Origin of the sequence: Pontibacter actiniarum, assembly GCF_003585765.1 — a bacterium.
In the GTDB taxonomy this organism is placed as follows: domain Bacteria; phylum Bacteroidota; class Bacteroidia; order Cytophagales; family Hymenobacteraceae; genus Pontibacter; species Pontibacter actiniarum.
The window spans coordinates 4653874-4711544 of record NZ_CP021235.1 but is presented as its reverse complement, the minus strand read 5'-3'; the positions used below and the strand labels follow the sequence as shown (position 1 = coordinate 4711544).

The following is a 57671-nucleotide window of genomic DNA, read 5'->3' as shown; positions in this document are numbered from 1 at the left end:
GCTCTTTTATTCTCCTGATAAAGCGGGCATCGCGGGTTTCTACCTCCACCACGGCGCGCAGGTGCTCGTTGCTGTTCAGGTACACGCGCTCTGCCTCGAATATAAGCGAGTGCAGCACCTGCTCAAACTGGTGCGTCCAGTACACAGCCGCTATCCCCGATGTTTCCCGGGCCTGCTCCTTCGTCAGCTTATAGCCTTCCCAGGTGAGGATGTGCTCGTTGGTCTCGCGTATAAACAGCAGCTCCTGCAGCTTTTCATTCTTGTTGTCGGGGAAGAGCACCAGGATGCTTTCCTCCTGGTCAATGCCTGACAGGTAGAAAAGGTCGCTGTTCTGCCGGAACGGCATGGTGCCGTCAGCGTTTGTCGGCATCACATCGTTGGAGTGGAAGATGGCGATGGCACCTGGCTTAAGCTGTTTTACAAAGTTATGGCGGTGGTTGATAAACAGCTCCTGTCCGATAGGGTGGTATTTCATCTAGTTTTATTTCCGTTGGGTTATTAGAATCGCTTCGTACTTAAAAATAGCATAAAAATATAGCTTCAGCAATTGCAAGGAATCTTCTGGTTTTTGAACGCCACTAAACTTCCCCTAGTATGCACCACAGATGAAGCTATCATCACATGAATTTAAGCAGCCGGAAAGTATAGATTTGGAAAGTATAAAGTAAAATTTATACCTTTAGCACAACACTTTAGGGGTGTCCTGCCGCCAATACAGAAAGGCCGGACTGAGAAATACCCTCTGAACCTGATACAGTTAGCACTGACGAAGGGAAAAGTTATGACGAGATATACACCTGTCCTCCTACTTCTTCTTAATTCTGCTCGGCCAGTAAGCGCCAGTGCTAGCTGCATCCTATCCCGAGCAAACAATGACAATTTTCTTAAACAACCAAGCTAAGGAGCTCTCTGAGCCTTCCTCTGTATCTGCTTTGCTTCAGCTTTTGCAACTAGAGCAACAGCGTGGCATTGCCGTGGCCATTAACGACCAGGTAGTACCCCGAAGCAACTGGGATTCTTACCTGCTGCAGCCCAACGACAGGCTCACCCTCATCCGTGCCACCCAGGGCGGATGAGGCTCCTTTCTCCGTGCATAGCGCAAGCGTCCGCTTGTGCTTTCATTGTACAGCTTTCTCAAAGGCACAAGCGGACGCTTGCGCCATAAGTTTCAGGAAAAATCAACAAGAAGAAAACATGAGACAAGACAAAACTCCTACCGCCAGCGCCATTACGCGCACGCCTTTCCCGGCATCACGCAAAGTATACGTTCCGGGCCAGCTGCATAATATTAAAGTAGCCATGCGCGAAATAACGCTGGAAGATACTGTAACCAAGTTTCTGGGTGTAGAGGAGCGCGAGCAAAACCCACCTGTAACGGTTTATGACACCAGCGGCCCTTTTACCGATCCAGAAGTTGAAATTGATGTGCGCCAGGGTCTGGCAAGGCTCCGCGAAGAGTGGATTGTGAGCCGTGGTGATGTGGAGCAGCTACCCGGTATCACCTCAGCATATGGACAGGAGCGCCTGAACGATGCCAGCTTAGATGCCTTGCGCTTTCAGCACCTGAGCAAGCCTTACCGAGCCAAAGCAGGTCAGAATGTGACGCAGCTGCACTATGCCCGCAAAGGTATCATCACTCCTGAAATGGAGTACATTGCCATACGTGAGAACCAGCGCCTGGCTGAGAATGCGGAGATGGGGCACCAGCACGCTGGCAACAGTTTTGGCGCGAACACACCTAAAGGCTTCATCACACCAGAGTTTGTGCGCCAGGAGGTAGCCGCCGGTCGAGCTGTTATACCTTCTAATATCAACCACCCTGAAAGCGAGCCGATGATCATTGGGCGAAACTTTCTGGTGAAGATAAACGCCAACATCGGTAACTCAGCTGTCACATCAAGTATAGAAGAAGAAGTGGAGAAAGCCGTATGGGCTTGCCGTTGGGGTGCCGACACCATCATGGACCTCTCTACTGGTAAGAACATCCACGAAACCCGCGAATGGATTATCCGCAACTCCCCTGTTCCGATTGGCACCGTACCGATTTACCAGGCGCTGGAGAAAGTAAATGGCAAAGCCGAAGACCTGACTTGGGAGATTTTCCGCGATACGCTCATAGAGCAGGCAGAACAGGGTGTGGATTATTTTACCATACATGCTGGTGTGCTGCTGCGCTACGTGCCGCTTACCGCTAATCGTGTAACAGGCATTGTGTCCAGAGGTGGTTCTATTATGGCGAAGTGGTGCCTGGCGCATCATAAAGAGAATTTCCTGTACACGCACTTCGAGGAGATCTGCGAAATCATGAAAGCCTATGATGTGGCTTTCTCTTTGGGTGATGGCTTGCGACCAGGCTCTATTGCTGATGCCAACGATGCTGCTCAGTTCTCAGAACTGGAGACACTAGGTGAGCTGACTAAGATTGCCTGGAAGCATGATGTACAGGTGATTATTGAAGGCCCGGGACACATACCGATGCACCTTATTAAAGAGAACATGGATAAGCAGCTGGAAGTATGCGGCGAGGCGCCATTTTATACCTTAGGTCCGCTTACCACCGACATCGCTCCCGGCTACGATCACATTACTTCAGCCATTGGTGCTGCCATGATTGGTTGGTACGGCACTGCCATGCTCTGCTATGTAACACCAAAAGAACACCTTGGCCTGCCGAACAAAAAGGATGTAAAGGATGGTGTGATCACCTACAAACTGGCCGCCCACGCCGCCGACTTAGCCAAAGGCCACCCCGGTGCACAGTACCGCGACAATGCCTTGAGCAAAGCCCGTTTCGAGTTCCGCTGGCAAGACCAGTTCAACCTTGCCCTCGACCCAGATACAGCCCGCGAGTACCACGACGAAACACTACCTGCCGAAGGTGCCAAAGTTGCCCACTTCTGCTCAATGTGTGGCCCTCACTTCTGCTCTATGAAAATTACGCAGGAGGTTCGGGATTATGCAAGAACAAAAGGAGCATCAGAAGAGGAAGCCCTGCAGCAAGGCATGGCTGAACAGGCAGAGACTTTCAAAGCGAAAGGAGCGGAGATTTACTCTTAGTAGCTGGGCTGCACATGCCGCCAGTTTAGCGCTAGCGCAACTTGTGGCTTTGCATGATGCCAGTTTGTAACTGGCGCTCTACTTACATACCTATGCCAGTTACAAACTGGTTATCATACTTTACCACCAGTTACCGCTGCGCTCAAACTGGCGGCATGAATGTTTTTTCGCTCTTACAGCTCATGCCTCTACTTCTGAAAGGCACAAAGCAGTAGAAAAAGTAACAAAATAAAGTATAAACCACATGCCAAAACAAAGGCCCTATACCCTCACCATCGCCGGATTTGATCCTAGCGGTGGTGCGGGCTTAACGGCAGATATCAAAACTTTTGAAACGCTGAAAGTGCAGGGACTTAATGTGTGCACCGCTATCACCTACCAGCACGAGTCGGAGTTTGAAGGGTTGGACTGGCTGAACGTGGAGCAGCTAGAGTGCCAGCTAACGATATTGTTGCGCAAGTATAAAGTGCCGTTTGCTAAAATCGGGTTGGTGCCAAGTATGGAAATACTGCAGCAGATAATTAAGCTGATGCAAAAGCTGTCGCCAGACACAAAGCTGATTTGGGACCCGATCCTGAAGGCCAGCGCAGGCTTCACTTTTCATGAGCAGGTGCAGGCGGAGCAGCTAAAAAAGCTTTGCAAGCAGCTGTACCTGATCACACCAAACTGGTTAGAGATGCAACAACTAATGCCTGACACACCTGCACCGGAAGCAGCCGCACAAATAAGCCAACACTGCCATGTGCTGCTAAAGGGAGGGCATAACCAGGAGAAGCCGGGGTATGATTACTTATACTATAAAGGTGAGGCAAAACCATTCCGGCCAAAGCAGCAGGTACAAATAGGCAAGCATGGCTCCGGCTGCGTGCTTTCAGCGGCCATCACGGCACTACTGGCGAAAGATTACCCGTTGCACAAAGCTTGCCGCAAGGCCAAAGATTATACTACCCGTTTCCTCAACAGCAATAGCACTTTGTTAGGCTATCACCATTTTTAAACATGATCTCGAAACTACACTACATCACGCAGGAAACAGCTAAACTGACACATGCACAGGCTGCCGAGGCTGCCTGCAGAGCCGGTGCAAAGTGGGTGCAACTGCGCGTAAAGAACCAGCCTTACGAAGTATGGAAGGCCCTCGCGATACAGACGAAAAGCATCTGCAGGCACTACGGCAGCACGTTTATACTTAATGATAATCCTGCTTTGGCAGCAGAAGTAGGTGCAGCCGGTGTGCACCTGGGTAAGCTGGATATGTCACCGGCAGAAGCTCGTAAGCTGCTCGGCCCAACAAAGATTATTGGAGGCACGGCCAATACTTTTGAGGACATACAGCAGTTGGTGGAGCAAAGAGTAGATTATGTAGGCCTCGGCCCTTACCGCTTCACAACTACGAAAGACAACCTGAGTCCCATACTTGGCCTGCAAGGCTATGCCGCTATACTTGAGCAATGCAAAGCAGCTGGCATTACCACACCTATTATAGCTATTGGAGGCATTACCGCAGAGGATGTGCCACTACTTATGCCGACAGGCATACATGGTATTGCGGTTTCTTCGGCCATTACACAAGCTGCAAACAGAGCCGCCGCTATTTCTGAAATCATGCAAAACCTACAACCATTACCCCAGCACAACTTATGACACCACTAACCATCGCCGATAAAACTTTTAACTCCCGCCTCTTTACAGGCACAGGCAAGTTCAGCTCCGGCCAGCAAATGGAGGAAGCGCTGTTGGCCTCTGGCTCAGAATTGGTAACAGTAGCCCTGAAGCGCGTGGACGTGCAGAACGAGCAGGACGATATTCTATCGCACCTTGGGCACCCGCAGTTTAACCTGTTGCCTAATACCTCTGGCGTGCGCAACGCCAAAGAAGCTGTGTTTGCAGCGCAGCTAGCCCGGGAGGCTTTGGAGACAAACTGGCTTAAACTAGAAATTCACCCCGACCCCAAATACCTTCTTCCCGACCCTATTGAAACATTGAAAGCTGCAGAAGAACTGGTAAAGCTTGGCTTCGTGGTGCTGCCCTATATTCATGCTGACCCAGTATTGTGCAAGCGGCTCGAAGAAGTTGGCGTAGCCGCTGTGATGCCTTTGGGTTCGCCAATTGGCAGCAACAACGGCTTGCAAACACGTGCTTTTCTGGAAATCATCATACAACAGAGTAAGGTGCCGGTAGTGGTGGATGCCGGCATTGGTGCACCGTCGCATGCGGCGGAGGCCATGGAACTGGGGGCTGATGCGGTGCTGGTGAATACGGCCATTGCCGTGTCGCAACAGCCGGTGCAGATGGCAAAAGCCTTTAAAATGGCGGTAGAAGCAGGGCGGATGGCTTACGAAGCAAAGTTGGCTCCTGTTGGGGTAACGGCACATGCCAGCAGCCCACTCACCGCTTTTCTGGATGAGTTATAAAATGCCGCTGACGTGAGGCTGGCGCGAGCTTGTAGCTCGTGTCCACTGTGAGTCACGAGCTACAAGCTCGCGCCAGCGGCAGCCATTGTTTTATTTCCTGTCATCCTGAAAGGATCTTGTTGGCAAGCAGTAAAGGCATTAGCCTTCAGCATCTATATTAAATACATAACCATGTCTTTTAAACATATATTCAACCAGCTCAACTGGAACGAGATAAAGGAAAGCATCTATGCTAAAACAGCATCAGATGTGGAGCGGGCATTGATGCACCCGGTCAGGAGCCTGGAAGATTTTAAAGCGCTTATCTCCCCGGCGGCGGCACCTTACCTGGAGCAGATGGCAGCTCTAAGTCAGCGGCTCACGCAGAAGCGTTTTGGCAAAACCATACAGATGTACCTGCCAATGTACCTCTCCAACGAGTGCCAGAATATCTGTACTTACTGCGGTTTTAGCCTGGATAACCCTACCCCTCGCACCACCCTCACCCCGGAGCAGATTCTGAAAGAAGTGGAGGTGATTAAAAGCTATGGCTACGACCATGTGCTGCTGGTAACAGGCGAGGCAAACAAAACAGTAGGTGTAGAATACTTTAAGGAGGTACTGCAACTGATCAGACCATACTTCTCGCACATCTCCATGGAAGTACAGCCGCTGGACAGGCAGGAGTATGAACAACTGATTCCGCTTGGCCTGAACACAGTGCTGGTGTACCAGGAGACCTATCACCATGAGGACTACAAAAAACATCACCCCAAAGGCAAGAAGTCAAACTTCACCTATCGCCTCGAAACACCCGACCGCCTTGGCAAAGCAGGTGTACATAAAATTGGGCTGGGCGTACTGATTGGGTTGGAGGATTGGCGCACCGATAGCTTCTTTACAGCGCTGCACCTGCAGTACCTGGAGCGTACCTACTGGCAAACCAAGTATAGCATCTCTTTCCCGCGTCTGCGCCCTTTCTCAGGTGGGCTGACACCCAAAGTAGACATGAACGACCGGGAGTTGGTGCAACTAATCTGTGCCTACCGTATCTTTAACGAAGAAGTGGAGCTATCGCTATCTACCCGCGAGAGCCAGCATTTCCGCAATAATGTGGTGCGGCTTGGGATTACCTCCATCAGTGCCGGCTCCAAAACCGATCCGGGCGGCTATGCCTCCGGGCAACAGGCGCTGGAGCAGTTCGAAATCAGCGACGAACGCAGTCCGGCAGAGATCGTACAGATGATCCGTAACCAAGGCTACGATGCCATCTGGAAAGACTGGGATAATGTGTTGGGGTAAAGACTTGCCATACCGCCAGTTTGAGCGCAGCGGTAAAGGTGGTGAAATGTGGTGACAGCCAGTTTATAACTGGCGTATATACTACTACACTCTCGCCAGTTACAAACTGGCCCCATGTTTAGCCACAAGTTACGCTAGCGCTAAACTTGCGGCATGAGGGGGCTGGTACGAGCTACAAGCTCGCACCAGCAGATAACAGCTATGGCACATTAATAGAACCTACAGGAAATGTTAGAGAAAGAAGAGTTGAAGCGATACAACCGACAGCTTATACTTCCGGAGCTGGGGCAACAAGGGCAGGAAAAGCTGAAGCAGGCAAAAATGCTGATGATTGGCGCTGGCGGCCTGGGTTGTCCTGTGCTGCAGTACCTGGTTGCGGCAGGTGTGGGCACTATTGGTATTGCTGATATGGATGTAGTGAGCGAAAGCAACCTGCACCGCCAAGTTCTTTATACTTTGGCTGATGTAGGCAAACCGAAAGCAGAAGTCGCCGCACAAAAACTATCGCAGCAGAACCCTTTCGTTCAGTTTAACATCCATACCGAAGGCATCACAGTTGAAAACGCGCTGGAACTAGTGCAGCCATATGATGTGGTGATAGATGGCTCTGATAACTTCCCGACGCGCTACCTTGTAAATGACACCTGCGCTATACTTGGGAAGCCGTTGGTGTTTGGCTCCATCTTTAAGTTTGAAGGCCAGATAACAGTTTTCAACTACAAAAACGGACCAACTTACCGTTGCCTTTTCCCGGAGCCGCCCGGGCAGGGAGAGGTGCCAAACTGTGCCGAGGCTGGTGTCATCGGAGTGCTTCCGGGCATTATCGGAACGCTACAGGCTAACGAAGCTATAAAAGTGATTGCTGATTTAGGCGAAGTAGCTTCGGGTAAGCTGCTGTTATTCGATGCGCTGTCGCTAAGCTTCTCCTCGTTCAGGTTTTCACGCACGGCAAAAGCGGAGGTAAAGCAGTTACAGCCTAGCTACGATTTGGCTACCTGTGCCGCTCCTACAACACCTGACATGCAGGAAATATCAGCACAAGAGTATAAGGCACGGCTGCAAAATGGCAAGAAGATTCAGCTACTGGACGTGCGCGAGCCTCATGAATATAACTTGTACAACATAGGTGGAGAGTTACTACCGCTATCTTCTCTTACAGGCAAACCTAGAGACCTGCAGCTAGCACAGGAAGTGGTGGTGCACTGCCAGGCGGGTAGCCGCAGTAAAAAAGCCATTGCTATACTTCAGCCATACTTCCCGGAGGTGCAGTTTTATAATTTAGCAGGTGGCTTGGCCGCTTGGGAAGAGTAAGTACAGTTTATTTGCTTTGTAGCCAGACGCTCGCAGGAGCTTCGCACGCTGCGATGCCTTTACTGCTTTGATAGCTTTGCAAATGCCTCTAGCGGATTTGGTTGCTCCCACACAGCACCCAACACGGCTGCGCCCTTAAAGCGCATCTCCTGCACCAGCGGCAGCTTTTCTGCTGTTATTCCCCCTAAAGCTATCAGCGGCAGTTTTGCTTGTGGCACCACCTCCTGGAGTTTTTCTTTGGTAAATGCTGCAGGATAATCTTTTTTGGAGATACTCTGAAAAATGGGACTTAGAAAGCCATAGTCAACGTATGGCTGGGGTTGCTGTACATCTGCAAGGCTGTGGAAGGAGGTAGAAAAAGCTAAGCTATACTTTGGCGTAACAGCCGCTGCTGCTCTGTCTGCTTCTCTAAAATGCAGGCCCTTTACTTCAAACGCCTCTGCCAGCTGGTGATATGAGTGCAGCATGATATGCCTGTGGTACTCCTTCGGCAGCGTCTGTAGCCACTCCTGAAGCTCCTTTATACTTGCCTCAGGTTTGCGCAAGTGCAGTGTCTCCAGACCAAGTTCAAACAGACTAGCGCAAATCTGCTGCTCCTGCTCTACCGGCTTGGGCGATGTGATAACGATTAGCTGCATCGGCGTTTATACTTGGCAGGAATTGCAGAATCTCTAATTTTCGGCCTCCACCGTTTCCAGCACCTGCAGCAACTGCTCGTTGCGGATGTCGCGGGCGCACTTAAAGTGACCTTCCGGGCAGGCTTTATAACCATGCAAGCCACAAGGGCGGCAGTACAGCGGCTCCTCACGCTCCACTACTGTCGAGAAATCTGCCAGCGGACCAAAACCGAAGCGTGGTACTGTAGAACAGTAGATGGCGCAGGTAGGGGCATTCAGTGCAGAGGCCAGGTGCATAGGGCCAGAATCATTCACATAGTTGAGCACCGCATCACGCATCAGGGCAGCCGACTGCAACAGATTCAGTTGTCCGCAGAGGTTCACTATCCTGTTGCTTGTGCTTTGAGCGATGATCTCGTCACAGTGCTGCCTGTCTGCCGGAGAGCCCAGCAAGTATACTTTATACTTGGGATCAAGGCTGTTGATCAGCGTTACCCACTGCTCCTGCGGGTATTGCTTTGTAAACCAAACCGAAGTAGGCGCCATACAGATAAACGGCTCCGCTTTCAGGTCCTGTACTTTGGCAAAGTCCGTTTGGCTAGGGTATAGCTTTGGCTTTTCAGGTATGGCGTTGGTTACACTCTGGATAAGCATGTTGTTTCGCTCTACTTCATGCGTGCCGGAGCGGACATCGTGCACATAGCGGCGGGTAAAAAAGCGGGAGAAAGGGTTCTTCTCAAAGCCAACCGTTTCTTTGGCTCCGGAAAAAGCAGTTAATATACCTGTAGCCCCGAAGCGCTGCACATTCACCACCAGGTCATACTTTTCGGCACGTATCTGCGAAAGCAGGCGCATCAGGCTTTTATACTTGCCCTCTTTCTTGTTCCAGATCAGCACCTGGCGCAGCAAAGGGTGGTCCTTCAGCAGCCCCTCGTTGCCCTTGCGCAGCAGGAAGTCGAGCCGGGCCTCCGGGTAAAACGCGTGCAGCTTCTCCACCAGCGCCGTTGCCAGCACTACGTCGCCCAGAAAAGCCGTTTGTATGATCAGTATTTTTCTCATGCCGATAATTCTGCCTCCGGGCAAAGCTACGCCAAAGTACCTTTAGTTAAAAGTACAACAGGTGGCGGATGTTTTTAACGTAATAATCTGAATATTTCACTAAATCTATCGTTGCATGCTTGTAATTCGGGCCGCCATTATCTAAGTTGGTCGCTCTGCGCTTAATTTTACTTTATGCATACACGCTTTACAACCTTTTCCCTTTCTACAACAAGTATGAAACGCCTGGGCCTGCTGTTGGCACTGCCCCTGCTGCTGGCGGGCTGCGGCACCTCCACATACATGCCCAACGTGCCCAACGTGCCGATGTTCACCAAGAAGGGGGAGCTAAGCGCCGGCGGCCACGTCACCCTGAAAGGCAATATCACCTTTAACACTGCCTACGCGGTGTCGGACCACTTCGCCGTGCTCCTGAACGGCGCTATGCTGAGCAGCGAGCGTCGTAAGCGTGACCTGCGCCACAACCTGCTGGAGGCGGGCGGCGGCTACTTCACCACCTTCGGCCCAGATAACAACCGCGTGCTGGAGATCTACGGCGGCTTCGGTGGTGGCAGCAGCGAGCGCACCGAAAACCACGAAGACAGCGAGACCGGCGAAATGACCTACGAGCGCCACGACGCCAACTTCAACAAATACTTTGTGCAGGTTAACTTCAGCTCCAAACGCAAAAAATCGCTGCGCCTGCTGGGCAGGGAGTTCCCTTTAAACTACGGCACGGCCTTGCGCGCCAGCTATGTAGACATGCACGAGTACTCGCTCAACAATGTGCCGGGCGAGCTGGAGGACAATATCTTCCTGGAGCCGATCTTCTACACCCGCCTCACCCTTAACCCTGCGGTGCAGCTGCAGTATACCTCCGGCACCAACATCGGCCTGAAGAACCGGGACGAGCTGACGGCGGCTTACTCGGTGTTCTCGGTGGGCTTTGTCATTAACGTGGGCGGCCTGGAAAAAAGAAGGTAGGGCGACGGTGCTGCAGTGCGGCAGGTGCGGCAAGGCATTTCGCCGGCATTGCTCGGAACTCATCACTCTTTCCCGTACCTTTGCAGGCTAATTAATAGAATTGAATGCCTGATTATCATATCCATACTTTACCCAACGGAATAAGAGTTGTACACAAGCAGGTGCTGCACACCAAGATAGCCCACAGCGGCTTTATCATGGATATTGGCAGCCGCGATGAGCTGCCGCAGGAGCAGGGCCTGGCCCACTTCTGGGAGCACATGGCCTTTAAAGGCACCCAAAAGCGCAAGTCTTTCCACATCCTTAACCGCCTGGAGGCGGTAGGCGGTGAGCTGAACGCCTACACGACAAAGGAGAAAGTCTGCTTCTACAGCTCCGTGCTGGACAAGCACTTCGAGAAGTCGTTTGAGCTGCTGACCGACATCACCTTCCACTCTACCTTTCCGGAGAAGGAAATTGAAAAAGAGCGCGGGGTGATTCTGGAGGAGATGTCGATGTACTTAGACACGCCCGAAGAGGCCATTGTGGATGAGTTTGACGCGGTGGTGTTTGACGGCCACCCGCTGGGCAACAACATCCTGGGCACCAAAGAGAGCGTGTCGGGCTTTATGAAGCAGGACTTCCGGAACTTCATCGACCGCAACCTGAGCACCGATGCCCTTGTGTTCTGCTCTGTAAGTAACCTGCCGTTCGAGAAGGTGGTGAAACTGGCCGAAAAGTACCTCAGCGACATTCCGCGCATCGAGAAGCCGATCCACCGCCTCCCCTTTAACAGCTATGTACCCAAGGCCATCACCATCGAAAAGCCTATTTCGCAGGCACACTGCGTATTGGGTTGCCCTGCTTATGCCCTTGCCGACGACCGCCGCATCCCGTTCTTTATGCTGAACAACCTGCTGGGCGGCCCGGGCATGAACTCGCGCCTGAACCTGGCTGTGCGCGAAAAGCACGGGTTAGTCTACACGATCGACTCCAACTACGCCACTTACATCGACACCGGGTTGCTGAGCATCTACTTCGGCACAGAGAAGAAGCAGCTAAAGCGCACCACCTCACTGGTGCTAAAGGAGCTCAGGAAGCTGCGTGAGAAACCGCTAGGCTCGCTGCAACTGCACACGGCCAAAGAGCAGCTGATGGGGCAGCTGGCCATGGCCGAGGAAAGCAACATCGGCCTGATGATGATGATCGGCAAGAGCATCCTGGACCAGGGTAAGGTTGAGTCGCTGAACGAGATATTTGACCAGATCAAGAGCATCACCTCCGGCGACCTGGTGGACATCGCCAACGATGTGCTGCGCGAGGAGCACCTGAGCTTCCTGAACTATGTACCGGCGTAGCGCGGCTATGCACTAATAAATTAGAAAATATGAATTAGAGATTGAGGTGAACGTGTAGATTGAAGGGGGACAGCAACCGCATCTTCTCTTCGTACATTTGCACATCACCTTCTTTTCAAACCTGCTCATGGAATTTATAGACGAAGAACTGCTGCAGTATTCCGAAGACCACACCTCGCCGGAGAGTGATCTGCTGCACCGCATAAACAGGGAAACGCACCTGAACGTGATGAAGCCGCGTATGCTCTCCGGGCATTTGCAGGGCCGCTTGCTCTCGCTGTACGCCAAAATGATACAGCCAAAGCAGATTCTGGAGATCGGCACCTACACCGGCTACTCGGCCCTGTGCATGGCAGAAGGCCTGCAGCCGGACGGCATGCTGCACACCGTGGACAAAAACGAGGAGCTGGAAGACCGGGTACGCGGTTATTTCGACGCTTCCGGCTACGGCAGCCAAATCAAGCTGTACATTGGCAACGCCCTGGACATTGTGCCGACCATAGACGCAGCGTTTGACCTCGTGTTTATAGACGCCGACAAAATCAACTACAGCCGCTACTACGACATGGTGATCGACAAAGTACGCCCCGGCGGCTACATTATTGCCGACAATGTGCTCTGGAGCGGCAAGGTGCTGGAGAAGTACCGCCGCAAGCTGGACGAGGACACCAAAGCCGTCATGGATTTTAACCTGTACGTGCACCAGGACGAGCGCGTGGAGAACATCCTGATGCCCGTGCGCGACGGCCTGATGATCGCCAGGAAAAAATAATACCCTGCAGGAGAGGCACCGCCCTCTCCTGTTTTTCACCTCCCTCCTGCCGCCGCTCCGGCTAACCGCCTATACTTCTGCCGCTTAGCGCGCCAGGGCCCGCCTGCAGAAAACTTCTGCCCTTTTTATCAACAAAAAATAATGCAAGAACTTGGTCAAGCGTTTTAAATGCGAGGCTTTTTACATTAATTTTGCATCTGCTATATTATATCTGAACATATTAGCATAGAGCTATTTATCTATAGTTAACTCAACAGAAAGTAGAGCCGATCAGTCCACCGTTTTAGCCAAACATTTAGAGTACCACGCCATGAGGAAATCCTTTACCGCCCTTCTCACGCTTTTGCTTCTGCCGCTGCTTGTGCTGGCGCAGGGGGTAACAGTGCCCAAAAACATTTATTTTGCCGATATCCACCTGAATATCTCAGATGGAGCACAGGCGGAGATACAGAAAAAGGTGGATGCCCTTCACCGCAACCAGACCTACTTTAAAATTAAGGTAGACCTGGCCGATGCTTATTTCCCGGTGATTGAGCGTGTTTTTAAAGAAGAAGGCGTGCCGGATGACTTTAAATACCTCGCGCTGCAGGAAAGCGGCCTGATCGGGGATGCCATTTCTACCTCAAACGCCGTGGGGTACTGGCAGTTTAAGCGCGAGGCCGCCCTGGACTTTAACCTGCGCATGGACAAAGTGGTGGACGAGCGCCGCCACATTATTGAGGCAAGCCGTGGCGCGGCACTGTACTTTAAGCGCAGCAACAACTACTACAACAACTGGTTCAACTCCCTGCTCTCCTACTACCTGGGCTATACCGGGGCCAAAGCCTACACCAAGGCATCTGACCAGGGCGCCCGGAAAATGGAGATCACCGAGAAGGCCCACCCATACGTGATCACCTTCCTGGCACACAAAGTTGCCTACGACAGCTTTATTGGAAAGGCCAGCCCGCCTGCCGTGTCGCTGCGTGAGATGCGCGCCAACCCTGGCCAAAGCCTCTCGGAAATCGCGCTGGCCACCAAAACTGACTATGCAGAGCTGGAGAAGTATAACAAATGGCTGCTGGGCAACTCTATTCCTTCTGATAAGGATTACTATGTGATGATACCGGTGCGCAATGGCAACGAAGGCGGTTTTTTGGCCTCCGCGAAGGACAATAACCATTCGCTTACCCACCAGGCAGGCACCCGGAAAGCCTCCGCAGCCATGGTCAAGCGCAACAACCTGAACGCGCTCGTAGCCCGCGAGGGCGATACCAAGGATAAGCTGGCCCTGCAGGCAGGCATCTCCACCCGCCGGTTCCTGAAGTACAACGACATGTACAGCTTCGACAAAGTAGCGCCGGGCACGGCTTACTACATCGAGAAAAAGCGCACCAGCGCCGACACGGAGTACCACGTAGTGCAACCGGGCGAAACCATGCAGATGATCTCCCAGCACTACGGCGTTAGGCTGGGTTGGCTGCTGTTTAAGAACCGCATGAAGCGTAACGAGGTACCGGTGCCGGGCCGTGTGCTGTGGCTGCAGAAACGCCGCCCGGGCAGCACACCGGTAGAGGTGCGCGACCTGGACAAGAAGAGCGTGGCAAACACCTCCAAGCAGGCATACGAGCCTGTGGCAGAAGCATCAGCCGAGCCGAAAGAGAACATCTTCACTCGCTTTATTAACAGCCTGAAAGGTAACCGCCAGGAAACAGAGCCACAGGAAACACAACCGGCTGTAGAAAGAAAGGCCGCTGCCGTAACCCAGGAAGCCGAGCTTGTGGAAGAAACAGCACTGAAGGAAGTGGAGGAAGAAACGGCGGAAGCAGTAACTGCAGCCCCGGCACCTGCTGCAAAGAAGACTGCCACGGCCCTTTACCCGGGTACAGCCAAAGCGGCGGCCCAGCCAAAGCCAGCGGCCGAAAAGCCTTTCCCGGCAGGCACTGGTGCACCTGCACAACAAAAGGTGGTAGCTGCGGAAACGTTCCCATCCACCGCCCCCCCTGCTGCTACGCCTGCACCGGCACAAAAGCAAACAGGCACCCCCACAACGCATGTCGTGAAACAGGGTGAAACGCTGTACGGCATCTCCAGAATGTACGCCGTGACGGTGAACGACCTGGCTACCTGGAACAACTTAGGCGATACTCCTCTGAAGATGGGACAGGAGCTGCTTGTTGCCGAACCGCAAATGCAGCCAGAACCAGCTGCCACAGCAGAAGCAGTGGCAGAAGACGCAGCGGAAGTGCCGGCTACCTTGCTGAGCACCAGCAGCCCCTACCACAAAGTGGCGGCTGGCGAAACGCTTTACCAGATTTCCAAAAAGTATAACGTGTTGTTGGAGGAGCTGCGCCAGTGGAACAGCTTAGCGGACAACAGCATTCAGCTAGGCCAGGAACTACGGATTAAGGCTCCTGCCACCACCACTGCTGCCCCTGCTTCCGAAGAGGCAGCTGCACCAGCGGGTAACAGCCGTGTGTACCATACCGTAGCTGGTGGCGAAAGCATGTACCAGATCTCGCGCAAGTATGGCGTCACGATCAAAGACATCATGGAGTGGAACAACAAGTCCGACTTTTCTGTGAGTGTGGGCGAAAAGCTGCTGATCAAACAGAAGTAGTTTTAGACACCGTAGCACATAGGCTTTGGAACAGGGGCAGCATTCAGAAGCTGCCCCTGTTTGTTTTCGGCTACTTATGGCGGCCCCCACATACTCCATTGCTTTAGATTGATCTCTCCCGTGTGTAAGGAGGAGGAAAAGGTTTCAGCCAAAGCAGCTGGAGGAACCACCTCAGCTTTGGCTACCGAAAACTGTTCCAGCCTCTCCGGTGAGCGCTTATGTGAGTTTTTCCGGTGACGAGCGCGAGCGAGGCAGCCCGTGGCACAAGCGGACGCTTGCGCCAGAAAAGCTGTTTTGTAGTTCAGCTGTATGGATGGCTTTTCAAGCCAGTCGAGTTGCAAACTCGACATCATAGTAAGACACAAATCTGAAGACTTGCGCCAGGAAAACGTCAGGAAAGGACTGTAAAAGAGCCAGAGATGGATAAGTACGTTAACTCCCTTACCTCTCCTCCGGCGGGGCGCTCAGGTTGGAGGCGGACTGTAGCCCCGTGGCAATCTCCGGCACAATGCCCAGGCGCTCGTAAATCGGCTGCACCATGCGGCGTAGCTTTGGCCGGTTTATGGCAAACGGAATGATGCTGAACGCGCAGAGCACACCGCAGCCCGCCAGGGTGTACCCTACCCCGACCTGCTCCGCCACGGAGCCGGCCAGCATACTCCCAATCGGAGCCATCCCCATAAAAGCAGTGGAATAAAGGCTCATCACGCGGCCGCGCTTGTCGTCATCCACCAGCGTTTGCAGCAGGGTGTTGCAGGAGGCCATCGTCACGATCATTCCGAAGCCCGTAAACAGCATGAGCGCCAGCGAGAGCAGCAGCATGGTCGAGAAGGAGAAGGCAATTAGGGCCAGCCCGAAAAGCGTCATGGTAAACAGCAGGACCTTCCCCAGCCCCACCACCGACTTGCGCTGCGCCAGGAACAACGCCCCGCTCAGGGCACCCAGGCCAGAGGCTCCCATCAGGTAGCCCAGTGTGTTGGCGCCACCGTGCAGGATGTCCCGGGCAAAAACAGGCAACAGCACGGTAAAGGGCATCCCGAACAGGCTCAGCAGGGCCACAATGATGATCAGTGCCCGTATCGGCGGAAAGCCGAAGGCGTACTGGAAGCCATCGCGCAGCGACTGCCATACTTTGCGCTGCTGCTGCACCCGCTCAAAAGGCTTCAGCCGCATCAGCAGCAGCGAACCGATAACGGCCACATAACTGACCGCGTTTATGAGAATACACATGCCCTCTCCCACCGCTGCTATCAGCAGGCCGGCAATGGTTGGCCCCACCAGCCGTGCCATGTTAAACATGGAGGAGTTCAGGGCAATGGCGTTACTCAGGTCCTCGCGCCGCTCCACCATCTCGACCACAAAAGCCTGCCGCGTGGAAATATCAAACCCGTTTATAACGCCCAGAAACGCACTTAAAGCCAGCACATGCCAAATCTCGATGGTATCGGTCAGCACCAGCACTGCCAGTGTCGACGCCTGAACCATGGAGAGGGTCTGGGTAACCAGCAGCACCTTGTGCCGGTTAAACTTGTCGGCCAGCACCCCTGCAAAGGGGCCAAGTATAAACGAAGGAATCTGGCTGGAGAAAGTAACCGCGCCGAGCAGGAACACGGAATCGGTGAGGCGGTACACCAGCCAGCTAAGCGCAATCTGCTGCATCCAGGTACCGATAAGGGAGATACCCTGCCCCACAAAGAACAACCTATAGTTACGCGAGCTCAGGGCCCGGAACATACCGCTCAATTTTTCTACTGCTGCCATAGTTTATACTTCGCTGCACTTTCCTCAGCACAAGCCTTTGTTTACGAGAGGTTCAAGTGTTAGAGTTACTTTTACAGCCACTCTTGAAAGAGCACAAGACGCAAACCCCAAGCCATAAGCCCCAGGTAAATTTACGGCAATTCTGCCCGGCTGCGGGGACTATACCTGCCTGATTTTTGTTACAGATAAGGCCACTTTAAGTTTGGGAGGAGGCCCGATTATCCGTAATTTTAACATCCCGAGCTGCGCCAATTTAGAATTAAAAATTAGAAATTATGAATGCAGGGAAATCATACTTTCCCTGAGATTTGTAGGTCTAAGATGATTCTAAATTTAACAACTGGTACAGCATTGGTTAAAATGGCCTTTAGCAACATAAGTCATTTCTAATTCATAATTTTTAATTTCTAATTCCTAGAGATTTGCCTGTTTTTTCGCATTTACATACCCACACACAATACTCGCTGCTCGACGGCCAGGCCAGCATCAGTGCGCTCATGAAAAAAGCGCAGGCCGATGGTATGCCTGCCGTAGCCATGACGGACCACGGAAACATGTTTGCCGCCTTCAACTTTGTGGCCGAGGCAAACAAGTATAACGTGAAGCCGATTGTGGGCTGCGAGTTTTACCTGGTGAAAGACCGCCACCTTAAAACCTTCAGCAAAGAGGTAAAGGATGTGCGCCACCACCAGTTATTGCTAGCCAAAGACCAAGAAGGTTATCAGAACCTGGCCAAGCTTTGCTCACTCTCCTACATAGAAGGTGTGTACAGCAAATGGCCCCGCATTGATAAAGAACTGCTGCTGAAGTATAGCAAAGGCCTTATTGCCACCAGCTGCTGTATTGGTGCCGAAGTGCCACAGGCTATACTTTGGAAGAGCGAAGAAGAGGCCGAGGAAATCTTTAAATGGTGGCTGGATGTGTTCGGGGAGGATTATTATATCGAGATTCAGCGCCACGGCCTGCAGAACATAGATGGCACCGGCAAAAGCCAGGAAGACATAAACCAGGTGCTGCTAAAGTGGGCGAAGAAGTATAACGTAAAAGTTATCTGCACCAACGACTCGCACTATGTAGACCAGGAGGATTGGAATGCGCACGATATCCTGCTGTGCGTAAATACAGGCGAAGATCAAAGCACACCAGTTGGCGATTTCCAGACAAAGTATTACCGCTTTTTGTCTGATGACCAGAAGGTAATTTATGATACGGTGGAGAACGTGCGCAGCAAGTATAGCAACCACTCCACTGTGCGCCAGATGCTGAATCGTATTGATGAGGCCGGTCCGAAAACACGCTTTGGCTTCCCGAACGACCAGTTCTACTTCAAAACGCAGGCCGAAATGAACGAGCTGTTCAAGGATGTGCCGGAGGCTGTAGATAACACCAACGAGATTGTAGACAAGATCACGCCGCCAAAACTGAAGCGCGATATCCTGCTACCAAACTTCCCGATACCACCTGAGCACGCTGGTCCTGACGCTTTCCTGCGCCACCTCACTTATGAGGGAGCCAAGAAGCGCTATACAGACATTACCCCTGACGTAGAGGAGCGCCTGGATTATGAGCTGCGCATTATCGAGACGATGGGCTTTGCCGGTTACTTCCTCATCGTGCAGGACTTCATTAACCGTGGCCGCGATATGGGCGTGTTTGTGGGGCCTGGTCGTGGTTCGGCGGCTGGTTCTGCGGTGGCTTACTGCATTGGTATCACCAACATCGATCCGATCAAGTATAACCTGCTGTTCGAGCGATTCCTGAACCCGGAGCGTGTGTCGATGCCCGATATTGATATTGACTTTGACGACGTGAACCGCCAGCGTGTAATTGACTACGTGGTGGACAAGTATGGCAAAACGCAGGTAGCCCAGATTATTACCTTTGGTACGATGGCGGCTAAATCATCCATCAAAGACGTGGCGCGTTCTACCTCTTTACCTTTGGCAGAAGCCAACGAACTGGCGAAGATGGTGCCTGATACTCCGGGTACAACACTGGCGAAGGCCTTTATGGAGAACCTGGATCTGGCTGCTATCCGTGAGGGTACTGACCACCGTGCTGCCGTACTGAAGCTGGCCGAAAAGCTGGAAGGCTCTGTGCGAAACACAGGTATACACGCCGCAGGTGTAATCATTGCCCCGGACGATATCACGAACTACATCCCGGTTTCGACTTCTAAAGACGCCGACCTGCTGGTAACGCAGTTTGATGGTAAGGTGATTGAGAGTGCCGGTATGCTGAAGATGGACTTTCTGGGGCTGAAAACCCTAACCATCATCAAAGATGCACTGGAGCTTATCAAGAAGAACCACGGCGTTGAAATCGACATAGATGAAATTCCGATAGATGACGAAAAGACGTACCAGCTTTACCAGCGCGGTGATACCATTGGTACGTTCCAGTTCGAGTCGGAGGGTATGCGCATGTACCTCAAGGACCTGCAGCCTACCAACATTGAAGACTTGATTGCCATGAACGCCCTTTACCGACCGGGCCCGATGCAGTTCATCCCGAACTTCATTAACCGGAAGCATGGCAGAGAGGACGTAGAATACCCGCACGAGCTACTGGAGCCAATTCTGAACTACTCGTATGGTATCATGGTGTACCAGGAGCAGATCATGCAGACGGCCCAGATTCTGGCAGGTTACTCGCTGGGTGGTGCCGACTTGCTTCGCCGAGCTATGGGTAAGAAGGACATGAAGAAGATGGCCGAGGAGCGTGAGAAATTCATAGCCGGTGCCGCCGAAATTCATAAGATTCCTTCTAAGAAGGCTTCTGAGGTGTTCGACGTGATGGAGAAGTTTGCCCAGTACGGCTTTAACCGCTCCCACTCCGCTGCTTATTCTGTCGTAGCTTATCAAACAGGCTACCTGAAGGCGCACTACCCTGCTGAATACATGGCTGCTGTGCTTACCAACAACATGAACGACATCAAAAAGGTGACGTTCTTTATCGAGGAAGCACGCAAGCAAGGTGTAGCTGTACTTGGCCCTGACGTAAACGAATCCTTGCTGAAGTTCAATGTGAACGAGCAGGGGCAAATCCGTTTTGGTCTGGCTGCGATAAAAGGAACCGGTGAGTCTGCGGTAGATGCCATTATATCAGAGCGCGAGGCGAACGGCATGTACCAGGATATTTTTGACTTCTCTAAGCGTGTAAACCTGCGGGCGGTAAACAAAAAGACCTTTGAAAGTATGGCATTGGCTGGTTGCTTCGACTCATGGGAGCTTTACCACCGCGCCCAGCTAATGGAGGTGCCGGAAGGCGAAAGTATGAGTTTGCTGGAGAAAGCCGTGCGCTACGGTAACAACTACCAGGCAGAGCAACAGGCGGCACAGCAATCACTTTTTGGGGGTAGTGCCGCCGTGGCAGCGCCAATGCCTAAAATACCTGAAGTACAGCCCTGGACGCAGGCAGAGATGCTACGCCGTGAGAAAGAGGTGGTAGGCTTCTACATGTCGGGCCACCCGCTCGACCAGTTTAAGCTGGAGATAGACTCCTATTGCACTTGTGCCCTTTCGAACATCGAAGAGTATAAAAACCGGGATGTGAATGTGGCCGGCATGGTAACCGATGTGGTTATCAGAACGGCTAAAAACGGTAATCCCTTTGCGCTCTTCACTATAGAAGATTATGACACCACCATGCAGATGGCGCTGTTTGGAGAGGACTATGTAAAGTTCTCGCCTTACCTGAAGATAGGTTTATACTTGTTCATCAGGGGCAAAGTGCAGCTGCGCTATAAAACCGAGGACCAGTGGGAACTGAAGCCGCAGAACATACAGTTGCTCGGCGATGTGATGGACAAGATGGCACAGGGCGTACAGCTCAACATCAACCTCCAGCACTTTACACCAAACCTGGCCGAGGCGTTGGAAGGTGCCATTGTTGCGAGTGTCGGACAAAAGCGCCTGGAAATCACGCTGCACGTGCCGGAGGAGAAACTGGCCCTGCCCACCTACTCCCGCAAGTATAGAATTGATCCGAAGCTGTTTATAACGTCGATCAAGGATATGGGGCTGGGTGAGTGTAAGCTAATCTAGATTCAGAAGCAAAAGACTCATCAGGTGAACAGAATGGAGGTTCTGTAGCTGATGCAAGTATAAAAAGAGGTACGCTGCTGTAGCGTACCTCTTTTGTTTTGCTGCAGGCCGTGTACTCATTTTGGTTCTTTGGCTTTGCCTTGGAGAATGAGCGTTAGGCCAGAGCCATCACCTGCAAAAAGGCCACTGCCTTCCGCTACAGCGTTGCAGCACCTGTATAAACATGCGTTTTTTACTGCTGTAGCCCAGCTCCGGTAAGTGCACTGGCGCGGGAGGGCTACCCGTAGCTGGGCTGCTGAAACAGCAAAGAGAAAGCCACCTTAGCCCCTCTTCCCGACACGCTGCAGCCACCCCTCAGCACTTTTTCGCCGCCTGTAGTTGCATCCGAAACTTTTATTTACAACATTTGTTTATACAAACAAATAGCATCCTATGGCGCTTACTACCGTAAGTATAACAAATGCCGTGGTTTGCTGTTCTTGGTACCACCAGCACGACAGCTTGTCAGGCATGGGGAGTTTGGCGGCGTATTTGCCAAACCTATATTAGTTACTATATTTAAACTTTGAACCAAACACAACAAAACAATAACGTTATGGCTAACAAAGCGATAGAAATCACAGACGCGAATTTTGATGAGATCATCAATTCAGATAAACCGGTATTGGTAGACTTTTGGGCTGAGTGGTGCGGACCGTGCCGCATGGTAGGCCCGATCGTAGAGGAGCTGGCTGGCGAGTACGAAGGCAAAGCCGTGATCGGTAAAGTAGACGTAGACGCGAACCCACAGACTTCTGCCAAGTTCGGCATCCGCAGCATCCCGACGCTGCTGGTTTTCAAAAACGGCGAAGTAGTAGACAAGCAAGTGGGCGCTGTGCCTAAAAATGTGCTGTCTCAGAAGCTGGACTCTCAGATGGCGTAAGCTATTAAAAGCAGAATGCATAAAAAGGCCTCCCAAAAGCTATTTGGGAGGCCTTTTCCGTTTACAGCGCCTTACTCGCTGCAGATGATGCTGATGTTGCCGCTACGCTCCAGATAAGCGGCGCTGATGTTGCTGATGTCGGGCTTATGGCCAGCGCTGCGCAAGGCTTCGAGTATATCGTTCTCGGTCACGCTGCTGCTCGCCATCGTCTCCCGCTGCAGCTCTCCGTTTTTCACGAGTATCTTTGGCTTGCCCTTAATGATGTTACCGAGGCCGAAGTTCGTGTGGTAAGCCAGGGAAGCAAGCCCCTTGTGCAGCATCACCAGCGTAAAGGCAGCCGCAATAGTGGGCCAGAACGGCGCATTGCCGGTAATGGCACGGCTCAGCACAGAACCGTAGATAACCCCCAGCACAATGTCGAAAGCTGTGTTTTTGCCGAAGATGCGGTGGTTGCCGATCCGGATAATGAGCAGCGCCGCAAAGAATACCCCCACCGCCCTGAACGACATCTGCCACCAGGTCAGGGTCTCGTCATGGATGCCGAAAAGAAAGTTAAACGTGTCCTGTACTTCTTGCATACTCCTGAGAACGCTTCGCTCAGCAGGAGGTTATAGCTGCACTAGCTTGCATCGCCGCAATTGCAGAGATTTTTATCCAGCGTGTAGAGAATATTGAAGTTGCTCTCCACCTCGTTTATCAGGTGTTGCAGCCGCGCATTATACTCCTGCACCTTCGATAGCTTATCCTCCCCCAGTTCCAACTTGTTCAGGCTGTCCAGCGATTTAATGGAATTGCCCAGCTCGTTGTTCTTCTCATACATGCGGCTAATGTACTGGTCGAGCATCTGGTTGGTGGTAGATGAAACCGTTTGCAGGTTGTTCTCGATGCAGAGCTGGTGCTTCAGGTACTTGAACACCGTTGCCTCGGCCACCAGGTTCAGCTCCTCTTTCTTCTTTAGGGCCTGCTTTAGCTTATAGCCGTCGTAGCGCTTGTTGTATTCGGTAATGGCTTCGCGCACTTTGTCGCGGCAGCTCTGGCACTTGCTGGAGGTGGCCTTGTCGAGCAGGGCGTTGCGCTTAGGCAGCGTGGCATCGGTTGCCTCCGTACTGCTTAACTCCTGCACCTCCTTCCGGAACACCTCGTTATACTGCTGGTCCTCCAGCTTTTTGGTGAGGCGCACAATGGCCTCCCCTTCCACCGATGCCGACAGGAACTCCGGCTTTGGCAGCTCCACGGCGTAAAGCCTTGCCAGGGCAGCCTCTCGCTTCTCCGGCGTGTCCCATGCTTTGGCATTGTTCTCTATGTCGCCCAGCGTGTTCACCAGCAGCTTACCGTTTTTCAGGTTGTGGTCTGCCTCCAGGTACAGGTCGGCGTTGCTAAGTATGGCCTCATACTCCGGCCTAAAGATGTTCAGATACGTGCTGTTGCCAGAGAACTCTTTCTCGCGGGCGTCGAAGGTGCCTTTCAGGCGCTTGTACTCCTGCACAATGCCGAACAGGTTTTTGGCGTTAATCTCCGGGCTGTTGTTGCGGTAGTTCAGGCGGTACGTGTTCAGGTTCTGCTTCATGTCAGCAAACACCCGCAGAAACTCCACATACAGCTTCTCCTGCCTGAACGTCTCGTCGTTGATCATCTTCTGCTCATAGGCCGCCTGTATCTTCTGCTTGCGCTTTTCAATCAGGTCCAGCGTCACCTCGTCGCCCGTCAGCACATCCATTTTGTAGAGCGATTTGTAGTTCGCCACCACCATAAACGGGTAGTCTTTGTAGCCGGTCATCTCCTCCAGCTGGCGGCGGTCCAGCTTGTTGGGGTGCTTCTGCAGGTAGTCGGTCAGCTTTACGGTTTTGATGTCCACCTTCTTCACATCGCTCGGCACAAACACATAGATGCGCACCGAGTGCAGGCGCGTGTCAAAGTCCTGGCCCTCGTAGAGCCGGATCGTGGAGCTGAACTTGTACTCCCTTTTGGTGGTGCGGGCACTCAGCAGGTTGCCGAACTCCCCCACCAGCGACAGCACAGCCCCAGTGGGCGTGGTGAGTTTGGAGATGTTCATGAGCTGGTTGGCCACCATGCTGAACACCTGGTCGCTCTCGCCGTTGGTAATGGCCTTGGCGTTTATAACGGCGTCAATGTTGTTGCCCCCGGAGCCGAGCGGCATCTTATCGATGATGCGCACCACCTCCTGGTGGTCGCTCACCTGCGTTTTATAGTCGCGGCTATCCTGTGTGATGGAGAAGTTGTAGAGGGGGTACACAATGTCGTCGTTGCCGAAGATCTTCATGTTCTTCAGCTGCGCCGTGATCAGCAGGTACTCCAGCACATTGCCGTACTTCTTTTTTGGTTTCCGGGAGCCGGTCTCCAGCTCGTTCAGCACACGGGTAAACCTGTTGCCGTTATAGAGGTAAATGTCTGTGGAGAGGTACTGCCATTCATCCGAAAACTGAAAATCATCGTTGTAACTATAGCCCAGGCGGGTTTCTATGTTGCGCTGAGCAAAAGCTGCCTGCTGGCACACTAGCAGAAACGCTAGCGCTAAAACTATTCTTCTCATAAAAACGCTATTGTCTTGAGTGGTGGCTGCCGGTGGCACCCACCGTTGCTGAGCCCAATAAACGCTCAGGCTTGTATATAAGTGCATTAAAGTTGCTAATAATAACGCTATAATCATAAAATAAAAATGAAAACAAAGAGCTGGCGCTACGCAGTGCTACCCGTAATCCTGGCTGTCGGAATTGTCTCTGCACAAGATGTTAAGGCCCAAATAACAACAGACACGTCTGCTGCCACTGCCACTGCAGCGCCTTACACCGAGGAGCAGAAGGTAAACCACCTGATACAAGTAATCTCCAAAATGGAGGGGGCCACCTTTATCCGCAACGGCAGCGAACACACCTGTGCAGAAGCGGCAGAGCACCTGGAGTCTAAGTGGGAGAAGCACAAGGATGATGTGCAGACGGCCCAGGGCTTCGTGGAGAAGCTTGCCTCCCGCTCCGGCCTGACCGGCGAGCCTTACAGGATACGCTTTGCAGACGGCACCGAAAAAACGACCAACGAGGTGCTGATGAGCGAACTGCAGCAGGTGGAGCAGCGATAAAGGCCGGGTTCTAAACGATACCGTGCTGCCTTCGTAAGGCAAGGTAGAACAAACGTCTATACTTTCATGCTACAACTACTAGAACAATCCAAAGGAGACCTGGTGGCTTTCAGGATATCAGGCAACGTAGACCGGAACGATTACGATGTAATGCTGCCGGTGCTGGAGGAGCGCATAAAGCAACATGGCAAAATCCGTGTGTATGCAGAGGTACAGGATGTGGAAGAGTATACCTTAAAGGCCCTGTGGGATGATATTAAGTTTGACCTGAAGCACGCCGCCGACTTTAGCAAAGCCGCCCTGGTGGGCGACAGGAAGTGGATTGACTGGCTCTCCACGATGGCCAAGCCCTTCACTTCGGCCGAAGTCCGGTACTTCGACTTCAGCCAGCGCGAGCAGGCCTGGGAGTGGATTCACGCATAGGCGGCAGCAGGAGAGGCAACACCCGGAGAGGAACAAAAAGGGGCGGGAGAACCACGCCTCCCGCCCCTTTTTCTATTTAAGCCGGTCTGCTTAGTCTTTGTAGATGTACACTTCGGCTTTGCCGTTCTTCATGAAGCCGCGGTACATCCCCGCCGAGTTGAAGGGCATGGCCACGTTACCGTTTTTGTCGAGGGCAATAACACCGCCTTCGCCGCCGCGGCCCACCAGCTTCTTCATCACCACCTCCTCAGCGGCCTTCTGCACAGGCCATCCTTTGTAGGCCATCAGGGCGGCAATATCGTGGGCCACCACGTTGCGGATAAAGTACTCCCCGTGCCCGGTTGCCGATACGGCGCAGGTGCTGTTGTCGGCGTACGTGCCGGCACCGATGATCGGGGCATCGCCCACCCGGCCGTAGCGCTTGTTGGTCATGCCGCCGGTAGAGGTTCCTGCCGCCAGGTTGCCGTAGGCATCCAGCGCCACACAGCCCACGGTGCCGAACTTGTTGCCCTCTGTAAAAATATTCTCGCTGCTGCTGGTGCCGCCGTCGTGGTCCAGCTGCGTTTTCTCCTCCCCCTTTATTTTCTGCAGTTGGTTGAAGCGCGTTTCGGTGTAAAAGTACGACGGGTCCACAATCTCTACGCCGTTCATTTTGGCGAACTTCTCGGCCCCGTCCCCGATCATCATCACGTGCTCCGACTTCTCCATAACGGCACGCGCCGCCGATATAGGGTTTTTAATGGTGGTTACACTGGCCACGGAGCCGGCCTGCAGCGTTTTGCCGTCCATCATGGCGGCGTCCATCTCGTTTTTGCCTTCGTTGGTGAAAACCGCCCCCTTGCCTGCGTTAAACAGCGGCGAGTTTTCCATCACATGTATCGTAGCCTCTACGGCATCCATGCTGGTGCCGCCTTTCTTCAGCACACCGTAGCCAACCTGCAGCGCCTCGTTCAGTTTTTCGCGGTACGCCTTCTCTTTCTCCGGCGTCATGTTGGCGCGGGTAATGGTGCCGGCCCCGCCGTGTATCACCAGCGTTATTTTACTGTAATCGGGTTTCCCCTGTGCCATGCTCACAAAGGCCGTAAGCAGAAACAGGCACAGCAAGTATAAGCTCTTTTTCATGTTTCGGTGTACTTGTGCAGTTCGTTAATACCCTGTTAAGATAAGGCTTTTTGGCGTATGTAGAACAAAATCCTCAACTTGCCGCCTGTACCCATCATCCCCGCACCTATGTTTTTACTCCGGCTACGCCATTGGCAGGCTTTCCTGCTTCTCTTCGTTCTTCCGTTTCTGGTGCAGTACGGCCTGTTGGCCCTGCTTGATGCCCTGAACGTACGCACCGGCGATGCCGTGGCCATGCTGATCGACGCCCTGCCCGCCACGGTGTACACGCTCTGGCTGTGGCAAACGGGGCTTTGGCTGCGCAGGAGGCTGCCGGCAAGTATAAAACCCGCGCCGCTATACTTTCACCTGGGCACGCTGTACCTGCTGCTCTACACCCTGCTGCTGGTCTACACGCTGGCCCTTGTGCGGGAAAGCGTGGTGGGCGGCACTTTGCCCCTGGGCATGCTGGTGCTGCTGGTGCCGCTGCACTTGCTGGCTACACTTTGTTATCTCTATATAGTATATTTTATGGCTCGATTATTGGTAGAAGTAGAGCAGCAGCGAGCGGTTGATTTCGGGGAGTTTGCAGGGACTTATTTCTTTTTCCTGCTGCTGCCACTGGGCATTTGGTTTCTGCAGCCGCGCCTGCGCCGGCTGTATCTTACCGAGGCACAGGCAAATGAAATAAATACCTTGTAAAAAATATAGCTCCTGTACAATATTCTAAAGAAGTCGCCGTTCTGGAACAGAAACGCACGGTAAATTATTGGTTTTTATAGAGTTTTGTTGGCTTGCAGCCTTATCTTTTACCATATTTGTAACCTATATTCTCAAACATTATCCAAACAACTATTAACTAACACCCATGAAATTCAACTTCTTCAAAGCATCTCTGGCGCTGGCATTAGGCTCCACGATGATGGTATCTTGCGTTTCCTCAAAGAAATACGAAGACCTGCAGGCTAGCAAAGAAGCGCAGGAGCGTGAGCTGGCTGCCTCTAAAGCAAAGGTAGACGAGCTGTCTTCTTCTCTGAAAGACCGCGAGCAGAAACTAGCTGACATGGAGCGTGCCATGAACGAGCAGCAGAAGATCCTCGACAACCTGAAGAACGAGGTGAACACTGCCCTGCAAGGCTTTAACCAAGGCGACCTGAGCGTATCAGTGAGAGACGGCAAAGTATACGTGTCTATGTCTGATAAGCTGTTGTTCCCTACAGGTAGCACCAAAGTAAACCCAGGAGGCAAGAAAGCGATTGACCAGCTGGTAAGCGTACTGAAGAAGAACCAGGAAGTTGGTGTAATGGTAGAAGGCCACACAGATGACGTTTCGGTAATGAACGGTATGAAGTACCTGACTGACAACTGGGACCTGAGTGTGCTGCGTGCCACTGAGATCACCCGTCTGATGACAGAAAAAGGCCTGTCTCCGGACAGAGTAACGCCTGCTGGCCGTGCTTTCTACATGCCGGTTGACACAGGACGTACTGCTGAGGCGAAAGCTAAAAACCGCCGCACTGAAATCATCCTGACTCCAGACTTTACAGAGGTTTACAAAATCCTGGGCATCAAAGCCTAGTACATACCTCTTCAATACAGGAAGCCGGTGCCTCTTCGGAGCCACCGGCTTTTTTTGTGCCCTTGCCTGTGCTTACAGGCCCGCTCTGCCCGCCATCTGCTTGGCCTCCCCTATCGCCCGGAACAGCTCCTGTGCCCGCTGCGAGCCGATGAGCAGGGGTTTCTTATTGTAGAAGTGGAGCTGCACGCCTTTATTGCCCGACACGTTGTAGGCCCTGCCCTTCCAGCTCCAGCGTATGCCCCAGCCACCGTAGTCGCTGATGGGGTTGTAGGTAACCAACTCGTAGTCGCGGACCAGGTGCAGCGGGATTTTAACCGGGCGCAGGTGAAAAGGCCAGAAGCGCACCCGCACCTCCCCCGGCTGCACCTCTGTTGTGAGCGACATGCGGTAAAAGAAAAAGGGCAAGCCCAAGCCCAGCAGCACAAACAGCAGCGTAAGCCCCGGCACGGACGCCGGATGGCTGCCCAGCGCGCCGCCGCACAGCACCTGAGACACAAAGCCCACCCAGAAGATACTGGCCACCCCCAGCACCACCACCCACAGCCAAAACTGGCTGAACCGCTGCCGCTCCCTGTAGACGATGTTTTTTTCGGACACTAGACGTTAGAAAAAGATGTAAGACGAACCTGTAAGATTGCTTACGTGCCGGGTGTGCACAAAGATGGGCCGCGTTAAAACGCTCTAAAAAGACGCGCCGCCTGCTTTACCAGCAGGCGGCGCGCCCTCATGTACAAGAAAGCCTGGCGTCTTGTGCCCCTGCAAGCTAACCGATGGCTTGCTCCAGGTCGGCAATCAGGTCTTCGGCATCTTCCACGCCCACGCTCAGGCGAATCAAGGTGTCGCTCAGGCCCGCCTTCATGCGGTCTTCGCGCGGAATGCTGGCATGCGTCATGGTGGCTGGGTGCCCGCACAGCGACTCTACGCCGCCCAGAGACTCCGCCAGTGCAAACAACTTCAGGTTCTCCAGCAGGCGCGTCGCGTCGTCCACATTATCGCCTTTCAGCTCAAACGACACCATGCCACCGAAGTCGCGCATCTGCTTTTGGGCTACCTCGTGGTTCGGGTGCTCCTCAAAGCCCGGCCAGTACACCTTCCCTACCTTTGGGTGCCCTTTCAGGTACTCCGCCACCTGACGGCCGTTCTGGCAGTGGCGCTCCATGCGCAGGTGCAGGGTCTTCAGGCCGCGCAGCACCAGGAAGCAGTCCTGCGGCCCCGGGGTGGCACCGCAGGAGTTCTGGATAAAGGCCAGCTGCTGGTTCAGGCCGTCGTCTTTTACGACAACCGCGCCCATCACTACATCCGAGTGGCCGCCCATGTACTTGGTGAGCGAGTGCATCACAATGTCAGCGCCCAAATCCAACGGCGTTTGCAGGTACGGCGTGGCGAACGTGTTATCCGCCACCAGCAGCAGGTTGTGCTTTTTAGCCATGTCAGCGTAGGCCTTGATGTCGAGGATGTTGAGCAGCGGGTTGGTTGGCGTCTCCACCCAGATCATCTTTGTGTTTTCGTTGATCAACCCTTCCACGTTGCTCAGCTCCTGCATGTTGGTGAAATGGAACTTAAGGCCGTAGTTACGGAAGATTTTGGTGAAGATGCGGTAGCTGCCTCCGTACAGGTCGTTGGTAGAGATCACCTCGTCGCCGGGCTTCAGCATTTTCATGATGGCGTCCACAGCGGCCATGCCCGAAGAGAAGCAGAGGCCGTGCTTGCCGTTCTCCAGCGCCGCCAGCGCATTCTGCAGCTGGGTGCGGGTTGGGTTGTGCGTGCGGGAGTATTCGTAGCCCTTGTGGTCTCCGGGGGAGCGCTGCACATAGGTGGAGGTTTGGTAAATAGGCGTCATGATAGCGCCTGTGCTCGGGTCTGGCTCCACGCCAGCATGTATAGCTTTTGTTCCGAATTTCATAGGTTGTGTTTTATACTTATGAAAGAATAATACTCCCCTCCTCCTGCCGCTGTGCCACATATACGGCACCGGTTTGGCCGGGGGAGCGTTCCTGCAAGTTAAAAAAATCCCCCCGAAGTGTTAAGGCAGTGCCTGCTCCGCCCCTTGCCCTGCTAACAGCACTTTTAAACCCGCGAAAATCTTTTGTCCTTTGTGTTTCGTCTATGTCCTTAACAGCACCAACACGTTTACCCTACATGAAGTCACTCCCGTACCTGCGAAGCTTTATACGCGAAAATGCCTCAACGTTTGTTTCCATGCTCCTGCTGGTCGTGGTGCCGGTGGTGGTGAGCTCAACAGCGGCTGTAGTACTCTACAACTACCAGGGGCTGCTGCAGGGGCTGTCGGTGTGGGAGATGCTGCTGTACTTCGCCGTTATTTCGGTTACCATGGCCCTGGCGCTTACGCCAACTACCTTTGTGGCCCTGGTGAGCGGCTTTTACCTGGGCTGGAGCGGCTTTGCCGGCATTGTGGTGTCGTATGGCATCGCCGCGCTGATCGGCTACAGCATTGCTCAGTTTGTGGACCATGGCAAAATGATGAGCTTCCTGAACCGCTTCGATAAGGCACGGGCACTGATGCAGGAGCTACGCAGCGAAAGCTGGAGCCTGATCTTCCTGACGCGCATCTCGCCGGTGCTGCCCTTCGCATTGATGAACTTCGTGCTTTCGCTGCTGCAGATTGACAAGCGGAAGTTTTTCCTGGCGAGCATCGTGGGCATGCTACCGCGCACAGTTTTCTTCTTTTGGGTGGGCACGCAGGCACGCGATGTGGTGCAGGCCCTGCAGAACCCCGATAGCGGGCGCAGCGGCCAGATCCTGATGGTGGCGTTAATTGTTATTTCTATCGGAGGCCTTTACTTCCTGTTCGACAAGGCTTTAAAGCGCTCCCTGCGGAAAGCGGCGGCAAAAAATGAATAATTTTTTTGAAGAGGGCTTGCGTATAAAGAAAAAAGGCCTTTACTTTGCATCACAATAACGGAAAACGGTCACGTAGCTCAACTGGATAGAGCATCTGACTACGAATCAGAAGGTTAGGGGTTCGACTCCCTTCGCGACCACTTGAAAATCAGCCACTTACGAGTAAAATCGCTAAGTGGCTTTTTTTATGTGCACACAATTTGCACACGAATAGCCGCTATTTAATAGTCTCCTCATCCACAAAACACCGTCTGTTTAGTAATTTCAATTCCGCCTGATGCCCCTTTCTTTTTTCTGAGGCAGCTTGTCATTTCCTTAACTTTGTTTTATGTCAGAACTGTACCGCTGATACCTACGGCTCTTTTATTTCGTCTAACTCTTAGGCAGCACCTTTAAGCTCTTTATACTTACACGCATTCCTAGGCTTTATACGGCTATTACATTCTCCTTGCTTAAATCATCTTCACATTCTAAATGTCCAGTTTTTTTACTAAAATACTGGACATTTATTCGTATACTTGCATACTTTAAGTAAAAAGTAAAGCATGAACGTAACAGAAACCATCGCATCCACTATAGACAGGCTACCTCGCGGCTATGTGTTTACCTACACAGATTTTGGTGCAGTGGCAGACAAAAAGGAGGCGGTCATCAAAGCGCTTAACCGGATGGTGGCATCAGGCAAGATAGCCAAGCTGTCCAAAGGTAAATACTACAAGCCCGAAATCACTCCGTTCGGTGAACTGGCGCCTAGTGAGTCACAGGTCGTAAAGGACCTGTTAGAAGATGACGGCAAAATTGTCGGCTACCTGACCGGCTTCAGCATGTACAACCGGCTTGGCTTGACCACGCAGGTGAGCAATACCATCCAGATAGGCAAGAATGATGTTCGCCCCACCTTTAAGCGGGAGCGTTATACCATTGCCTTCATTAGGCAGAAAAACACCATCAGCAAGGAGAACATCCCATTATTGCAACTGCTCGATGCCATACGCTACATTAAGAGGATCCCCGATGCCACGGTGGGAGCTTCTTGCAGACGTCTGCTAACCATTCTAAAGCAATTACCAGATAAGGATAAGAGCCTGCTGGTCCGTTTGGCGCTGAAGTACCCTCCCGCTACCAAGGCCCTGTTGGGAGCTCTGCTAGATGAGCTGGGCGATAACCATCTGACGGAATCGCTTTACAGGACACTCAACCCTATTACCACCTACAAACTGTCAGGAGCGGGAAAGGCGTTAACCACCTCCGAAAAATGGAACATAAGATGATACTGCACCTAAACAAGCAACTCTTCCGGCAGGCTGCTCAGTTTACGGCACAGCAAATGGGCATTCCTGATATATATGTGGAAAAGGACTATTGGGTGACGTTTGCCCTGCACACCATCTTCCACCATGCTATTGGGACCGATACCGTGTTCAAGGGCGGAACAGCACTTTCCAAGTGCTACCACTTGATAGAGAGGTTCTCGGAGGACATAGACTTGGCGGTATTAAGACGTGAAGGAGAGTCAAACAACAGGCTGACCACCAAGATCAGGACCATCAGCGAAGTGGTAGGCACAGCATTACCTGAAGTAAGCATAGAGAGGCTGACCCATAAAATGGGCATGAACCGCAAAACGGCGCACTCCTACGGGAAAGAGTTTCAGGGGACTTACGGTCAGGTAAGGGATGCCATTGTAGTGGAGGCTACATGGCTAGGACACTTTGAACCTCATACAACTCGGAAAGTAAACTCATTTGTTGGGGACATGATGTTGCGCAACGAACAGGGCGCTCTGGCTGAAGAGAACGGGCTGATGCCATTTGAAGTACGGGCACTGGAGCCCACACGAACTATCTGTGAAAAGATCATGAGCCTAGTGCGGTTCTCCTACGGAGAATATCCGTTGGAGAACCTAAAGCAGAAGATAAGGCATACCTACGATCTGCACGTACTTTTGGGACAGGAGGAATTTACTGCTTTCCTTAACTCCGACAACTTCGATAAAATGCTTCTAAAGGTAGGGCAAGATGACGTGATAAGCTTCAGAAATAACAACAGCTGGCTACGGCACCACCCTTTGGAAGCTTTTATCTTTAGTGAACTGGAAAACGTTTGGGAGGAACTGAAACCGACTTTCAATGGTAGCTTTAAAAACCTTGTGTACGGCACACTGCCCGCCGATACTGCTATTTTTGCCACTTTAATTAAAATAAGAGAAAGGCTATCAAACGTTGTCTGGGCAATTGAGCTAGATGATAGGCCTAGTGTAGCATAGCTTGGAGCTACCGGGCACCTAAAATACTCCCACTCAACCGTCCCTCACTTTACTGGGGCAAAACTTGTGCTCCCCCCTATATTCTTAAGCTGAAGCAATAGGTTGAGCAGTAAAAAAAGATAAGCTTAAAGGAGCACCGCTCAAGACATTCCAAAGCAAAAGCCCAGGTCATTCATTTCGGCGCAAAGTTAGCCTTCCGCCCGGATATGGGACAAGGTAGTCCTGAAAAAATGGGTATCCCAGCGGGAGCCCTCCGCATTTTTTCAGGCTCCACCTATGCCCTTAATCCGTCCGTCAGGCAGGTAGGGCACCATAATCAATTCCTAACACTTTAAAAGAGCAAGATTATGGAAAAGCTGACTAAAAAATCCGGATTGAACAGAATAGCAGAAATCAAGTTGACCTACCGTTCTAAAGTAAAGCCATCCGAGCGTCCACAAGTAACCAGTTCTACCGACTGCGCTGAAGTTCTCCGCCAAAGCTGGGATACTGGAAAAATTGAGTTTGTAGAGCAGTTCAAGGTGATGCTGCTCAACAGAGCCAATAGGGTATTGGGTATTTATGAGCTATCTACAGGAGGGGTAGCAGGCACGGTAGCTGATCCGAAATTAATCTTCGCAGCAGCACTTAAAGCTTGCGCCAGCTCCATCATCCTCAGCCACAACCACCCCTCTGGCAACACCAAACCAAGTGCAGCAGACCTGCAGCTGACAAAGAAAATGAAGCAGGGAGGGGAACTGCTTGACATTGTCGTGCTGGACCACATCATCCTCACCAGCGAAACGTACTACTCCATGGCAGATGAAGGGCTCTTGTAGCCCTTTTTTTTGCTCATTTAACTATTAACTATTCAGACAGCTTACTCCTTTTTAGAGAACCCAAGCGCCCTAACTAAATAGTCATCCATCTTTCTCCCAACACCTAGCTTCCGTTTAAGCTCGAACTCCTCAAGGTCAAAGAAATCCATAAGCTCCAGCTCATGCTCTTCCTTTGCCTTATCCTTTCGATTAGTGTAATAGGGATTCCTCTCCGTCCTGCAAATTCTGCTTGGCTTCCATGTTTGACTGCGGCCACTTTATCATAACAACTTTTTAATTATTATATATACTAATTTATTAATTATCGTATAGATAAGCACCGCCAGGTGCTGCCCAAATTTGAATTCCATGCAGCAGCCTGCAAGAGTAAGTAGATAGTGAATCCAATACGCCTGACGCGCCATGAAACACTTAAAGAAGTTCCTGGCCTGCCTGCAGACTTTCCAGCTCCGCGTTACGCAAAGGAAGGAACGCCAGGCGCACCCTCTTGAAATCAAGGAAGCACAAACGTACGAGCTTAGCCATGAAACTCCCTATGGAGCCCCTGCCGCCTTCGCAAGCGAGCTCCGGCTTCTTTCCGAACTGGCTGCCCTGGACCTTGTGTCCCTTGACAGCAAGCAACTCTGCATGGTCCATGACCTGCTCCAAGCAGTTGAGGAAAGATTTAAAACCTTTTGGGTTAACTACCACAACTACTCCTTCGATTACCGCTGGCAGGACTACCCTGCGGATTATATTTCAATGGTAGGCCTGGATAAGCTGTTCATTGTTGAAAACCTTTGTCCGGTGCACTCCCATGCCTTGATTGAGGAGACTTTGGTCGATGACCTAAGCGAGTCGGTAAGCTTCAGAGAGTCTTTACTAGCCTCCCTGAAGAAGCGCATCAGCAGCCTTGTGCCCGTTGGGCTGGTGCAAGGGGCAGACTCAGCGCCACCACTATCTGGTGAACCGGTTAATAGCACCCCTCGCTTTGTGGAGGGAATGGATGAGGAATTCTACCACATACTCAAAGGCTACTTCACCCCCGAGGACCAGCAGCAGCTCCTGCCCCTCCTGCAGGACAACCAACCGCCTGCCGCTCCCTTAGTCTTCCACGGGAACGGTAACCAGCTGGCAGACGCCTTCAAGCAGCTCTACGAGGCCAACCTGATCGTGGGCTGCCTCAAGTCAGACCTGGAGGTATGGATCTCCAGCCACTTTGCCTACGTGTTCCGCAAGCAGCAGCGCATATTGCCTCCCGGTTACCTGGCGGCCATCATCTCCTCCAACGCCAGGCCCTGCCAATCCCCCATCCTCGACGTACGGAAGCAGGCGGACGGCACCTATGCAGTTTACCCGGTGCTGCGCACGCAAAAAAACTATAACCTTCAGTAGGAAACAGGCAGGATGCTGTCCTGCCTTCTTGTAACCCTGAAAACAAAGCCATTACCATTGCAGTGTAAACCAAACCAATCACTGCCATGGAAAACTTCACCTTCGAGCAAATGCCCCAGGCCATGCGCCTGCTGCACGAGAAAATGGACCGCCTGGAGCTGCTGCTTACCGAGCAGCACACCCCGCAAGACACGGAGACGATTTTCAACGTCACGCAGGCCGCCGCCTTCCTCCACCTGTCCGTCTCCACCCTCTACGTGAAGGCCTGCCGCCGGGAGGTCCCTTACAACAAGCAGGGCAAGCGGCTTTACTTCTACAAGAGCGAGCTGGAGGAGTGGGTGCGCAAGGGACGGAAAAAGACGGTCTCCGAGATACAGGAAGAGGCGCAGCAACACATGCTACGAGTAGCCAGGAAAGCCTGACGCGCTACCCACCCCTACCAGAAGACTGTAATCCACCGGCCCCAGGCCACTATACTGCAATCCAGGGGGAGCAAAAGGTCACAGCTACAGGTCGTCGCTCCCCCTGTTCTCCGGTACATTACCCCTCCACAATTACTGCATAAGATCCTTCAGCGATTTCTTTCACAGGACCTGGCCAACTTGATTTCGAAATAAGCTAAGCCAACCACAAAGATGAACATAGAGCAGATCAACAGCGAGCTTTCCATCACCGACTTGCTGGCAAGCCAGGGCATACAGCCTGCCCGTAAAAGGGGTGCGGACTGGTGGTACATCTCCCCGATCCGCGCCGCCGAGCGCACCCCCTCCTTCAAGGTCAACACGCACCTGAACCGCTGGTACGACCACGGCAGCGGGGAGGGAGGCAAGGTCTTCGACCTGGCCCTGCGCCTGCACCGAACCGCTTCGATCCGGGAAGTTATCCAGCTACTCTCCGGCCATTCCTGCCTTTCCGCGGCGTCGCCTGCCATTACCGCATCTTCAATGGATAAAAATAATCGCCCAGAGCACGAGCCTGACAAGGACAGCGACACCCGTCGCCTCCAAGTGCTAGCCTCCAGCCCCCTGGAAGAGAAGAGCCGGATGACAGTTTACCTGCGCCAGCGCGGCATCAGCCTCCGGACGGCTGTCCCTTACTGCCGGGAGGTGGGCTTCTCCATCAATGCGAGGCAACATTCAGCCATCGGATTTGAAAACCGCTCGGGCGGCTATGAGCTGCGCAACCCCTGGTTCAAGGGCTCCTCCTCCCCCAAGGACATCACATTCATCGACCGCGGCGCCAATAGCGTCTGCCTGCTGGAAGGGTTCATGGATTTCCTGTCACTCCTGGAGCTCTGGCCACACCTGAAGGCAAGTGCCAGCTTCCTGGTACTCAACTCCCTCACCCAGCTGGGCAAGGGCCTGGAGGTGCTCGGGCGGCATAAGCAAGTGCTACTGTTCCTGGATCATGACCCGCCCGGTAGAAAGGTGACTGAGCGACTTCTCCGCTCGGAGCTGAACTGCCAGGACGTCTCTGCCCTCTACCGCGGTCACAAGGACGTGAACGCTTACCTGGCGTCGGGGCAGCGGCAGGCAAAGCGGCACCGGCTACGGCTCGGCCACCTCTAAAGGCCCTACAGGGGAATGCTTATAAGTGCAGGGAGCAAGTTTGTGTTTTTGTCATACAAAAACCTCTTCCGGCCCTGGGCCTCCCCGCTGCTCCCGGTGGTCGCAGCAGGAATCATTATCCATCTCTAAATACATCAGCACATGGAAGTAGAAACGACACCGTACCAAAGGTCAGAGAGAAAGCAGGGCGGCCGCCCCGCCAAAAAGGTAAAGCGGAACTTCACCCTTGTGGTACGGGTAACTGAGACTGAGCGGCTGCTCGTCGCGGGTAAGGCCCGAGAGGCAGGGCTCAGCCTCTCAGCCTGGTTCAGGGCAGCGGCTAAGAAAACAACGGTCACCGCACGCCTTCGCCCTGAGGAAATGGCCACACTGCGCATGCTCTCAGGCCTTGCCAACAACCTCAACCAGCTGGCCCGGCTGGCGCACCGCGAGGGGCTGCTGTCAGTCCAGGGCAAATGCCGCCAAGCGCTTGACGAGATTAACCGCACGCTTCACTTAGTTGGTAGAGATGATCGGCAAAGTGATGACCGGTAAGAGCTTTTCGGGCTGCGTACGCTATGTGGTGCAGAAGCCCGAGGCTACGGTGCTGGCCGCAGAGGGCATTCGTACTGATGCCGTACCGGCCATGGTGGCGGACTTTAACCTGCAGCGCAGGCTCCGGCCCGAACTGGAGAAGGCCGTGGGGCACCTCGCCCTGAGCTGGAGCGTGCATGACAAGGCAAAGCTCAATGAGCAAATCTTGGTGGAGCGGGCAAAGGAGTACCTGGAAAAGATGCAGATCAGGGATACGCAGTACCTGGTGGTGCTGCACCGGGACCGAGAGCACCCGCACCTGCACATCGTCTACAACCGGGTCAACTACGAGGGGAAGACGATCTCCGACAAATTCCAGCACCGGCGCAACGCCAGGGTGTGCCGGGAGATGACCGAGCGCCACGGCTACTACCTGGCCCCGGGCAAGGATCGGGTGAACCGCCAGCGCCTGAAAGGGGCCGACAAGGCAAAGTACGCGCTGCATGACGCAATCCGGCAGGCGCTGCCACAGGCCAAAAGCTGGCCAGAGCTGGAAAGCCTGTTACAAATTAAAGGCATCACCATCGACTACAAGTACAAACGGGGAGCAGACCAGGTGCAGGGCGTGAGCTTTCGCCGGGGATTGCTGAGCTTCAAGGGCTCCAGCATCGACCGGGGCCTGAGCTACGGGGCTATCAGCAGACAGCTCGAGCAGAACCGGCAGCAAGCGCTGCAGCATTCGATTGCTGCCAAACAGCAAAAGGGCCTTACGCCTGCAAATACTTCCCCTGGAAGTATTTCTAGAGGCAGAGACCTTACTCGCCACGACCCTATGGGCCCGTTGGAGAGCCTGCTGGCCCCCACCACAGGACAGGCAGCGGAGGCGGCCAATTCACCTGATTACCACTTCAAGAAAAAGAAAAGCAAAAAGAAAAGGAGAATTCGCTTATGAACTCAGAGGAACTGGAAGAAAGGCTCTCAGACGCGGAGCGCGTGCTGGCCCTGCACGGCAAGCGGCTAGAAAAACTGGAGGGTCGCGAACCGCTGACACCAACTCAGCCAACACCGGCGCTTGACTATACAGCCCAGCTTGAAGAAGTCAAAATGTTTATCAAGCAGCATGACCTGGGCGTGCAGGCCCTGCAGATCTACGCCCAGATCAGTTCTTTCCGGGAAACTATCACCAAGCTGCCAAAAGTGCTGCCCGTCCGGCACTACCACCATTTCGAGGACAGGTCCCGGGGCTTTGTGATCGGGGGCATTGTGCTTTTACTGACGGCTGCTGTTTTTGTGGGACTATGCCTGAGCCTTTATCGGGAGAACAGTAGGTTGCGGGAAAGCGATGTCAAGTACAGGATGATCCGGCAGGCTTACCCAGGTGCAGGAAATTGGGCTGACTCAACTTTTCAACAGAACCCGAAAGATGCTAAAATTTGGCTTGAAAAAAGAGAGGCCGTGCATCTTGATCCTCTATTGGAGCAGAAGTAAGATATGTACACCTTTCAGATGCATCCAAGCAAGACACTAACTTGCTATCTCGGGGTACTCAACTTTAAGCTTGTTTTAGTTGCTGCAGGAGTTCGGTCTTTTCTCTCTCACTGGTCAGCAGGCGCTCATAGAGCTTTCTGTTTTCATCCACTAGCTCCACTAATTTCCCTATGAGATCAACCGAGCTTTGCGCAGGCGAGTTTCCACATTCATTTATAGTGGATTCAGCTTCAAGTTTTACTGGATATTGATTTGATGCTGCAGGTTTGAAGGCAGCATTATCTGGACCAAACTCCTTAATAGCATCTTTAGACACCCCGAGTGCTCCTGCGATCTTCTCCAGCATCAGTTCATCTACATGTTCTTCCTGCTCAATGCGGGAGATGTTCTGCTGCGTGGTGCCCAGTTCACCGGCCAAGGCTGCCTGCTTTAGCCCAAGAGATGCACGCACCCGCCGAACCTGGTTGCCCAGGTGAAGCGGACGTTTTACGATTACTGTTTCCATACACTTAAGATAATTCTATGCATGCCTTCAGTTTCTGTTCAAATACCAGCCTGGCTGTATGCTGTAGCAGTTGCACGCGCCTGAAGAGTAGTTCAACAGTTGCCTTGCCTACACTAAAATCTTGATCATAACGGGCCTTCAGATAGGACTCCTCCAGCAGGTGCACCAACTGCCTTTCTTCCGGCGTATCGCGCGGAAAGACAGCGGCAAGTTGGGGAGCGACACGGCGGCTGTGCTTGATCAGGGCTTTGATCGAGTGCGTGTGCGTTTCCTTCTCCATCAGGGAGAGAAGCACGGCCCTGTAGGTTAGCTCCACTGCCTGGTGCAGCAGGAAAGGCATAATGGCATCGTCTTCAATTTCCCGGCGTTGACAGGCACAAGCGTAGAAGGACTGCGCCCGCCCGTAGCTGACTTCAAAGGTTTTGCTGGCCCTGGCTGCTATCCCCTGCCACAGGTGCTTTGGCGTTTGGGGATAGGCTTCGCTATTGTTGTCGTACACCAGTTTCTCGGGCCTGCAGCAGAGCGAGTAAAAGACGTGCCCTTTCTCAAGTGCCGCACGCACGGCATCGGAGCGGTGCAGCGAGCAGGTCACCTGCCGGTGCCGCAGGCTGGCAAACTCCACCAGCCCCTGGTGCTCGGCAAAGCGGATGTGGGGCTTGCAGGGCAGTACCACCACAAGGTCCACATAGCCTGCCTCGCTTTCACCGTCCAGGTCGGGTGGGTGGAGCAGGAAGATCTTCTCAGGCTGCACGGTCTCTGCCAGGAATGAGATGATCTGCGCTACATCCCCGTTAAGCTCTGGCGGCGCTAAAAAACCAAGTGCCTCCTCTGCCTCACTCCCTCTCCAAACTGTTTCCATGCGCTTTATCTTTCAGCTCAGCTGCTCCAGTGGCCTCTTCTGTGATTTTTCCCAGTATGTCCTCCTGGCAATCGAGGAGCAGCGTGAAGTAATAGGCCACTTCCAGCAGGCGCTCCAACTGATCGTAGTGCTGCAGTAGTTTGTAGTTCTCCGTGTCCTGCAGCAGGCTGGTGGCGCACAGGGCGTACTCGGTCCACTCCGAGAGCAGGCCCTTCCACTCGTCGAGCGACTGCGTGTTGAAGAAGTCCTTGAGCACGAGCACCGGGTACTCCAGCTCACGCTGCCGCAGGTACTGTATGTCGGTTCCATAGTCATCTTCCAGTTTGTAGCGCTCCAGGTGCATCTGCCTGTCATCATCCAGCCAATCCATAGAGCCCGGCGCGAAGCAGGGCAGCAGCACCTCCCCGTCTCGCGCTTCTTTCTCCCGGAGCAGGAGCCAGCAGGCCTCCATGAGCTTTTCTAGCCGCTTCTGCAGCACCACCGCATCCAGGGGCTGTGCCATCTGGTGCCATCCTACCTCACCGGTGGCCGCCTTCAGGTACTTCCACAGGTATACGCGCAGGTGGTAAATAGAACTACAGTCAAACAGCTCCAGAATAACGGACACGGGCTCCTGTTTTTCCTCTTCGGACAGGTGAATAATCCCGTTTGTTAAGTTGTTTTTCACGCTTTCCATCAATGCAGTTTAAGGTTTACCCTAAGATGGCGCCTATCTTTCGTGTACCGAACCCATGGCCTGCGTATTTTACTCACCCTGCCGGTTTTCTTACTCACACGAAAATGCTATATTTGGTAAATGGAAACGACGATGAAACCAGCACATATTGGCCGTAAGATCAGCCGCATCCGCGAGCTGCGCGGCATCAAGCAGGAAACGCTTGCCCAGGAGTTGGGCGTGAGCCAGCAGACTGTATCCAGAATAGAAGCGAGTGAGGCTGTGGAAGAAGATATTCTGGCTAAGGTTGCGAAGATACTGGGTGTTCAGCCTGAAGCCATCAAGAACTTTAGCGAGGAAGCAGTTTTTAATATCATTGGCAATAATTATCATGACCATTCATCATCTCTAAACTATCAATGCACTTTTAATCCTTTGGATAAGTTGATGGAAGTGATTGAGGAGAATAAGAAACTGTATGAGCGTTTGTTGCAGAGCGAGCGGGAGAAGGTGGAGATTTTGCGAGAACGGTAATAAAGATTAAAAGCATGTCTTCAATTGACTACTGAAGACCTTTACAAAACATAAATCTAAGTTTGAAAATGCCCTTTTTCTACCTATAGGAGGACATACTTAGTACCGGAGTCAAACAGGATCCGGGCGGACTTGGCCTTCTCCAGGGCCGCCTTAGTGAGCTCACGCTCAAACTCGGCCAGCGAGGCAAGGCGTTTGAGATGGAGCGGCAAGTGGCTGTGTTGATGCCCTTCTGCAGGCTCTCGAAATCCCCCTTAACTGAGACTCGGCCACCAAGTCGATCAGATCCAGCAGCAAGCGGCCCAGCCAGTTGAGCTTCAACACCACCACAGTGCCACCAGGCCTAAGCTGGGAGATCAACTTCTCTGACTCCGGCCGTTCCTTGCTATTACCAGATTTCTATCCTTTGAATATTTGCTCGCATCCGTAGTGGATGAATGCGTCAAGCTATAGCTCTAGTTTTTGGGTCTGGGTCGAGGTCCGGGCATATCCTATCTACATATTTTGTCTCAGTAACTCGTCTCAAATACAGTAAACTCCTTTTAATTTATGAGACGGCAATTTGAGAAAGAATAGTAACTATTTCGGAATCGGCGCGGCTATAGATTGTTCATCTCAAATAACGGTCATTTATTGAGACAGGCTATTTTAAAATTAGACACGGCCACTTGTCTTGTGGCCTACAGTCAGTATCGCGACTACGAGAAGTATGTCAAAATCATTACCACAGGTGGATGGATACATACCTTTGCTTCACCTTCTATCCCCTCCATAGACTAAAAAATTAAAGTTGCGCCCAAACCTGCGGTTCCAGGGCTGACTTGTGGAGTAAGCACAAGCCTTTGTTTGCGGGCTCTGAGCCTATGGTCTGCCCAATCGTAAAGGTAACTTACGCCTTTTGAGCTCAAGTAGCCTACTGCGGCGCCTGCCAATACATCTGACCCCCAGTGTGCGTTATCGTGTATCCGTGAAAGGCCGACAAGTGTCGCAACGCCGTAGGCGATTGGCGGTATGAGTTTATGGTCGGCATAAACAGTTGCCACCGAGGTAGCGACGGCAAAGGCCGTGGAAGTATGCGAGGACGGCAGAGAGCTATGGGGGTTGTGGATGAATGGGTTAAGGGAAGCATCAAATACCTCATTCTCTGAGGTCTCACTAGGCCTATACCTGCCGATAGCGTTCTTTAGGGCACTGGTGAGTGTGGCATTTACAACCACGCTTCCAAATGAAATCAGGGCGACCTTCCTTAGCTTCTGGTCTTTTGCCAGGAGGCCGCCAACAAACACAGCCCCGGCAGCGGGTACCCAGTACCTTTGCCTACCGAGTGGCTCCACGACTTGTGCAAAGCTATTGCTTACCTTGCCCCGATAACGCTGCGCGTACTGCTGGAGGGGCTCATCTGTTAGTACAAATGCAGCTGTCCATAAGGCGGCTGTGCCTGTGACATAAAGCGTATTTCTTAAATAGGTAGTCTGATGCGAATCTTCTGTTATAACATTGTCAGGAAGGGTATACTGCGCCTGATACCCCGTGTGAGGTACTACCATGGTATCCTGTCCCTGCAAGTGGGTGCGGGGGGAGAGCAGCAGAATCAAAAAGCTTAGCCAAGCGCCTCGCATCAAGAATTTTGGTGTAGCCAAGTATGCTGACATAGCCGTTGTATTTTTAAGGTATAGGATAGCCTATGCACTCATACAGGGTAGGCCTGTACTGAATTCTTGTCAAGAATAACAGCTAAATCTGGAGCAATCCTGGAGAAATTCTTTCGCTGGCTGTAATACGCGCGGGAAGGTTTTCGACAGGCATCGACGTAGTGAAAGCATAGGTGCCTAGACTGAGTGCCGGTTTCTTCTCTGGTGCAGGAGGAGGAACTCCAGAAGAGATAGCGCCACCATCACCCACAGGCTGCCCAACAGATAACCGCCTGCCACATCAGTCAGAAAATGCACCCCCAGGTAAATGCGGCTAAACCCAATTAGTAGGATGTAAAGCAACCCCAGCCACAGCCATGCAGACGCAGCCTTTATTTGATCCCGCTCCTGGTATATTAAAATACAAAGCATGCCTACCAAGGCTACTGATCCGGCGGCGTGGCCACTGGGGAAGGAAAACGAGCTTAGGTCATAGTACCCGACATCCATGGGGCGCTCGCGGTGAAAATAAGCCTTCGTAAAATAAATGGAGATACCGCTGCCTAGCACTGATACCAAAAGTGCCACGCCATGATGCCATTTCCCCTTTAGGAGAAGCACACCCATGGCCGTGACAAAGGTAAAGCCTACCCCGTACACCGAACCCAACTGGGTAAAGTAGTAAATAGCGCTGCTGAGAAGATCGGTTCGAAGGTTAAAGAAGAACATGGTAACCGAAGTATCCACGGCTTTCATGCCCGGGGAGTTTACGATGTGCTCCGATAGCTCCGACAGCACAGCAAAGTTAACGAACACGGCTATCAGTAGTGTGGTAAAGGGCAAGCCGAAGAAACCCTGTACTCCCAAACGGTCGTGGAGGAAGCCAACGAATTTGGGGTGCTTTCTTTCCAGCTCTTTTATCATTGGCAGCTCAAACAACTTATCGACCTGCGAGGATATAAGGGTAAAGGGTTTCTTGAACATACGGGGTTTGCTATTCCTTTAGGTCTTATTTGAATGTTGAAGAAGCTTAATTTCGTGTTCCAGGTTCAGCTTTTTCTGAGCGTCGAAGGTTTTCCGGGCAAAAGCTGTGAAATAGCTGTGCTCGGACAGAAACTGCACGTTTTGACGGTGCCAGGCAGCGTCAGAAAATTCTTCGCCTGTGAAAACTTCGATTTCCTTTCGTAGCAAATCAGAGGAACCTGCATAACTCGTTTGGCCCAGGTGGCACATGTCGGCGTCGCACAGGATTTTCTCTAGCAGGCTTTTGGGGGCTTGCGGTTGTTTGGTTGCTGCAATGCAGGCGATTACTTGCCCAAGAAGAAGGTCGTCCGCATTCTGTTCACGAAGAAACTCCTTGGCCAGTGCGCAGCTCTCTTGCTCATGGCCTTTATATTTGTAGGCATAACCGGTATCATGGAACCAGGCGGCCATCTGCAGCACCTGGAGGCTTTGCGGCGGCAGCCCGCAGCCCAACCCTATTGCCACAGCGGCTTCTGCTACTGCCTGGGTATGTAGTATGTTGTGGTAAAAGAGGCCGGGAGGCAGTTTGTGTTGGAGCAGGTGCGAACAGTAGGCTTGCGCCTGCGCTGACAGCTTCTCCTCGGTATCGCATTTCACCATATTTTTACGCTTTAAGCTCTTCACGCAGTTGCACCATTCTATTTTTGCCCTAAAATGATGTAAGAACTTGGAGAAAACCTGGATACGGATCATGCATAACGCTTAATACTGACTATTTGATTAAGTGCCGAAAGTAGCCACTTAAAAAAGTATTAATAGGATATGGGTATTGTCTTCAGCCTGATACTGCACTTGCCAACCATACAGGTTACAGACAGAGCGCACAATGGCTAAGCCCAAGCCCAGGGAAGAGGAAGAAGGGTTGGCTTTATGGAAGCGCTCGAACAGCTTAGCGGGTGATCCTTTTAGCGGCACGCCGCTATTTTTGACGGTGAGGGAGCGGGCCGTCACCATAACCTCTATAAATCCTTTTCTGACGTTGTGCCTGATGGCGTTGCTTAACAGGTTGGAGATAAGCATATCAACCAAAGCGGGATTAGATAGCACGGTTAATGTGCCTTGTTGGTTCACATGTACCTGCAACCCTTTGTCCCTCACAAAGTCATCCAGCTGGCTGATTTGCCTACCTATCAAATCATTGATATTGATTAACTCAGTGTTTTTGAACTGCTGGTTTTCAATTTTGGTGAGTAGTAGTAGCGTTTGGTTTAGTTTAGACAATTTTTGGGCGGCTACATAAGCTGATTGTATATGGTTAGCCTGCTGCTCGCTGAGCGCCGGATCCTGCAGCAGTTCGTCCAGTCTGGCCTGTATGATAGCCAAGGGGGTTTGTGTCTCATGAGAGGCATTCTCGGAGAACTCCTTGAGCGCCCTGAAATCTGAGCGTGCCTTCTCTGTCAGCTTTCCAATAGCTGCATTCAGCTCTGAGAATTCAAGTATAGAGCTGTCTTCGAGCTTGAGTGGCGTGTTTTGATGAACTGAAAATCCTTTTAGGGTCGCAAGGCTTCGATAAAAAGCGCTCCAGAGCTGATGAAAGAAGATCCTGTTCATCAATACCGTGAACATAAGCAGGAGCACCATGACGATAGCCATGGAGAGACCAATGGTAGACATGTATTCTACCGGCTCTACGATCATCTGCCTCAACACGATACGGTACGAGTGTCCGCTTATATTCCGGACAGAGGACACCTGGAGAAAAGCTTCCAGTTCGTTTTCAACATTATCGAAAGCGATGGTGTCCTTTACTGTTATACTTTCCTGTATAGGTCGGTTTAGCTTACTAACCTCCAACACCGGTGGAAGATTGATGATATGCTGACCGTGTCGCAGCTGCTCGGCAATGCGGCGCTCATTGCCGAGCAGCTGTTCGGTGGCCTCTTGCTCAATGATGTCCGTCAGAAGCCCATAGAGTAACCCTCCCGCGATCAGGAACAGGAGCGAAGTAAACAGTATATAAGAGCGTGTCGCTTTTTGTAGCAGCCTCATGTGGAGGAGAATTTATACCCAACGCCGTAAACCGTGTGGAGGTAGTCTGTCCCCCCTGCCTGCACGATCTTTCGGCGCAGGTTCTTTATGTGTGAGTAAATGAAGTCAAAGTTATCCGCTGAGTCTGCGTGGTCTCCCCAACTGTGCTCTGCGATGGCCTCTCTGGTGAGCACGCGGTTTTTGTTTGTGACAAAGTAGAGGAGCAAGTCGTACTCCTTTTTGGTTAACTCCAGCAGATTGCCGTTTACTTTCACCTGCATGGCATCAGGCAGCACCTCGATTTCGTTAAACACGACAGTAGCACTTCCCTTAAACTGCCTGCGGCGGATGATGGCATTGATACGGGAGTTTAATTCAGCAAGAAAAAAAGGCTTGGTGATGTAATCATCAGCTCCCAGGTCCAAGCCTGTAAGCCGGTCATCCAGGGAGTTCCTGGCCGAGACTATCAAAACGCCTGTGTCAGGATAGAGCGCTTTTAACTTATGTAATAAGTCCAGCCCGTTTCCATCTGGGAGTGTCAGGTCTAAAATCACGACATCGTATTGATGCGTGGCTATCTTGTCCTCGGCAGCCAGGTAGGATGGGGCCTCCTCGCATAAGTAGCCCTCTTTGCGCAAATAATTGGAGGTTGTATTGAGAAGGTTTACCTCGTCCTCAACAAGCAGTATTTTCATTTAGATGAATTTGAGAGTAAAGTTCCATACCAAATCTGGAGAAATTCTGCCCGCGACGAGGTGTAGCCCTGCTTAAATAGTTTTCATCCTGAATGACCAGCCAATTCAGGATGTCTACAGATTTGCCTTTTATTTTCACCTGTTACACAAGGCACCAGTAATGTGAGCACCGTTCCAAAGATACATGCTGCTAATGACATGACAAGACCTAATCTGTTTGAGTTAATTATGCTATTTTTAAATCGTCTGAGAGTAATTCAACTGTTATTTGTGTGCTTACTCCTACAGAGTTGCGGCCCACGTTTTAGTCATACGGTGCAGCAAGTGTCGTTGGTAACTACACCTGCGAGGGCTTCGCCGGACTTTACGGATAGTACGATTACGCTGGCGGCAGGCAAGCGGTATGCCCGTAGCGGCCTTCATGAATGGCTCTATGGAAAACACTACCGCACAGCTTGGACAACACCGGTGCCAGTACAGGTGCTCGACCTGGGCAAAGCGAAAGGCGGGCTCAGCGCTTTGGAGATGGGCGGAAGCCGCCAAACCATTAACCTGCACCTTGCCGATTCAGCAGGAAACGAGTATGTGCTTCGCTCCATTGATAAGGAACCGGCCAGCTCCTTGCCGCAAAAATGGCAGCAGTCCTATGTGGCGGACGTTGTCCGGGATGCCACCTCTGCCACGCACCCCTATGCGGCCCTTACGATTCCAACCATGGCCAAAGCCATAGGCATTTACTACCTGGAGCCGGAGTTGGTGTATGTGCCCCATGACCCCCGGTTAAGGACGTATATGGACAAAGTGGGCGGTATGATGGCGCTGCTGGAGAAACACCCCTCCGGTGACCAGCGCCTGGAGCCGGGTATGGGCTACGCACCAGAAGTGGAAAATACGCGCCATATGCTGGAAGATCGCCTGGAGGACAATGACACCCGTATCGACGCCAGGCATTTCCTGCGCAGCCGCCTGTTTGACATGCTGCTAGGGGACTGGAGCCGGCATGAGGATAACTGGCGCTGGGCAGAGTATGACGAAGGGAAGGGCAAAACCTACAGGGGCATTCCCCGCGACCGCGACAATGTATTCTATAAACTCAAAGACGGGCCAATTCCCTGGCTCCTGACCAGCCTCGGACTAAAGCCCCACTTCCAGACCTACCGGGAGGAAATCACCCCTGCCCAGGTCGTGAAGCTGAACAGGAGCGGCCGCAACCTGGACGAACTGATACTGGTGAGCCTGTCGCAGCAGGACTGGCTGCAGGTGGCTGACACGGTGCAGCTGCTCCTGACAGACGAAGTTATCGAGAAGGCCTTCCGGGCCATGCCGGATACTGTTTACAGCTTAACCGCCGGCCCCTTGATGGCCAAGCTAAAAGCGCGCAGGCAGGCGCTGCCGCAAATAGCCACTGCTTATTACAAAGAGTTGATGCAGGAGGTGACCTTGGTTGGAAGTGACAAGCACGAGCGGTTTGAGCTGCATAGTGTAAGCCCGGACGAGCTACAGGTAAAGATTTACAAGACTAGTAAGGAAGGTAAGGTTGACAAACTGTTGCTGGAGCGCACCTTTTTCTCACACGAAACAAAGCAGATTGACTTTTATGGCTTGGATGGCAACGACAACTTCCTTGTTACGGGAGAGCACCAGCCGGCCATCGAGCTGAAGGTTTGGGGCGGTGCTGGCGAGGATATTTACCATGTCCAAAGCAATGGGAGCAAGCTGGGGAAGTCCGTTTATGTCAACGACTCGCAGTATAGAAACACTTATGATCTAGATAAACATACAAGGCTAACCATTGATAATGAAGTGCCAGCGAATAAGTTTGATGCCGCAGGGTGGCTGCTTCGCTACTATCTTGACTGATTTTTATTAAGCCGACTGCTTTACATATAGCAGCATCACTTCTTTCCTCCAAACTTTCTCCAGAATCTGGCAGTTCTTTTATTTTTTAATTCTATTTCGAAATATTTAGACTTTACGAGATATAGTAAATGTGGCATAAGCATAAAGTTTTGGTGACAGGGAGCGCAGGCTTTATAGGGCATCACCTGATGCTGGCGCTTCGTGGTCCTGGAGGCAGCATTGTTGGCTTAGACTTACTTAATGAGTATTATGACCCTGCGCTGAAGTACGGCCGGCTGGCGCTTCAAGGCTTCAGCAAAACCCATATTAAATACAATACCTTGGTCCACAGTGATGAGGATGAAGCAATGAGTTTCATACAACTTGACCTCGTGGATGAGAAAGCCTTAGATGACTTGTTTCGGGAACAGCAGTTCGACATCGTGGTAAACCTGGCCGCACAGGCGGGTGTCCGTTACAGTTTAGAACACCCGCAGTCCTACGTGGCCAGTAACCTGGTGGGGTTCGCCAATCTGCTGGAGGCATGCCGCAAATATCCAATTAAGCATTTTCTATTCGCCTCCTCCAGTTCGGTTTATGGTCTGAACCATGAGGTACCATTTGCAACGAAGCATAACACTAACTTACCTGTTTCGTTTTACGCTGCCACCAAGAAAGCGAATGAGGTAATGGCCCATAGTTATTCCCACCTGTATAACTTACCTGTCTCCGGGCTTCGCTTCTTTACGGTATATGGCCCCTGGGGCCGGCCGGACATGGCTTATTTCAGCTTTGCCCGGGCTATTATGGAAGGCACCCCAATCAGGATATTCAACAACGGGGAGATGTACCGCGACTTTACCTTTATTTCGGATGTGGTGGAAGGCATCGTGCGCCTACTGTTTGTGGCACCAAAAGCCGGAACCACAGTTGGAAGTACAGCCCCGTATACGATATACAACATTGGCAACAGCAGCCCAGAGCACCTGCTGGAGATGGTGGCCATACTGGAGCGCCTCTTACACAAAAAAGGGACGCTGGATCTGCAGCCCATGCAGCCAGGGGATGTGCCCATCACCTTTGCCGATACCCAGGAGTTGACGGCCACGACAGGGTTCAAACCCTCCATTGCTCTGGAAGATGGGCTGTCTCATTTTGTAGATTGGTTTAAGACCTATTACCGGGAGCAGTATCAGTATGCAAAAACTTAAAAAAAGCGCTGGGATAGCAGGGACCGGAAGTTCAGCAACCTAAAAGAAATAAGCATCAACACACATAAAATGAGAGAAGAGCTTACCATTATCGTACCTGTTTACAATGAAGAAGGCTGCCTGGCACGACTCTGCGAGGCCATGGACGCCTTTCTGCGGCAATCGCCCATGCCCACCCAGGTGCTGTTCGTGAATGACGGCTCCACGGACAGCAGCCTGCCCCAGATACGCGAGATCTGCTCCAGCAGACCCGGCTACAGTTTCATTTCTTTAGACCGCAACCGCGGGCTGAGCACCGCCATAAAAGCAGGCATCGACCATATACAGAGCTCCTATATCGGCTACATTGACTCCGACCTGCAGACTTCTCCTTTGGATTTCCTGCTGTTCTTCGAGTTTCTGCCGGAGTACCAGATGGTAAACGGCATCCGGGCCAGGCGCAAGGATACGTTTGTGAAGAAGATGTCCTCTAAAATAGCCAACGGGTTCCGGAGGTATATGATCAATGATGGCATTGTGGACACTGGGTGTCCGTTGAAAATAATGGATGCCGCCTATGCCAAACGCGTTCCTTTCTTTGACGGGATGCACCGCTTCCTTCCCGCGCTCATACAACTGCAGGGCGGCAAGGTAAAGCAGTTGCCCGTGCAGCACTTCGAACGCTTTGCCGGCTACTCCAAATACCACCTGTTCAACCGCCTGTGGGGCCCACTGAACGATACCTTTGCCTTTAGGTGGATGCGCAAGCGCTATATACGGTACCAAATTGCCGAGGAGTTCGAAAATCAGCCTGTCACGAATGGACGTATCTGAACTCTCCATATACGGTGTTGGGCTACTGGCACAGGCGCTGTTCTCGGCGCGAATTCTCATCCAGTGGATTACATCCGAGAAAGCGGGCAGGGTGCTTTCCCCAGCTTCCTTCTGGACCACTAGTATAATCGCCTCCATGCTGCTGATGGCCTATGGGGCGCTCCGCAATGACATCGTGATCGTGGGTGGGCAGCTTGTCTCTTACTTTATCTACCTGCGCAACATTAAACTCAAGAACGTGTGGGAAGAGCTGGCCTGGCCTTTTCGGTGGGGGGCATTGATGTTCCCGTTTGCCGCTACTGGCTGGCTGCTTTGGAGTGATACTTACAGCTTCAGTTATATCCTGGAGCACAGTAAAATCTCGGGTGCCCTCATTGCATGGGGCGGAGCCGGGCAGGTAGTGTTCACGCTGCGCTTTGTGTACCAGTGGTGGCATTCGGAGCGCGTGCAGGAGTCCGTAATCCCAATCGGTTTTTGGGTCATTAGTCTGGTGGGCAGCCTCATGATCATCTCCTACGCTGTACTTCGCCTGGACCCGGTGCTTTTCCTGGGGCAGATGTTCGGAGTAGTGGCCTACAGCCGGAACTTTATACTTGGGCTGCGTGAACAACGGTCAGCCCGGAAAACCAGTCCGTACCACACCTGATATGCTGAAAGATGAAGGCCTATACAGCACCTCCGCAGCTTTGGTCTTGCTGTTGGTATTTCTGACTGTACTCCTCTATAACCTGGGTGGCTGGGGCGTGCTTGAGACGAGCGAGGCCCGCTATGCTGAGATTAGCCGCGAATTGCTCCTAAGCAAGGATTGGCTTCACCCACGGCTGCTGGGCATTCAGCATTTCCATAAACCGCCGCTTACCTACATGATTTCTGCCGCAGGCATGGCCTTATTTGGCATAGGGGAGTTCGGTGCCCGCTTCTTTCTACAGGTATCACTGGTGCTGCAGGCTTTTCTGGTGTACCAGATTGCCCTTGAGCTGTATAAAGAGAAACGGATGGCTTTCACAGCCATGGTCATTTACATTACCATCCCGGCCGTACTCCTGTCTGCACGCAACCTCACCACCGACTCGTTCCTGACAACGTTTGAGCTGCTGGCGATCTGGGCATGGATCCGATATACTGTAGTCCCGAAAGCGGGTTGGCTATACCTTTTCTATACTTCCCTGGCGCTCGCCTTCCTGACGAAAGGGCCTGTAGGGCTCATTTTTCCACTACTCCTAGTGGTTGGCTATAGGGCAAAGGGCCACTTCACTTCCAGATCAAACATTCCGCACCATGTGGCGTCTTTGCTGTTGTTTTTTATACTGGGTGCTTCCTGGTATGGATACCTGATGTGGCAGGACCAGCGGTTTGTGGATTACTTCCTGTTTAAGCACACGGTGCAGCGTTACGCAAACCCGGCAACCTTTGGCCGCTCCCAGCCGTGGTGGTTTTACCTGGTGCTGGCCCCGGCACTAAGCCTGCCCTGGTCCGCCGTTGCTTTACTCAACCTGAGAAGGCTGAAAACCCTGCCCGGTCAGTTGCGGCGCCTGTTTATATGCTGGCTGCTGGTGCCATTGCTGTTTTTCTCCCTCTCAGGCTCCAAGCTCATTCTTTACATCCTGCCTTTATTTTCCGGTCTGGCCCTGCTGGTAACGTGGGTGCTGCACACGTTACCGTCCCCTGCGGTGCGCCGTGTATTAATTGCCTCCTTTGCTTACTTTGGAGTCTTAGCTGTGGTATTAACCTTGGCACCCCTGTTGCCTTTTGGTTTAAATATTCCGGTTTGGGTACTTGCTTTCCCTTTGCTCACCCTTGGCAGCCTTTTTATGATTTGGCGCCGAAGGAGGATAGGTGAGCTTACTTGGTTACTGTTTATGCCCTTGATATTCACTGTTTTTTTGGTGCTGTATGCCACACACCTGATGGGCGCTAACCCTGACTTGGTAAACAGTACCGCTAACTTAGCAGGCGTATTGAGGGAAGAGCGGATGCAAGGGAAAACCGTGGTGGTATACGATCAGCTGCTTCCCTCCCTTGCATTCGCTCTTAACCGGAGCCTTATCACCATCCACGACGACAGCAAAAGCCTGGAGCGGGAAACACAGTTCGAAGCTGACGAGGCATGGCGAGATAATTTGTTGCAGCTAAGCAGGCCCGAGGATTTGGCCAGGCTGCCTCGCATATTGAACGGCAACACCGTATTGGTTGTGAAAGGGGACCTACCGGCAGAAAAACTCTGGCTGAAAGGCAGTTTTGAGCATAGCGTGAAGGTTGGGAAGTGGGTCTTGTACTATTAAAGCACATGGCATTGCAAGTTAAATTCTCGATAAGCAATTTGGCTGTAGGCCGCCGCTGGTTTCAGCATACCCATACACAGTTGCTGTTGCTGTTTCTTCTTGTGGGGCTTACTTATTTTCCCCAACTGGGGAAGCAAGGGCCAAGCCTGATGGAGGCCCGGAATTTTATATCTGCCCGCGAAATGGTGGAGGATGGGAACTGGCTGGTGCCTACCCTGAACGGAGAGGTGCGCTTGGCCAAACCGCCGCTCCCTACCTGGCTGACGGCAGTTTCAGGCATGGCAGCCGGCGATATAGGAAATCTGGTCGCGTTGCGTTTCCCGGCTGCCGTCATGTCAGCGCTCATGGTTTTTTTTCTTTATTTTCTTGGGCGCCAGTTGACCCGCGATAAGTTGACTCCCTTTCTGGCGGCGGCGGTTTTAGCCAGTTCGTTTGGCCTGTTTAACATTGGGCGTGAAGGCTCCTGGGATGTGTACTGCCATAGTTTCATGCTGGGTGCGCTCTGGCTTCTGGTAAAGGGGCTGCGAAAAGAGGGGGACAGTTATAGTATGTTCGCCCTTTGCGGTCTGCTGATGGGCTGCTCCTTTTTGAGCAAGGGGCCCGTGGCATTTTACGCTATGCTGCTTCCTTTTTTAGTGAGCTACCTCTATTGTTTCGGTCGCAGTGGTTTTTGGGTGAAGCGCAAAAGGCTTGTACTTACCTTTGGCGTTGCTTTGCTCTTGAGTTTAGCCTGGCCTGTTTTTATTTTCATGGTTGAACCGGAGGCGCTTGCCAGAAACGTGTCCAACGAGAGTGCTGCCTGGGTGAACAGGCACGTAAAGCCGTTCTGGTATTACTGGGGGTTTTGGTCTCAAACCGGAGCCTGGGCATTGTTTACGCTAGCCGCCATGTCTGTGTCTTACGCCCGAAAACGCATCAATAGGTATGTAGGCAGTTACACGTTTATATTTGTATGGTTGGTGGTTGCCGTGCTGCTTTTATCTGTCATCCCCGAGAAGAAAGAGCGTTACCTGCTGCCTGCGATCGTTCCGATGGCCTTGCTTACGGGAGGTTATGTACGCTACCTTTTGTCTGGCGTTTGGCGAAGCGTGAACGACAATTGGGCTAAACGCCTTTTGTTATTTAACACAGGTCTGATGCTTGTGGCAGCCATTGGGTTTCCGGTAGCAGCATACTTACTCGCGTATCAAACTGGCATCATCAGCTTATCGTATCAACTCTGCCTTACTGTAAGCAGCCTTATACTTGCTTTATCCCTCTTGATTGCCCTGCTGAAACAGACGGCTACACTCGCTATTGTTACTGTACTGCTGCTCAATAGCCTTGTGCTGGTGTCGGGCTTTCCGCTTTATGAGAAAGTCAGGCACCCGGTCGGCAGTTACAGGAGCCTTGTTCATGTCAGGCATGAAAAGGAAGTTAGCAGTTACCCCTTCTATGCGGTTGATGGTTTACCGATCGTACATCTCTGGGAGGTAGGCAAGCAGGTGGACACACTCCGCATCCAAAACCAGCGACTCCAACTACCCAACGAGCTTCCTGCCGTGGTTTTTTCACCGGTAACGCTTACCCAGGCACATATGGCCGACACCACGGTGTTTGTCAACAAAGTGAATACCTACCATGTTAGCAGGAACAATCCTGAAGAAGTGTACCACATTTATGTGCTAAGCGTAAAAAAGCCATTGAATTGAATAGTATACCCTAAGCTTAGCATAAAAAACAAGGGAAGTAAAGAGGCTTGCCTATAAAGCCAACTATGCGGCGTCATTATTTGGGTAGTATGATTACTATTAAGTGGGTAATCTTCTGAACTCCAGAATTACTACAAATTGAGGGGCTTTATTGTGTTTTGCGGTCAGGTGTTCATAAAACTGCTGAGGCATTTAGGGGTGAGATGTGCAATCCCTTAAATCGATCCCTAATATAACAGGAGGTACAAAATAAAGGGAATGTATGTATGGGCCAAAAGGATAAAAGGTATAATAACGCGGCACGCTGGATAAGTCTGTCTCTGTTGCTAAGCGGCTGCGTGAGTACCTCTGAGTTCGACAGGACCTACATCAACCAGAACATTGAAGCGCAAGCCAGCTTCAATGTTGGGCAACCCACTGCGCCCGGTCAACTCACCCTACCCCAAACGGTGAACATGCAGGATGGCCTTTCGCAGGCTGAGGCAGTTTCCACGGCCTTGTTCAACAACGCGCAGTTTCAGGCTGATTTGATGCGTATTTCCATTGCCCAGGCCGACCTTATCGAGGCCGGGCAGCTGCCCAACCCGCTGCTCAATGTTATCTTCCCGACGGGCACCGATGTGCTGAAAGGCACGCTTAACTTTTCGATGGATGTGCTTTGGCAGCGACCCAATCGTATAAAAGCCAGCCGCCTCGAAACGGAGCGCACCGCCGAAAACCTGGTGGCGCTGGGGATGCGGCTGATCCGGGATGTGAGCCTGGCCTATATAGAGTATACCTTTGCGCAGCAGCGTGCTGTGGTAGGAGCCGAGAGTAGCCGCTTACGCAGCGAAATGGCCAGCATTACCCGCAAAAGCTACCTGGCCGGCGACCTCAGCCAAATGGAATCCGCTATTGCCAACGCCGATTCTCTACGCGCTTTCGATGACCGGCTGCAGTTTGCCATGCAGGAGCAACTCCGTAAAGCCAGATTATACTACCTCATGGGGGTAGATAGTATCAACAGCATGCAATTACAGCCCTTGCCTGCCTCAACGTATCCAAGAATGCAGCTAAATGAACTGATGCCGGTAGCCTTAAGCGCACGGCCTGAAGTGCGCGCCGCTGCCCTTGCCATTGAGTCGAAAGCCAAAAGTTTAGGCTGGGAGAAAGCCAAGGTGGTCAGTTTTATCGGGATACTGAACGCGCGGCGGGAGCATGACGGCAAGCTGGCGCTGGGGCCGGGATTCCAGATGCCCCTCCCTGTGTTCAACTTCAACCGGGGCCGCATTATGCGTGCCCGCGCCGAAATGGAGCAGGCCGCCTACCTGTATGTGGAGGCGAAACGACAGGTGCAACTGGAAGTACAGGAGGCGCTGGCCCAGTACCAGGCCGCCCGGCAAACTGCCGACCTGTGGCAGCTGAACAGGCAACCCATACTCAACACGGCTGACCAGGCGCGGAAGGCTTTTGAAGCAGGGGAGGTTTCCTACTTTTTCTACCTCCAGACGGTGCTGCAGGTAACCGATGTACAGCTGCGGATAGTGGATGCCGATGCCGCCCTGCGTCGCGCCGCCGTGCAACTGAATTATGCTTTAGGACGACAAATGCTCTGATTATGAAGTACACGCCACAATTCATACTACTGCTACCCTGTTTGCTTTTCGCTTGCGGTAAAGCGCCCGAAACAGAAAAAAAAGCGCCTGCAGCGGTATCATCACCGTTAAAAGAATCCGCGCTGACTACGGTTACGTTCACCCCGGAAGCGGAGAAAAATCTCGGCATCAGGACGGTTACGGTGGACAGCCAGGAGGTGACGGGCACGCTGGAAGTTGGTGGCGACGTGCAGGCCGAACCTGGCCAGGCCGCTACCATCACAGCTCCCATGAAAGGCACGCTCGCCTTACAAAAGGGCAGTAAAGTGCCCCAAACCGGCAGCACGGTGAAGAAAGGAGAGGTGTTGTATAGGCTTACCATACTTCCCGCAGAAGGCGACCTTGCCAACAATACCCAGGAACTAGAGATGCGCCGGGTGCAGCTGGAAACAGCCCGCAACAAAGCCAGCCGCATGGAGCAATTGCTTAAAGACGGAGCTGTAAGCGAGCGGGCGAAACAGGAGGCTGATGCCGAACTGGCCGCGGCGCAGAAAGCCTACCGTGATGCCGTTGGCAAACGGGAACTGCTGCAGGGTGGCACCGGACAATCAGCCAATCAATCAGTATTTATTATCAAAGCGCCCCTGGATGGCGTGATACAACAGGTTTATGCAGGCCAGTCGCAAACGGTGGCCGCTGGAGCCCCCTTGCTTGACATTACGGGCCTGACCCCCGTTTGGGTTCGGGTGCCGGTATACATGGGCGACCTCGACAAAATCAACCTAAACCAACCAGCACAGGTGCGCCCCCTTACAGAGAATGGTGGCAGGGCAGTAAGCGAGGCGATGCCCGTGTCCACGCCTGTGGCAAGTGGTTACACAGCAGCCCTCACCGCTATTTTCTACGAAATCAAAAACTCAGACAAATCGTTTTACCCCGGCCAGAAGGTTATGGTAACGCTGCAAACCAAAGGGAAAGCGGATGGTATGGCGGTGCCCTATGCCGCCATTGTGTATGATATAAACGGAGGCGAATGGGTATATGTCCAAACCGGACCGCAGGTATACCAAAGGCAGCGCGTGCAGGTGCAATCCGTAATTGGGCAACAGGCCGTTATCGCCAAGGGGGTGGAGGCAGGCATGAAAGTGGTAACCGATGGCGCGGCC

General features: G+C 52.4%; 54 protein-coding genes, 1 tRNA gene, 1 pseudogene and 1 riboswitch (2 of these 57 only partly in view). Of the genes and pseudogenes, 37 read left to right on the top strand and 19 right to left on the bottom strand.

All coding sequences use genetic code 11. The annotated features are described in order from the left end of the window. On the bottom strand, positions 1 to 475 hold the 5' portion of the coding sequence (locus CA264_RS20495) for an aminopeptidase P N-terminal domain-containing protein (protein WP_025609280.1). It extends 815 nt beyond the left edge of the window; the window shows 475 of its 1290 coding nt (coding positions 1-475); the start codon lies at positions 473 to 475; its stop codon lies beyond the left edge, outside the window. Between the two features lie 209 nt (positions 476 to 684). After that, positions 685 to 792, top strand: a riboswitch (TPP riboswitch). Positions 793 to 872: 80 nt separating this feature from the next. Here CA264_RS20495 and thiS point away from each other — a divergent pair. From thiS to moeB, 7 genes are all read left to right on the top strand, one after another. After that, positions 873 to 1076, top strand: a complete 204-nt coding sequence (gene thiS / locus CA264_RS20490; protein WP_025609279.1) for a sulfur carrier protein ThiS — start codon at positions 873 to 875, stop codon at positions 1074 to 1076. Between the two features lie 118 nt (positions 1077 to 1194). Next, positions 1195 to 3057 (top strand): phosphomethylpyrimidine synthase ThiC, encoded by a 1863-nt coding sequence (gene thiC / locus CA264_RS20485; RefSeq protein WP_025609278.1) that lies wholly within the window; start codon positions 1195 to 1197, stop codon positions 3055 to 3057. Between the two features lie 244 nt (positions 3058 to 3301). Then, a complete protein-coding gene (locus CA264_RS20480) occupies positions 3302 to 4054 on the top strand; it encodes a hydroxymethylpyrimidine/phosphomethylpyrimidine kinase (protein ID WP_025609277.1) in 753 nt (250 codons plus the stop codon). 2 nt (positions 4055 to 4056) lie between these two features. Continuing rightward, positions 4057 to 4701: a thiamine phosphate synthase gene (locus CA264_RS20475; protein WP_025609276.1), complete on the top strand. Its 645-nt coding sequence runs from the start codon at positions 4057 to 4059 to the stop codon at positions 4699 to 4701. Then, positions 4698 to 5471 (top strand): thiazole synthase, encoded by a 774-nt coding sequence (locus tag CA264_RS20470; RefSeq protein WP_025609275.1) that lies wholly within the window; start codon positions 4698 to 4700, stop codon positions 5469 to 5471. Before CA264_RS20475 ends, CA264_RS20470 begins: the two co-directional genes overlap by 4 nt. 171 nt (positions 5472 to 5642) lie before the next feature. Continuing rightward, entirely contained in the window at positions 5643 to 6752 is a 1110-nt protein-coding gene (gene thiH / locus CA264_RS20465) for a 2-iminoacetate synthase ThiH (protein WP_025609274.1), read from the top strand. A gap of 228 nt (positions 6753 to 6980) precedes the next feature. Beyond that, the gene (gene moeB / locus CA264_RS20460; RefSeq protein WP_025609273.1) at positions 6981 to 8063 is read left to right on the top strand and encodes a molybdopterin-synthase adenylyltransferase MoeB; all 1083 of its coding nucleotides are present in this window, start codon (positions 6981 to 6983) and stop codon (positions 8061 to 8063) included. 59 nt (positions 8064 to 8122) lie between these two features. On the opposite strand, the gene CA264_RS20455 is transcribed toward moeB, so the two are convergent. After that, positions 8123 to 8701, bottom strand: a complete 579-nt coding sequence (locus CA264_RS20455) for a thiamine phosphate synthase (protein WP_025609272.1) — start codon at positions 8699 to 8701, stop codon at positions 8123 to 8125. 33 nt (positions 8702 to 8734) lie between these two features. Beyond that, positions 8735 to 9739 (bottom strand): glycosyltransferase family 9 protein, encoded by a 1005-nt coding sequence (locus CA264_RS20450; RefSeq protein WP_025609271.1) that lies wholly within the window; start codon positions 9737 to 9739, stop codon positions 8735 to 8737. A 216-nt stretch (positions 9740 to 9955) separates the two neighbouring features. On the opposite strand from CA264_RS20450, the gene CA264_RS20445 reads away from it, so the two are divergent. From CA264_RS20445 to CA264_RS20430, 4 genes are all read left to right on the top strand, one after another. Next, a complete protein-coding gene (locus tag CA264_RS20445) occupies positions 9956 to 10702 on the top strand; it encodes a hypothetical protein (RefSeq protein WP_025609270.1) in 747 nt (248 codons plus the stop codon). Positions 10703 to 10806: 104 nt separating this feature from the next. After that, a complete protein-coding gene (locus CA264_RS20440) occupies positions 10807 to 12039 on the top strand; it encodes a M16 family metallopeptidase (RefSeq protein ID WP_025609269.1) in 1233 nt (410 codons plus the stop codon). Between the two features lie 127 nt (positions 12040 to 12166). After that, positions 12167 to 12811, top strand: coding sequence for an O-methyltransferase (locus tag CA264_RS20435; protein WP_025609268.1), 645 nt, complete (start codon positions 12167 to 12169; stop codon positions 12809 to 12811). Between the two features lie 310 nt (positions 12812 to 13121). Next, positions 13122 to 15410 carry a LysM peptidoglycan-binding domain-containing protein gene (locus tag CA264_RS20430; RefSeq protein WP_036777650.1) on the top strand — a complete coding sequence of 763 codons (2289 nt, stop codon included), beginning with the start codon at positions 13122 to 13124 and terminating at the stop codon, positions 15408 to 15410. Between the two features lie 441 nt (positions 15411 to 15851). Here the strand turns inward: CA264_RS20430 and CA264_RS20420 are convergent, their stop codons facing one another. Continuing rightward, the gene (locus tag CA264_RS20420; protein WP_025609265.1) at positions 15852 to 17171 is read right to left on the bottom strand and encodes an MFS transporter; all 1320 of its coding nucleotides are present in this window, start codon (positions 17169 to 17171) and stop codon (positions 15852 to 15854) included. A gap of 422 nt (positions 17172 to 17593) precedes the next feature. On the opposite strand from CA264_RS20420, the gene dnaE reads away from it, so the two are divergent. Both dnaE and trxA read left to right on the top strand, forming a co-directional pair. Then, a complete protein-coding gene (gene dnaE / locus CA264_RS20415; RefSeq protein WP_025609264.1) occupies positions 17594 to 21217 on the top strand; it encodes a DNA polymerase III subunit alpha in 3624 nt (1207 codons plus the stop codon). A gap of 595 nt (positions 21218 to 21812) precedes the next feature. Then, on the top strand, positions 21813 to 22139 hold the full coding sequence (trxA, locus tag CA264_RS20410) for a thioredoxin (RefSeq protein WP_025609263.1): 327 nt from the start codon (positions 21813 to 21815) through the stop codon (positions 22137 to 22139). Between the two features lie 71 nt (positions 22140 to 22210). Here trxA and CA264_RS20405 read toward each other — a convergent pair whose 3' ends face one another. Both CA264_RS20405 and CA264_RS20400 read right to left on the bottom strand, forming a co-directional pair. Further along, a complete protein-coding gene (locus tag CA264_RS20405; protein ID WP_025609262.1) occupies positions 22211 to 22717 on the bottom strand; it encodes a DUF421 domain-containing protein in 507 nt (168 codons plus the stop codon). 41 nt (positions 22718 to 22758) lie between these two features. After that, positions 22759 to 24690: a hypothetical protein gene (locus CA264_RS20400; RefSeq protein WP_025609261.1), complete on the bottom strand. Its 1932-nt coding sequence runs from the start codon at positions 24688 to 24690 to the stop codon at positions 22759 to 22761. A gap of 126 nt (positions 24691 to 24816) precedes the next feature. Between CA264_RS20400 and CA264_RS20395 the strand changes: the two genes are divergently transcribed. Then, entirely contained in the window at positions 24817 to 25233 is a 417-nt protein-coding gene (locus CA264_RS20395; protein WP_025609260.1) for a DUF5329 family protein, read from the top strand. Between the two features lie 66 nt (positions 25234 to 25299). Then, the gene (locus CA264_RS20390; RefSeq protein WP_025609259.1) at positions 25300 to 25656 is read left to right on the top strand and encodes a SpoIIAA family protein; all 357 of its coding nucleotides are present in this window, start codon (positions 25300 to 25302) and stop codon (positions 25654 to 25656) included. A gap of 90 nt (positions 25657 to 25746) precedes the next feature. On the opposite strand, the gene CA264_RS20385 is transcribed toward CA264_RS20390, so the two are convergent. Then, positions 25747 to 26778: an isoaspartyl peptidase/L-asparaginase family protein gene (locus CA264_RS20385; protein WP_025609258.1), complete on the bottom strand. Its 1032-nt coding sequence runs from the start codon at positions 26776 to 26778 to the stop codon at positions 25747 to 25749. Between the two features lie 108 nt (positions 26779 to 26886). On the opposite strand from CA264_RS20385, the gene CA264_RS20380 reads away from it, so the two are divergent. Further along, positions 26887 to 27459: a hypothetical protein gene (locus CA264_RS20380; protein ID WP_025609257.1), complete on the top strand. Its 573-nt coding sequence runs from the start codon at positions 26887 to 26889 to the stop codon at positions 27457 to 27459. A 166-nt stretch (positions 27460 to 27625) separates the two neighbouring features. Next, on the top strand, positions 27626 to 28336 hold the full coding sequence (locus CA264_RS20375) for an OmpA/MotB family protein (RefSeq protein ID WP_025609256.1): 711 nt from the start codon (positions 27626 to 27628) through the stop codon (positions 28334 to 28336). A gap of 72 nt (positions 28337 to 28408) precedes the next feature. Here CA264_RS20375 and CA264_RS20370 read toward each other — a convergent pair whose 3' ends face one another. Both CA264_RS20370 and CA264_RS20365 read right to left on the bottom strand, forming a co-directional pair. Beyond that, positions 28409 to 28933 (bottom strand): DUF6141 family protein, encoded by a 525-nt coding sequence (locus CA264_RS20370; protein WP_025609255.1) that lies wholly within the window; start codon positions 28931 to 28933, stop codon positions 28409 to 28411. Positions 28934 to 29099: 166 nt separating this feature from the next. Beyond that, the gene (locus tag CA264_RS20365; RefSeq protein ID WP_025609253.1) at positions 29100 to 30239 is read right to left on the bottom strand and encodes a cystathionine gamma-synthase; all 1140 of its coding nucleotides are present in this window, start codon (positions 30237 to 30239) and stop codon (positions 29100 to 29102) included. Between the two features lie 236 nt (positions 30240 to 30475). Between CA264_RS20365 and CA264_RS20360 the strand changes: the two genes are divergently transcribed. The 11 genes from CA264_RS20360 to CA264_RS20305 all read left to right on the top strand — a co-directional run bounded on the left by CA264_RS20360 (position 30476) and on the right by CA264_RS20305 (position 39225). Then, positions 30476 to 31198: a TVP38/TMEM64 family protein gene (locus CA264_RS20360; RefSeq protein WP_025609252.1), complete on the top strand. Its 723-nt coding sequence runs from the start codon at positions 30476 to 30478 to the stop codon at positions 31196 to 31198. A gap of 66 nt (positions 31199 to 31264) precedes the next feature. Beyond that, positions 31265 to 31338, top strand: a tRNA-Arg gene (locus CA264_RS20355). 405 nt (positions 31339 to 31743) lie between these two features. Beyond that, a complete protein-coding gene (locus CA264_RS20350; RefSeq protein ID WP_025609251.1) occupies positions 31744 to 32469 on the top strand; it encodes a type IV toxin-antitoxin system AbiEi family antitoxin domain-containing protein in 726 nt (241 codons plus the stop codon). Further along, complete coding sequence (locus tag CA264_RS20345; RefSeq protein ID WP_237151150.1) at positions 32454 to 33464, top strand: nucleotidyl transferase AbiEii/AbiGii toxin family protein; 1011 nt, start codon at positions 32454 to 32456, stop codon at positions 33462 to 33464. The genes CA264_RS20350 and CA264_RS20345 overlap by 16 nt, the downstream gene beginning before the upstream one ends. A gap of 347 nt (positions 33465 to 33811) precedes the next feature. Then, positions 33812 to 34282: a JAB domain-containing protein gene (locus CA264_RS20340; RefSeq protein ID WP_025609249.1), complete on the top strand. Its 471-nt coding sequence runs from the start codon at positions 33812 to 33814 to the stop codon at positions 34280 to 34282. 402 nt (positions 34283 to 34684) lie between these two features. Further along, on the top strand, positions 34685 to 35656 hold the full coding sequence (locus tag CA264_RS20330) for a hypothetical protein (protein WP_157593754.1): 972 nt from the start codon (positions 34685 to 34687) through the stop codon (positions 35654 to 35656). A gap of 86 nt (positions 35657 to 35742) precedes the next feature. After that, entirely contained in the window at positions 35743 to 36078 is a 336-nt protein-coding gene (locus CA264_RS20325) for a helix-turn-helix domain-containing protein (RefSeq protein WP_025609246.1), read from the top strand. Between the two features lie 213 nt (positions 36079 to 36291). Beyond that, positions 36292 to 37224, top strand: coding sequence for a toprim domain-containing protein (locus CA264_RS20320; RefSeq protein WP_025609245.1), 933 nt, complete (start codon positions 36292 to 36294; stop codon positions 37222 to 37224). Between the two features lie 141 nt (positions 37225 to 37365). Further along, positions 37366 to 37758, top strand: coding sequence for a plasmid mobilization protein (locus CA264_RS20315; protein ID WP_025609244.1), 393 nt, complete (start codon positions 37366 to 37368; stop codon positions 37756 to 37758). After that, positions 37733 to 38689 carry a relaxase/mobilization nuclease domain-containing protein gene (locus CA264_RS20310; RefSeq protein ID WP_025609243.1) on the top strand — a complete coding sequence of 319 codons (957 nt, stop codon included), beginning with the start codon at positions 37733 to 37735 and terminating at the stop codon, positions 38687 to 38689. Before CA264_RS20315 ends, CA264_RS20310 begins: the two co-directional genes overlap by 26 nt. After that, a complete protein-coding gene (locus CA264_RS20305; RefSeq protein WP_025609242.1) occupies positions 38686 to 39225 on the top strand; it encodes a hypothetical protein in 540 nt (179 codons plus the stop codon). Before CA264_RS20310 ends, CA264_RS20305 begins: the two co-directional genes overlap by 4 nt. A gap of 64 nt (positions 39226 to 39289) precedes the next feature. Here the strand turns inward: CA264_RS20305 and CA264_RS20300 are convergent, their stop codons facing one another. Genes CA264_RS20300 through CA264_RS20290 form a run of 3 tightly spaced genes read right to left on the bottom strand, consistent with a single transcriptional unit; the run spans position 39290 to position 41265 of the window. Continuing rightward, a complete protein-coding gene (locus tag CA264_RS20300; RefSeq protein WP_025609241.1) occupies positions 39290 to 39730 on the bottom strand; it encodes a helix-turn-helix transcriptional regulator in 441 nt (146 codons plus the stop codon). 4 nt (positions 39731 to 39734) lie between these two features. Next, positions 39735 to 40589, bottom strand: coding sequence for a HEPN domain-containing protein (locus CA264_RS20295; protein ID WP_025609240.1), 855 nt, complete (start codon positions 40587 to 40589; stop codon positions 39735 to 39737). Then, positions 40564 to 41265 (bottom strand): hypothetical protein, encoded by a 702-nt coding sequence (locus CA264_RS20290; RefSeq protein ID WP_025609239.1) that lies wholly within the window; start codon positions 41263 to 41265, stop codon positions 40564 to 40566. The genes CA264_RS20295 and CA264_RS20290 overlap by 26 nt, the downstream gene beginning before the upstream one ends. Before the next feature lie 132 nt (positions 41266 to 41397). Between CA264_RS20290 and CA264_RS20285 the strand changes: the two genes are divergently transcribed. Further along, on the top strand, positions 41398 to 41778 hold the full coding sequence (locus tag CA264_RS20285; protein ID WP_237151149.1) for a helix-turn-helix domain-containing protein: 381 nt from the start codon (positions 41398 to 41400) through the stop codon (positions 41776 to 41778). An 83-nt stretch (positions 41779 to 41861) separates the two neighbouring features. Here the strand turns inward: CA264_RS20285 and CA264_RS22405 are convergent, their stop codons facing one another. From CA264_RS22405 to CA264_RS20255, 7 genes and pseudogenes are all read right to left on the bottom strand, one after another. Then, positions 41862 to 41990 carry a hypothetical protein gene (locus tag CA264_RS22405; protein WP_257791728.1) on the bottom strand — a complete coding sequence of 43 codons (129 nt, stop codon included), beginning with the start codon at positions 41988 to 41990 and terminating at the stop codon, positions 41862 to 41864. Continuing rightward, positions 41947 to 42165, bottom strand: a pseudogene (locus CA264_RS22525) (recombinase family protein); the annotation flags it as partial. The pseudogene CA264_RS22525 and the gene CA264_RS22405, both read right to left, overlap by 44 nt. A 389-nt stretch (positions 42166 to 42554) precedes the next feature. After that, positions 42555 to 43430 (bottom strand): phosphatase PAP2 family protein, encoded by an 876-nt coding sequence (locus CA264_RS20275; protein WP_025609237.1) that lies wholly within the window; start codon positions 43428 to 43430, stop codon positions 42555 to 42557. Between the two features lie 177 nt (positions 43431 to 43607). After that, positions 43608 to 44393 (bottom strand): phosphatase PAP2 family protein, encoded by a 786-nt coding sequence (locus CA264_RS20270; RefSeq protein ID WP_025609236.1) that lies wholly within the window; start codon positions 44391 to 44393, stop codon positions 43608 to 43610. A gap of 18 nt (positions 44394 to 44411) precedes the next feature. Then, the gene (locus CA264_RS20265) at positions 44412 to 45125 is read right to left on the bottom strand and encodes an HD domain-containing protein (protein WP_084196301.1); all 714 of its coding nucleotides are present in this window, start codon (positions 45123 to 45125) and stop codon (positions 44412 to 44414) included. Positions 45126 to 45173: 48 nt separating this feature from the next. Continuing rightward, positions 45174 to 46421 (bottom strand): sensor histidine kinase, encoded by a 1248-nt coding sequence (locus CA264_RS20260; RefSeq protein ID WP_025609234.1) that lies wholly within the window; start codon positions 46419 to 46421, stop codon positions 45174 to 45176. After that, positions 46418 to 47095, bottom strand: a complete 678-nt coding sequence (locus tag CA264_RS20255; RefSeq protein WP_025609233.1) for a response regulator transcription factor — start codon at positions 47093 to 47095, stop codon at positions 46418 to 46420. The genes CA264_RS20260 and CA264_RS20255 overlap by 4 nt, the downstream gene beginning before the upstream one ends. A 330-nt stretch (positions 47096 to 47425) precedes the next feature. Here CA264_RS20255 and CA264_RS20250 point away from each other — a divergent pair, with 330 nt between their 5' ends. The 8 genes from CA264_RS20250 to CA264_RS20215 form a co-directional block, all read left to right on the top strand. After that, a complete protein-coding gene (locus CA264_RS20250; protein ID WP_025609232.1) occupies positions 47426 to 48955 on the top strand; it encodes a hypothetical protein in 1530 nt (509 codons plus the stop codon). A gap of 128 nt (positions 48956 to 49083) precedes the next feature. Next, complete coding sequence (locus CA264_RS20245; RefSeq protein ID WP_025609231.1) at positions 49084 to 50145, top strand: NAD-dependent epimerase/dehydratase family protein; 1062 nt, start codon at positions 49084 to 49086, stop codon at positions 50143 to 50145. 69 nt (positions 50146 to 50214) lie between these two features. Further along, positions 50215 to 50958 (top strand): glycosyltransferase, encoded by a 744-nt coding sequence (locus CA264_RS20240; RefSeq protein WP_025609230.1) that lies wholly within the window; start codon positions 50215 to 50217, stop codon positions 50956 to 50958. Then, on the top strand, positions 50945 to 51604 hold the full coding sequence (locus CA264_RS20235) for a lipid-A-disaccharide synthase N-terminal domain-containing protein (protein ID WP_025609229.1): 660 nt from the start codon (positions 50945 to 50947) through the stop codon (positions 51602 to 51604). Before CA264_RS20240 ends, CA264_RS20235 begins: the two co-directional genes overlap by 14 nt. 1 nt (position 51605) lies before the next feature. Beyond that, positions 51606 to 53240, top strand: a complete 1635-nt coding sequence (locus tag CA264_RS20230) for an ArnT family glycosyltransferase (protein ID WP_025609227.1) — start codon at positions 51606 to 51608, stop codon at positions 53238 to 53240. A gap of 5 nt (positions 53241 to 53245) precedes the next feature. Continuing rightward, complete coding sequence (locus tag CA264_RS20225; RefSeq protein WP_025609226.1) at positions 53246 to 54931, top strand: ArnT family glycosyltransferase; 1686 nt, start codon at positions 53246 to 53248, stop codon at positions 54929 to 54931. 338 nt (positions 54932 to 55269) lie between these two features. Next, positions 55270 to 56526: a TolC family protein gene (locus CA264_RS20220; RefSeq protein ID WP_162912101.1), complete on the top strand. Its 1257-nt coding sequence runs from the start codon at positions 55270 to 55272 to the stop codon at positions 56524 to 56526. A gap of 2 nt (positions 56527 to 56528) precedes the next feature. Beyond that, a protein-coding gene (locus tag CA264_RS20215) for an efflux RND transporter periplasmic adaptor subunit (protein WP_036777641.1) crosses the window boundary here: on the top strand, positions 56529 to 57671 show its 5' portion. The gene runs 36 nt beyond the window's last position; only the first 1143 of its 1179 coding nucleotides appear in the window; it begins with the start codon at positions 56529 to 56531; its stop codon lies beyond the right edge, outside the window.

Bases quoted from the DNA above. Each gene is read 5' to 3' on its own strand.
- CA264_RS20320 (WP_025609245.1), top strand. From the start codon at position 36,292: ATGAACATAGAGCAGATCAACAGCGAGCTTTCCATCACCGACTTGCTG.
- CA264_RS20240 (WP_025609230.1), top strand. From the start codon at position 50,215: ATGAGAGAAGAGCTTACCATTATCGTACCTGTTTACAATGAAGAAGGC.
- CA264_RS20390 (WP_025609259.1), top strand. From the start codon at position 25,300: ATGCTACAACTACTAGAACAATCCAAAGGAGACCTGGTGGCTTTCAGG.
- CA264_RS20345 (WP_237151150.1), top strand. From the start codon at position 32,454: ATGGAACATAAGATGATACTGCACCTAAACAAGCAACTCTTCCGGCAG.
- CA264_RS20225 (WP_025609226.1), top strand. From the start codon at position 53,246: ATGGCATTGCAAGTTAAATTCTCGATAAGCAATTTGGCTGTAGGCCGC.
- CA264_RS20455 (WP_025609272.1), bottom strand. From the start codon at position 8,701: ATGCAGCTAATCGTTATCACATCGCCCAAGCCGGTAGAGCAGGAGCAG.
- thiC (WP_025609278.1), top strand. From the start codon at position 1,195: ATGAGACAAGACAAAACTCCTACCGCCAGCGCCATTACGCGCACGCCT.
- CA264_RS20260 (WP_025609234.1), bottom strand. From the start codon at position 46,421: ATGAGGCTGCTACAAAAAGCGACACGCTCTTATATACTGTTTACTTCG.
- thiH (WP_025609274.1), top strand. From the start codon at position 5,643: ATGTCTTTTAAACATATATTCAACCAGCTCAACTGGAACGAGATAAAG.
- moeB (WP_025609273.1), top strand. From the start codon at position 6,981: ATGTTAGAGAAAGAAGAGTTGAAGCGATACAACCGACAGCTTATACTT.
- CA264_RS20440 (WP_025609269.1), top strand. From the start codon at position 10,807: ATGCCTGATTATCATATCCATACTTTACCCAACGGAATAAGAGTTGTA.
- CA264_RS20285 (WP_237151149.1), top strand. From the start codon at position 41,398: ATGAAACCAGCACATATTGGCCGTAAGATCAGCCGCATCCGCGAGCTG.
- CA264_RS20230 (WP_025609227.1), top strand. From the start codon at position 51,606: ATGCTGAAAGATGAAGGCCTATACAGCACCTCCGCAGCTTTGGTCTTG.
- CA264_RS20315 (WP_025609244.1), top strand. From the start codon at position 37,366: ATGGAAGTAGAAACGACACCGTACCAAAGGTCAGAGAGAAAGCAGGGC.
- CA264_RS20365 (WP_025609253.1), bottom strand. From the start codon at position 30,239: ATGAAATTCGGAACAAAAGCTATACATGCTGGCGTGGAGCCAGACCCG.
- CA264_RS20265 (WP_084196301.1), bottom strand. From the start codon at position 45,125: ATGATCCGTATCCAGGTTTTCTCCAAGTTCTTACATCATTTTAGGGCA.
- thiS (WP_025609279.1), top strand. From the start codon at position 873: ATGACAATTTTCTTAAACAACCAAGCTAAGGAGCTCTCTGAGCCTTCC.
- CA264_RS20300 (WP_025609241.1), bottom strand. From the start codon at position 39,730: ATGGAAACAGTAATCGTAAAACGTCCGCTTCACCTGGGCAACCAGGTT.
- CA264_RS20475 (WP_025609276.1), top strand. From the start codon at position 4,057: ATGATCTCGAAACTACACTACATCACGCAGGAAACAGCTAAACTGACA.
- CA264_RS20290 (WP_025609239.1), bottom strand. From the start codon at position 41,265: ATGGAAAGCGTGAAAAACAACTTAACAAACGGGATTATTCACCTGTCC.
- CA264_RS20340 (WP_025609249.1), top strand. From the start codon at position 33,812: ATGGAAAAGCTGACTAAAAAATCCGGATTGAACAGAATAGCAGAAATC.
- CA264_RS20270 (WP_025609236.1), bottom strand. From the start codon at position 44,393: ATGTTCAAGAAACCCTTTACCCTTATATCCTCGCAGGTCGATAAGTTG.
- CA264_RS20380 (WP_025609257.1), top strand. From the start codon at position 26,887: ATGTTTTTACTCCGGCTACGCCATTGGCAGGCTTTCCTGCTTCTCTTC.
- CA264_RS20235 (WP_025609229.1), top strand. From the start codon at position 50,945: ATGGACGTATCTGAACTCTCCATATACGGTGTTGGGCTACTGGCACAG.
- CA264_RS20395 (WP_025609260.1), top strand. From the start codon at position 24,817: ATGAAAACAAAGAGCTGGCGCTACGCAGTGCTACCCGTAATCCTGGCT.
- CA264_RS20295 (WP_025609240.1), bottom strand. From the start codon at position 40,589: ATGGAAACAGTTTGGAGAGGGAGTGAGGCAGAGGAGGCACTTGGTTTT.
- CA264_RS20400 (WP_025609261.1), bottom strand. From the start codon at position 24,690: ATGAGAAGAATAGTTTTAGCGCTAGCGTTTCTGCTAGTGTGCCAGCAG.
- CA264_RS20330 (WP_157593754.1), top strand. From the start codon at position 34,685: ATGAAACACTTAAAGAAGTTCCTGGCCTGCCTGCAGACTTTCCAGCTC.
- CA264_RS20450 (WP_025609271.1), bottom strand. From the start codon at position 9,739: ATGAGAAAAATACTGATCATACAAACGGCTTTTCTGGGCGACGTAGTG.
- CA264_RS20305 (WP_025609242.1), top strand. From the start codon at position 38,686: ATGAACTCAGAGGAACTGGAAGAAAGGCTCTCAGACGCGGAGCGCGTG.
- CA264_RS20430 (WP_036777650.1), top strand. From the start codon at position 13,122: ATGAGGAAATCCTTTACCGCCCTTCTCACGCTTTTGCTTCTGCCGCTG.
- trxA (WP_025609263.1), top strand. From the start codon at position 21,813: ATGGCTAACAAAGCGATAGAAATCACAGACGCGAATTTTGATGAGATC.
- CA264_RS20480 (WP_025609277.1), top strand. From the start codon at position 3,302: ATGCCAAAACAAAGGCCCTATACCCTCACCATCGCCGGATTTGATCCT.
- CA264_RS20275 (WP_025609237.1), bottom strand. From the start codon at position 43,430: ATGTCAGCATACTTGGCTACACCAAAATTCTTGATGCGAGGCGCTTGG.
- CA264_RS20445 (WP_025609270.1), top strand. From the start codon at position 9,956: ATGAAACGCCTGGGCCTGCTGTTGGCACTGCCCCTGCTGCTGGCGGGC.
- CA264_RS20420 (WP_025609265.1), bottom strand. From the start codon at position 17,171: ATGGCAGCAGTAGAAAAATTGAGCGGTATGTTCCGGGCCCTGAGCTCG.
- CA264_RS20360 (WP_025609252.1), top strand. From the start codon at position 30,476: ATGAAGTCACTCCCGTACCTGCGAAGCTTTATACGCGAAAATGCCTCA.
- CA264_RS20255 (WP_025609233.1), bottom strand. From the start codon at position 47,095: ATGAAAATACTGCTTGTTGAGGACGAGGTAAACCTTCTCAATACAACC.
- CA264_RS20385 (WP_025609258.1), bottom strand. From the start codon at position 26,778: ATGAAAAAGAGCTTATACTTGCTGTGCCTGTTTCTGCTTACGGCCTTT.
- CA264_RS20375 (WP_025609256.1), top strand. From the start codon at position 27,626: ATGAAATTCAACTTCTTCAAAGCATCTCTGGCGCTGGCATTAGGCTCC.
- CA264_RS20310 (WP_025609243.1), top strand. From the start codon at position 37,733: ATGATCGGCAAAGTGATGACCGGTAAGAGCTTTTCGGGCTGCGTACGC.
- CA264_RS20350 (WP_025609251.1), top strand. From the start codon at position 31,744: ATGAACGTAACAGAAACCATCGCATCCACTATAGACAGGCTACCTCGC.
- CA264_RS20405 (WP_025609262.1), bottom strand. From the start codon at position 22,717: ATGCAAGAAGTACAGGACACGTTTAACTTTCTTTTCGGCATCCATGAC.
- CA264_RS20470 (WP_025609275.1), top strand. From the start codon at position 4,698: ATGACACCACTAACCATCGCCGATAAAACTTTTAACTCCCGCCTCTTT.
- CA264_RS20435 (WP_025609268.1), top strand. From the start codon at position 12,167: ATGGAATTTATAGACGAAGAACTGCTGCAGTATTCCGAAGACCACACC.
- CA264_RS20325 (WP_025609246.1), top strand. From the start codon at position 35,743: ATGGAAAACTTCACCTTCGAGCAAATGCCCCAGGCCATGCGCCTGCTG.
- CA264_RS20245 (WP_025609231.1), top strand. From the start codon at position 49,084: ATGTGGCATAAGCATAAAGTTTTGGTGACAGGGAGCGCAGGCTTTATA.